The organism is Rhodoferax sp. (assembly GCF_030646845.1).
Taxonomy (GTDB): Bacteria; Pseudomonadota; Gammaproteobacteria; order Burkholderiales; family Burkholderiaceae_C; genus Rhodoferax.
Genome location: NZ_JAUSLE010000065.1, coordinates 1 through 57671, shown reverse-complemented (window position 1 = coordinate 57671; position 57671 = coordinate 1). Strand labels below are relative to the sequence as shown.

The 57671-nt window shown below is 56.1% G+C and carries 44 protein-coding genes and 1 pseudogene (1 of these 45 running past the window's edge); 23 read left to right on the top strand and 22 right to left on the bottom strand.

Translation table 11 applies throughout. The features are described 5' to 3' along the window. From Q7T10_RS16265 to Q7T10_RS16220, 10 genes are all read left to right on the top strand, one after another. Positions 1–1375, top strand: the 3' end of a protein-coding gene (locus tag Q7T10_RS16265; protein WP_304750328.1) for a DEAD/DEAH box helicase. Its footprint begins 3950 nt before the window's first position; 1375 of the gene's 5325 nt are visible here — the last part of the coding sequence; its start codon lies off the left edge, out of view; it ends in the stop codon at positions 1373–1375. Positions 1376–1513: 138 nt separating this feature from the next. Then, positions 1514–4213, top strand: a complete 2700-nt coding sequence (locus Q7T10_RS16260) for a helicase-related protein (protein ID WP_370653785.1) — start codon at positions 1514–1516, stop codon at positions 4211–4213. 2 nt (positions 4214–4215) lie between these two features. Beyond that, on the top strand, positions 4216–9315 hold the full coding sequence (locus Q7T10_RS16255) for an N-6 DNA methylase (protein ID WP_304750327.1): 5100 nt from the start codon (positions 4216–4218) through the stop codon (positions 9313–9315). Between the two features lie 9 nt (positions 9316–9324). After that, positions 9325–11322 (top strand): hypothetical protein, encoded by a 1998-nt coding sequence (locus Q7T10_RS16250; protein WP_304750326.1) that lies wholly within the window; start codon positions 9325–9327, stop codon positions 11320–11322. A gap of 81 nt (positions 11323–11403) precedes the next feature. Beyond that, a complete protein-coding gene (locus Q7T10_RS16245; RefSeq protein ID WP_304750325.1) occupies positions 11404–15264 on the top strand; it encodes an RNA-directed DNA polymerase in 3861 nt (1286 codons plus the stop codon). Continuing rightward, the gene (locus tag Q7T10_RS16240) at positions 15261–17024 is read left to right on the top strand and encodes a DUF262 domain-containing protein (protein WP_304750324.1); all 1764 of its coding nucleotides are present in this window, start codon (positions 15261–15263) and stop codon (positions 17022–17024) included. Before Q7T10_RS16245 ends, Q7T10_RS16240 begins: the two co-directional genes overlap by 4 nt. Then, a complete protein-coding gene (locus Q7T10_RS16235) occupies positions 17021–17740 on the top strand; it encodes an HNH endonuclease (RefSeq protein ID WP_304750323.1) in 720 nt (239 codons plus the stop codon). The genes Q7T10_RS16240 and Q7T10_RS16235 overlap by 4 nt, the downstream gene beginning before the upstream one ends. Before the next feature lie 435 nt (positions 17741–18175). After that, positions 18176–20230, top strand: a complete 2055-nt coding sequence (locus Q7T10_RS16230; protein ID WP_304750322.1) for a hypothetical protein — start codon at positions 18176–18178, stop codon at positions 20228–20230. 93 nt (positions 20231–20323) lie between these two features. After that, a complete protein-coding gene (locus Q7T10_RS16225) occupies positions 20324–20977 on the top strand; it encodes a hypothetical protein (RefSeq protein ID WP_304750320.1) in 654 nt (217 codons plus the stop codon). Positions 20978–21551: 574 nt separating this feature from the next. Further along, positions 21552–22031: a hypothetical protein gene (locus Q7T10_RS16220; protein WP_304750319.1), complete on the top strand. Its 480-nt coding sequence runs from the start codon at positions 21552–21554 to the stop codon at positions 22029–22031. A gap of 153 nt (positions 22032–22184) precedes the next feature. Here the strand turns inward: Q7T10_RS16220 and Q7T10_RS16215 are convergent, their stop codons facing one another. Then, a complete protein-coding gene (locus tag Q7T10_RS16215) occupies positions 22185–22748 on the bottom strand; it encodes a hypothetical protein (protein ID WP_304750318.1) in 564 nt (187 codons plus the stop codon). Positions 22749–23286: 538 nt separating this feature from the next. Next, positions 23287–23724: a hypothetical protein gene (locus tag Q7T10_RS16210; RefSeq protein ID WP_304750317.1), complete on the bottom strand. Its 438-nt coding sequence runs from the start codon at positions 23722–23724 to the stop codon at positions 23287–23289. A 353-nt stretch (positions 23725–24077) separates the two neighbouring features. Here Q7T10_RS16210 and Q7T10_RS16205 point away from each other — a divergent pair, with 353 nt between their 5' ends. Together Q7T10_RS16205 and Q7T10_RS16200 are read left to right on the top strand one after the other, a co-directional pair. Continuing rightward, the gene (locus Q7T10_RS16205) at positions 24078–24557 is read left to right on the top strand and encodes a hypothetical protein (RefSeq protein WP_304750316.1); all 480 of its coding nucleotides are present in this window, start codon (positions 24078–24080) and stop codon (positions 24555–24557) included. Between the two features lie 425 nt (positions 24558–24982). Then, complete coding sequence (locus Q7T10_RS16200) at positions 24983–25753, top strand: hypothetical protein (RefSeq protein WP_304750315.1); 771 nt, start codon at positions 24983–24985, stop codon at positions 25751–25753. A gap of 134 nt (positions 25754–25887) precedes the next feature. On the opposite strand, the gene Q7T10_RS16195 is transcribed toward Q7T10_RS16200, so the two are convergent. Then, positions 25888–26469, bottom strand: a complete 582-nt coding sequence (locus Q7T10_RS16195; protein WP_304750314.1) for a hypothetical protein — start codon at positions 26467–26469, stop codon at positions 25888–25890. Between the two features lie 272 nt (positions 26470–26741). On the opposite strand from Q7T10_RS16195, the gene Q7T10_RS16190 reads away from it, so the two are divergent. Together Q7T10_RS16190 and Q7T10_RS16185 are read left to right on the top strand one after the other, a co-directional pair. Continuing rightward, positions 26742–27857 carry a methyltransferase gene (locus Q7T10_RS16190; protein ID WP_304750313.1) on the top strand — a complete coding sequence of 372 codons (1116 nt, stop codon included), beginning with the start codon at positions 26742–26744 and terminating at the stop codon, positions 27855–27857. Next, the gene (locus tag Q7T10_RS16185; RefSeq protein ID WP_304750312.1) at positions 27857–28096 is read left to right on the top strand and encodes a hypothetical protein; all 240 of its coding nucleotides are present in this window, start codon (positions 27857–27859) and stop codon (positions 28094–28096) included. Before Q7T10_RS16190 ends, Q7T10_RS16185 begins: the two co-directional genes overlap by 1 nt. A gap of 223 nt (positions 28097–28319) precedes the next feature. Here the strand turns inward: Q7T10_RS16185 and Q7T10_RS16180 are convergent, their stop codons facing one another. The 16 genes from Q7T10_RS16180 to Q7T10_RS16105 form a co-directional block, all read right to left on the bottom strand. Then, positions 28320–32063, bottom strand: coding sequence for an SNF2-related protein (locus Q7T10_RS16180; RefSeq protein WP_304750311.1), 3744 nt, complete (start codon positions 32061–32063; stop codon positions 28320–28322). 8 nt (positions 32064–32071) lie between these two features. Next, the gene (locus Q7T10_RS16175; RefSeq protein WP_304750310.1) at positions 32072–33769 is read right to left on the bottom strand and encodes an EH signature domain-containing protein; all 1698 of its coding nucleotides are present in this window, start codon (positions 33767–33769) and stop codon (positions 32072–32074) included. Beyond that, positions 33766–34476: an OmpA family protein gene (locus Q7T10_RS16170; RefSeq protein WP_304750308.1), complete on the bottom strand. Its 711-nt coding sequence runs from the start codon at positions 34474–34476 to the stop codon at positions 33766–33768. Before Q7T10_RS16170 ends, Q7T10_RS16175 begins: the two co-directional genes overlap by 4 nt. A gap of 3 nt (positions 34477–34479) precedes the next feature. After that, positions 34480–36537: an anti-phage ZorAB system protein ZorA gene (gene zorA / locus Q7T10_RS16165; protein WP_304750306.1), complete on the bottom strand. Its 2058-nt coding sequence runs from the start codon at positions 36535–36537 to the stop codon at positions 34480–34482. Between the two features lie 340 nt (positions 36538–36877). Beyond that, positions 36878–38086, bottom strand: coding sequence for a helix-turn-helix domain-containing protein (locus Q7T10_RS16160; protein ID WP_304750305.1), 1209 nt, complete (start codon positions 38084–38086; stop codon positions 36878–36880). Positions 38087–38159: 73 nt separating this feature from the next. Next, positions 38160–38372, bottom strand: coding sequence for a hypothetical protein (locus Q7T10_RS16155; RefSeq protein ID WP_304750304.1), 213 nt, complete (start codon positions 38370–38372; stop codon positions 38160–38162). Between the two features lie 294 nt (positions 38373–38666). After that, positions 38667–39800, bottom strand: a complete 1134-nt coding sequence (locus Q7T10_RS16150; protein ID WP_304750303.1) for a PEP-CTERM sorting domain-containing protein — start codon at positions 39798–39800, stop codon at positions 38667–38669. Positions 39801–40127: 327 nt separating this feature from the next. Further along, entirely contained in the window at positions 40128–40397 is a 270-nt protein-coding gene (locus Q7T10_RS16145; protein ID WP_304750301.1) for a hypothetical protein, read from the bottom strand. Further along, positions 40384–40653: a BPSL0761 family protein gene (locus Q7T10_RS16140; protein WP_304750300.1), complete on the bottom strand. Its 270-nt coding sequence runs from the start codon at positions 40651–40653 to the stop codon at positions 40384–40386. Before Q7T10_RS16140 ends, Q7T10_RS16145 begins: the two co-directional genes overlap by 14 nt. Positions 40654–40682: 29 nt before the next feature. Beyond that, positions 40683–41027 carry a hypothetical protein gene (locus Q7T10_RS16135; protein WP_304750298.1) on the bottom strand — a complete coding sequence of 115 codons (345 nt, stop codon included), beginning with the start codon at positions 41025–41027 and terminating at the stop codon, positions 40683–40685. Positions 41028–41058: 31 nt separating this feature from the next. Further along, positions 41059–41943 carry a hypothetical protein gene (locus Q7T10_RS16130; protein WP_304750297.1) on the bottom strand — a complete coding sequence of 295 codons (885 nt, stop codon included), beginning with the start codon at positions 41941–41943 and terminating at the stop codon, positions 41059–41061. Between the two features lie 273 nt (positions 41944–42216). Further along, a complete protein-coding gene (locus Q7T10_RS16125; RefSeq protein WP_304750295.1) occupies positions 42217–42453 on the bottom strand; it encodes a hypothetical protein in 237 nt (78 codons plus the stop codon). Further along, positions 42450–42950, bottom strand: coding sequence for an HAD domain-containing protein (locus Q7T10_RS16120; protein ID WP_304750294.1), 501 nt, complete (start codon positions 42948–42950; stop codon positions 42450–42452). Before Q7T10_RS16120 ends, Q7T10_RS16125 begins: the two co-directional genes overlap by 4 nt. After that, positions 42947–43318, bottom strand: a complete 372-nt coding sequence (locus Q7T10_RS16115; RefSeq protein WP_304750292.1) for a hypothetical protein — start codon at positions 43316–43318, stop codon at positions 42947–42949. The genes Q7T10_RS16120 and Q7T10_RS16115 overlap by 4 nt, the downstream gene beginning before the upstream one ends. Next, positions 43315–43683, bottom strand: coding sequence for a hypothetical protein (locus Q7T10_RS16110; RefSeq protein WP_304750290.1), 369 nt, complete (start codon positions 43681–43683; stop codon positions 43315–43317). Before Q7T10_RS16110 ends, Q7T10_RS16115 begins: the two co-directional genes overlap by 4 nt. A 423-nt stretch (positions 43684–44106) precedes the next feature. Next, positions 44107–44475, bottom strand: a complete 369-nt coding sequence (locus Q7T10_RS16105; protein WP_304750289.1) for a hypothetical protein — start codon at positions 44473–44475, stop codon at positions 44107–44109. A 366-nt stretch (positions 44476–44841) separates the two neighbouring features. Between Q7T10_RS16105 and Q7T10_RS16100 the strand changes: the two genes are divergently transcribed. Both Q7T10_RS16100 and Q7T10_RS16095 read left to right on the top strand, forming a co-directional pair. Continuing rightward, a complete protein-coding gene (locus Q7T10_RS16100) occupies positions 44842–45423 on the top strand; it encodes a LysM peptidoglycan-binding domain-containing protein (RefSeq protein WP_304750288.1) in 582 nt (193 codons plus the stop codon). A gap of 367 nt (positions 45424–45790) precedes the next feature. Then, on the top strand, positions 45791–45958 hold the full coding sequence (locus Q7T10_RS16095; protein WP_304750286.1) for a hypothetical protein: 168 nt from the start codon (positions 45791–45793) through the stop codon (positions 45956–45958). 18 nt (positions 45959–45976) lie between these two features. On the opposite strand, the gene Q7T10_RS16090 is transcribed toward Q7T10_RS16095, so the two are convergent. Then, the gene (locus tag Q7T10_RS16090) at positions 45977–47158 is read right to left on the bottom strand and encodes a hypothetical protein (RefSeq protein WP_304750284.1); all 1182 of its coding nucleotides are present in this window, start codon (positions 47156–47158) and stop codon (positions 45977–45979) included. 650 nt (positions 47159–47808) lie between these two features. On the opposite strand from Q7T10_RS16090, the gene Q7T10_RS16085 reads away from it, so the two are divergent. From Q7T10_RS16085 to Q7T10_RS16075, 3 genes are all read left to right on the top strand, one after another. Next, the gene (locus tag Q7T10_RS16085) at positions 47809–49083 is read left to right on the top strand and encodes a hypothetical protein (protein ID WP_304750282.1); all 1275 of its coding nucleotides are present in this window, start codon (positions 47809–47811) and stop codon (positions 49081–49083) included. Between the two features lie 323 nt (positions 49084–49406). Beyond that, positions 49407–50345, top strand: coding sequence for a hypothetical protein (locus tag Q7T10_RS16080; protein ID WP_304750281.1), 939 nt, complete (start codon positions 49407–49409; stop codon positions 50343–50345). Between the two features lie 506 nt (positions 50346–50851). After that, entirely contained in the window at positions 50852–51217 is a 366-nt protein-coding gene (locus Q7T10_RS16075; RefSeq protein WP_304750279.1) for a hypothetical protein, read from the top strand. A 106-nt stretch (positions 51218–51323) separates the two neighbouring features. Here Q7T10_RS16075 and Q7T10_RS16070 read toward each other — a convergent pair whose 3' ends face one another. Continuing rightward, positions 51324–53396 carry a FimV family protein gene (locus Q7T10_RS16070; protein WP_304750278.1) on the bottom strand — a complete coding sequence of 691 codons (2073 nt, stop codon included), beginning with the start codon at positions 53394–53396 and terminating at the stop codon, positions 51324–51326. 241 nt (positions 53397–53637) lie between these two features. Here Q7T10_RS16070 and Q7T10_RS16065 point away from each other — a divergent pair, with 241 nt between their 5' ends. The 3 genes from Q7T10_RS16065 to Q7T10_RS16055 are packed head-to-tail and all read left to right on the top strand — an operon-like array spanning position 53638 to position 56197. Beyond that, entirely contained in the window at positions 53638–53829 is a 192-nt protein-coding gene (locus Q7T10_RS16065) for a 4-oxalocrotonate tautomerase (RefSeq protein ID WP_304750275.1), read from the top strand. Then, positions 53771–55315: an MFS transporter gene (locus Q7T10_RS16060; RefSeq protein ID WP_370653784.1), complete on the top strand. Its 1545-nt coding sequence runs from the start codon at positions 53771–53773 to the stop codon at positions 55313–55315. Before Q7T10_RS16065 ends, Q7T10_RS16060 begins: the two co-directional genes overlap by 59 nt. A 60-nt stretch (positions 55316–55375) precedes the next feature. After that, positions 55376–56197: a class II glutamine amidotransferase gene (locus tag Q7T10_RS16055; protein WP_304750271.1), complete on the top strand. Its 822-nt coding sequence runs from the start codon at positions 55376–55378 to the stop codon at positions 56195–56197. A 288-nt stretch (positions 56198–56485) separates the two neighbouring features. On the opposite strand, the gene Q7T10_RS16050 is transcribed toward Q7T10_RS16055, so the two are convergent. Then, on the bottom strand, positions 56486–57400 hold the full coding sequence (locus Q7T10_RS16050; RefSeq protein ID WP_304750270.1) for a LysR family transcriptional regulator: 915 nt from the start codon (positions 57398–57400) through the stop codon (positions 56486–56488). A 121-nt stretch (positions 57401–57521) separates the two neighbouring features. Here Q7T10_RS16050 and Q7T10_RS20835 point away from each other — a divergent pair. Next, positions 57522–57671 (top strand): annotated as a pseudogene (locus Q7T10_RS20835) (dihydrodipicolinate synthase family protein); the annotation flags it as partial.

Genomic DNA, 57671 nt, shown 5'->3' with positions numbered 1-57671 from the left:
CCAGGTTTCCGAGGGCGCCAAGCTAACCACCGAAGTGGCCCGCTTGTGTCCCTCTTGCGGTTACGGTCACTTCCGCTCCCAGCGGGATGCCGACCGCTGTGTTTCTTGCGATGCCTCGTTGTCTGGCGCCGAAGAGGTCAAGAACCTGTACCGAATTGAGAACGTGTCGACCAAGCGGGCCGAGCGCATTACCGCCAACGAAGAAGAACGGACGCGGCAAGGCTACGAGATGCAGACCACGCTGCAGTTCGCAGAAGCAGATGGCAAACTGCAAATGGTCATGTCGGAGGTGTCCGATGCCGAGGGGCCGCTACTGGAGCTGCAATATGGTCCGGCGGCCACCATCTGGCGCATGAACTACGGCTGGCGCCGACGCAAAGAAAAAGCTGTCCGCGGCTTCATGATGAATCCGGTTACCGGGCATTGGGTCGGTGGTGTGGATGAAGCAGGCGATGAGAATGGTGACGACGCGCCGCCGGATAAAACGCCGCCCCAGCGCATCGTCCCCTTCGTGGAAGACCGCCGCAACATTCTGGTTATTCGTCCGTCTTACCGTCTGGGTGTGCTCTCCGCGTCTTCCATGACCACACTGCAGTACGCGCTCAAGCGCGGTATCGAGGCGGTGTACCAATTGGAGGAAAGCGAGCTTGTCGGCGAGCCGCTGCCCAACCGGGACAACCGGCAGTCCATCCTATTTTTCGAGGCAGCTGAGGGCGGTGCTGGCGTGTTGACCCGCATCGCGACTGAACCCCATGCTCTTGCGGCCGTGGCGGCCGAGGCGTTGGAAATCCTGCACTTCCAGCGTCCGGCAGTCGGTCAACCCTGGGCCAAAAAGACCTTGGTCGAAGAGCTCGACGAGCATGGCAAGTCGATTTGTGAAGCAGGCTGCTACCGTTGTCTGCTGTCCTATTACAACCAGCCTGACCACCCGATTATTGACAGAAAAGACGCGGTCGCCAAAGGCCTGGTACTCGACATTCTTTGCCGGCTGACGGCGTCCAAGCTTGCTTTGGGAACGCAAGGACGGGCCCCAGCGCAGCACAGTGCCGAGCTCGCCCGCATGTCCACCAGTTCCCTGGAACAGGCTTGGTTGGCCTACGTAGAGGCGCATGGGCATCGCAAGCCTGACCGCGCGCAGCACACCATTGAATCAGTTCATGCCTGTTCCGACTTCTTCTATGACGACTACAACCTGGTTGTCTTCGTCGACGGGCCGCACCACGACAGGGCTGCCCAGCAGGAGAAGGATGAAGCCATTGACCGCAAGCTTGACGAGCAAGGATTCTTGGTTGTCCGCTTCCCGAAAGAGCAGGTCCTGTGGCCTGCCATTTTCACGAAAAATGCCGACCTCTTTGGTGCTGGTAAAAACGAATAAACGATGAATGCAATGACCGCTGAGTTTTACCCGGGGAGCCTTGTCTCCGCCCGTGGCCGCGAATGGATAGTCTTACCGGAATCTAGCCCAGACACCCTTCATCTGCGCCCTTTGGGTGGGGGTGAAAAGGATGAGTCGTTGATTTACCTGCCGCTGGAACGCCAGCCGGTTCAACCCGCCACTTTTCCTTGGCCCACCGTAGCGCAGGCGCGCAACCATGCTGCCAGCCAGCTATTGATGGATGCCCTGCAGTTGAAGCTGCGAAATGGGGCGGGGCCGTTCCGCAGCTTTGGCAACATCGCTGTGGAGCCCAGGGCCTATCAGTTGGTGCCGCTGCTGATGGCCATGAAGCTCTCAACCGTGCGTCTACTCATCGCCGACGACGTCGGTATTGGCAAGACCATCGAGGGCGCCCTGATTGCCCGTGAAATGCTGGACCGTGGCGAAATTCAACGCATGACAGTTCTGTGCCCGCCGCATTTGTGCGAGCAATGGCAGCGTGAGTTGGCGGACCGTTTTCACATCCATGCCGTGGTGGTGCGCAGTGCTACCGCCGCTCGCCTGGAGCGCGAGTTGGCTCCCGGTACGTCGGTGTTTGACGCCAATCCTTTCACCGTGGTCAGCCTGGATTACATCAAGTCCGAGCGCCGTCGCGAAGCATTTCAGCGTTTTTGCCCTGAATTCGTCATCGTCGACGAGGCCCACACCTGCACCCATGGTGGTCAGGGTCGGCAGCAGCGCTATCAGCTTCTCAAGGGTTTGTCCGAAGACGTCAACCGCCACATGGTACTGCTCACGGCAACCCCCCACAGCGGCGATGAGGATGCGTTCTTCAATTTGCTTGGTCTCTTGAAGCCGGATTTCACGCAACTCAAGGACCTAGCACCCGGTGCACGGACTGACTTGCGGGATGACCTGTCACGCCATTTTGTGCAGCGCCGCCGTCCCGACATCGCTGAGTGGCAAGACGCATCGATGTTCCCAGACCGCAAAACCGCTGAAATCACTTACCGGCTTACCGGGGCCTGGGGCCAGCTGTTCAATGACGTGCTGGACTACGCTCGTGAATTGGTCGTGCGCACCGAAGGACAGGGTTTGCGTGAGCAACGCATGGGTTGGTGGGCCGCGCTGGCCCTGTTGCGCTGCATCTCGTCTTCACCTGCCGCCGCCGTGAATGCCCTGCGCACACGGCTTGATGGTTCAGCTAAAGGCGAAGAGTCTGAAGAGTTGTCGTTGGATGACGTCGAAGCCCAGGCGGGCGAACGGGTGCTGGACGGCATAGACGACTCCTTGTCCACCGATGACATTGAGCCTGCCGCGCAAACGGAAAACAGCGCGCTGCTGCAGAAACTCATTGTCGATGCAGAGAAGCTGGCTGGCGATGCCAACGACCCCAAGCTCACCAAGCTGCTCGAGCACCTGACGCTCCTGGTTAAAGAGGGCTTTAAACCCGTCGTTTTCTGCCGGTACATCGCCACGGCGCATTACCTGGCCAACTTTCTGCGGGGCAAGTTCAAGGATGCCACTGTCAAGGCAGTCACGGGCGAGTTGACGCCAAGTGAACGTGAAGCAGCAGTCGAGGAGTTGGGGGACACTGAGAAACGAATTTTGGTGGCCACGGACTGCTTATCAGAAGGCATCAATTTGCAAGGCCTTTTTACCTCAGTGGTGCACTACGACCTGAGCTGGAATCCCACCCGCCACGAGCAGCGAGAAGGCCGCGTGGACCGCTTCGGCCAAAAGGCACGCGAAGTCCGCAGCACCATGCTGTATGGCGAAGACAACCCCGTCGATGGTGCCGTGCTGCAAGTCATTCTGCGCAAAGCCGAAAGCATCCGTAAGGAGCTCGGTGTGCTGGTTCCCATGCCAGACGACCAGGGCAAGCTTACTCAAGCGCTGCTGAATGCCGTGCTGCTGCGTAAAAACAATCGCGTCGGCAATCAAGCCCAAGTTGCCCTCGACTTTGGTGAGCCGGCGCGTGAGATTGAAACAGCCTGGCAAAGCGCCCGCGACAAAGCCGCCAAAAACCGCTCCATTTTTGCCCAGCGCCGTATCAAGCCGGAAGACGTATTGCCTGAGTGGCGCAAGTCTGCCGCTGTGTTGGGCGGTGAGGATGACGTAGCACGCTTCGTCACTCGGGCCGTGGCCAAACTCGGCGTGCCGTTAGAGCCCTATAAACAGCACAACAAGCTGCACTTGGACCAGCTGCCAACCTCCATCAAAGAGCGGCTGGCCGCTGACGGATACACAGGCACGTTGCGGGTGAACTTCCATCAACCGGCAGACCAGGGCGCGATGTTTATCCACCGCACCCATCCACTCGTCGTGGCTCTGGCGGACACTTTGCTGGAGCGCGCGCTGGCCTCGCAAGATGCGTCAGAAGACGATGCGGTGGCCCGCGCAGGTGCTGCCTTTGTGGGCCATGTCAGCGCGAAGACCACTGTGCTGCTGCTGCGCCTGCGTCACCAGCTCACCGTGACCCGCGGCAGTCAGACCCGTTTGATGCTGTGCGAAGAAACCGTGGCTGTCAGCGCCGCTGGCGCTGATGCCATTGTCAGTTTGCCAGCCAATGAAGCGCAAAACTTGTTGGGCATGGACGCCTCCCGCAATATGCCCGCTGTCATCCGTGACCGTCATCTGCAACAAGCACTCGACGCCATACCTGGTTGGCAACCGCAACTCGAGGCCATCGCCCGTGAACGGGCCCAAATTTTGTTACAGGACCACCGTCGTGTGCGCGAGGCGGCTGACGCCAAAGGCACCTATCAGGTTACTGCCAGCCTGCCGGTAGATGTGATGGGTGTTTATGTGCTGGTTCCAGCCGCAGCAGGAGTTTGACCATGTCCCGCCGCACCACCCAACTCATTTACCAAGCCATTCGTATTGAAGGCGGCCTGATTCCCGCCGACGAGCTGGCGCGCTTGACCACGCTGCAAACGCCCGACAAGACCGAGCAGACCGACAGCCATTACCGCATCCCCAAAGGCTTGAAGCTGCGCGATGAAGTGGCTCGTTTTTGGAAAATTGGCCAAAGTCTGTGGACAGACTTGCAGACCTTACGCCAGAGAAATGACGTCGATGCACACCAAGTTACTGTGCGCAATTTCCTGGTACCCCTCTTGCGGGATGTTCTGGGCTTCAGCGACCTGACTGGTGGTGCCACAGTCGGGGCCTCTGGCCACACCTACAACATCGGCCACGCCGCCAGAGAAGGCCGCCTGCCTATAGTCTTGGCTGGGCATACTCAGCTGCTGGATGCGCCCACGGAGCGCTTTGGCGAGCTCAACCCGGACACCGGTAAAACCCGCCGCCGCTCGCCCTTCATGCTGGCACAAGAGGCGCTCAATGCCTCTGACCAGTCTCTATGGGCCATCACGAGCAACGGTCTTACATTACGTATCCTGCGTGACAATCCCAGTCTGACACGGCCGGCCTATGTCGAGGTGGATTTGGAGGCGCTATTCTCAGAAGACCTGTACGCCGACTTCACCGCCTTCTGGCTGCTTGCACACGCTAGCCGTTTTGGAGTTCCAGAGGCGGAGCCCGCTGACTGTCCTTGGGAACGCTGGCGTGCTGCCGGGCAGGAGGCCGGTGTCACCATCCGCAGAAACCTCCGCTACCAGGTGGCAGATGCCTTGCGAGCCTTGGGCACAGGATTTTTAAGTCATCCTGCCAATAGCCACCTGCGTGAGCAACTGCAAAATCAAGAACCCCTGCAGGGGCTGACTAAGCAAGCCTTCTTTGAAGAGCTGCTAAGGCTGGTTTATCGACTCATCTTTCTGGCCACAGTGGAGGACCGTACGGATGCCTCCACCGGACAGTCACTCATATTCACGCCAGGGTCATCTAAAGAGACCCAACAACGTTATCGGGCCGGTTACTCCATTACCTGGCTGCGCGACCGCGCCGTGCGCCGCAGCAGCTTTGATATCCATGGCGACCTTTGGCAGGCACTGAGCATTACCTTCGACGGTTTGGCGCAGGGACAGAGCGCGTTGGCGCTGCCTGCTTTGGGCGGTCTCTATGCCGCAGACCAATGCCAGAATTTGGCCAATGCTCAGATAGAAAACCGTTGGTTGCTGAAAGCTGTCTTTCAGCTAGGTTACTTCCGCCAAATCACCGGTCTGACCCGCGTCAACTATCGCGATATGGGACCCGAAGAATTGGGCAGCGTTTACGAAAGCCTGCTGGAACTGGTGCCCGATATTCAGAGCTTGAGCCAGCCGCATGCTGCCAAACTCGCCTTCGTGGGTGATGACGATATCGATGCTTCCACCCAAGGAAACACCCGTAAGCTCACTGGCAGCTACTACACGCCCGACGGCCCAGTGCAGGAACTCATCAAGTCGGCGCTGGAGCCGGTCATCGCCGACACCGTCAGAGCCAACCCGCGGCAGCCCGTAGAGGCTCTACTGCAGCTCACAGTGTGCGATTTGGCCTGTGGCAGTGGCCACTTTTTGCTGGCCGCAGCCCGCCGTCTGGCGGACGAAGTGGCCAAACTGCGTGCTCCGGACGGTGCGCCCGCCCCCGCCGACTACCGCCACGCCCTGCGTGATGTGGTCAGCCACTGCATTTACGGCGTGGACAAAAACCCCATGGCCATTGCGCTGGCCAAAACTGCTCTCTGGTTGGAGGCCTACACCCCAGACCTGCCACTGACATTTCTAGACCACCATTTGCGGGTAGGCGATGCGCTGCTGGGTGTCTTGGACCCCAAGATTCTCAACAATGGTATTCCCGACGAAGCGTACGCAGTGCTCAGTGGGGATGACAAAGCCACCGCGGCTGCTCTAAAAAAGCAGAACAAGGCCGATTTGAAGAGTTGGAAGGAAGTTGCCGCGGGGGACATGTTCCAGGCGAGCACATTCGCCGCAGAAGCTGATGCCGTTGAGCACTTGCCCGACAACAGCTTGGATAGTATTGCTGCCAAGCGCAGCGCTTGGGCGCAATTAGCTAATAATGCGCGGCACAGTACGCTGGCTCGCTTAGCTGACACCTATGTTGCCGCCTTTTTGGCCCCCAAAGTTCCTAGCAATACCAAGTCAATCCCGCTATCCGGTTACCTGTGGGCGTTGGTGAACGGCGCAGGTGCTGTGAATGCTGACATTGACAGCGCAGCCGACCATTTGTGCCGAACGCACAGCGTTTTTCACTGGTGGCTGGCGTTTCCGCAAGTAGCCGCCAAGGGAGGGTTCTCTGTCATGCTAGCCAACCCTCCTTGGGAGCGAATCAAGTTACAAGAGGAAGAGTTTTTTGCCAACCGCAGCCCCATAGTTGCCAGTGCCAAGAACAAGTCCGAGCGCAGCAAGCGCATTGAATTGCTGCGGCAGGGTTTGCTGCTGCACACGCTCTACCCCGATGTAGAGGCCGCCGAAGGCCTACACCCGCCCAGCCGTGCCGAAATGCACCTGTATGAAGAGTTCATCATGGCGCGTCGAGGCGCCGAGGCTGCCAGTCTGTATGCGCATGATAGCGGCCGTTTTCCGCTTACCGGTGTTGGGGACGTGAACACCTATGCCTTGTTTGCCGAGTCGGTTTATCAGTTGATTTCACCCACAGGTCGGGCCGGTTTCATCGTGCCCACGGGGATTGCTACGGACGACTCCACCAAGGCCTATTTTGGCGACATCTCACAGCGCGGACGTCTGGTCAGCCTGTATGACTTTGAGAACAGCGAGGCCATATTTCCGGCAGTCCACCGAAGTTACAAGTTTTCTCTCATCACGCTAGGTAACGCGGCTGCCGCCGAGTTCGTCTGCTTTGCCACGCAGGTTAGTCATCTCACTGAGCGACAGCGCCGCTTCACGCTCACGCCAGAGGAGTTTCGCCTCATCAACCCCAATACTGGCACATGCCCCATTTTTAGAAGCCAGTGGGATGCTGTATTGACCAAAAAGCTTTACCGTGCGGCACCCGTGCTCATCGCGGAAGGAAAAGGGGATGACGAGGTTGATGTGAACCCATGGGGCATCAGCTTTCAGCGGATGTTCGATATGTCCATCGACAGTGCCCTGTTTCATGACACCCCCGCCACAGGTTTCGAATCACCGCGCCTTCCGCTGTACGAAGCTAAGATGATTCACCAGTTTGACCACCGCTGGGCTACCTACGTGGATGCGCCGGAAAAACCCAACGGTGTGGATACTGCGGACCTGAGTGACGCCCAGCGCGCCGACCCCACCTGTATCGTGCGTCCGCGATACTGGGTGGACTCCGCCCAAGTGCTGGCCCGCATCGCTCACGCACCCAGTCGTGTGGCCAATGCTTGGCTGGTCTGGCATGAAGCATGCCAATCGACTATTCACGCAGTGTCCACTGCCGCCAATAACGCTGTTTCTGGCGATACCCTAAAAGAGAGCGAAGCCGCGCTGACTCTAGCGCTGGCAGGCTGGGTAGCGGGTGAACTCTTTCGCTGCAGCGCGGGTCTGCCCACACCAGCAACCGGCAGCGAAAAATCCGGCTGGTCAACCGCGTTGAGCTGGAAAGCCACCCAGGCGGTCGAAGCCAGTTTGGCTGCCCAGCATCCGGTCTTGGCTTTGGCCCTCAAGGAAGACGACACCAGCGGCAAAAAGGCATTGCCCGCTTTTACCAAATGGGCGCTGCAAGACGCTGACGTTGGTTTGAGCAATGCGGAACTGGCCGAATTGGAGACCCTGCAAAAAGTGTCAATAGCCAATGCGGCTGAAATCGCTACTGTTTCAATAGCTGCTCACGAAGGTGATGCGAGGGCCAGAGGCACGTTTGGCCTAAATTTTATGGATGTTTGGATGGACCAGCGCAGTCCGAGGTGGCTGATGGGGTGGCGCGGCATAGCGCGTACAACGGATGAACGAAGCGTTATTCCGTCATTGTTGCCCCGTGCGGCTATAGGAAACAGCATTCACATCGTCCTACCGTCGCATCACATATCGGCAGCGTTAGTGTCAAGTCTTCTCGCCAACGTCACGTCGCTTGTTTTTGATTTCGTCGCCCGTCAAAAAATTGGAGGGGCTAACTTCAATTTCTTTATTCCAAAGCAGCTTCCGGTGCTGCCCCCAGACCGATACACAGAAACGGACCTCGCCTACATCGTTCCCCGCGTGTTGGAGCTCACTCAAACGGCTCACGACATGCAAGCCTGGGCTGACGACTTGGCCGCCTACGACCCGCGCCCAGTGGGGCAGCGCACGACGCCTTATGGATGGAACCCCGAGCGCCGTGCCCAGCTTCGTGCCGAACTCGACGCTTATTACGCACGCCTCTATGGCCTCACTCGCGACGAACTTCGCTACATCCTCGAACCTGCCGATGCCCCCTTCGGCCCCGGCGGCGCACTTCTCGGCCCCGACTACCCTAGCGAAACCTTTCGCGGACTCAAAAACAAGGAAGAGAAAGCCTTCGGTGAATACCGCACTCGGCGACTGGTTCTGGCGGTGTGGGACAACTTGGCTATGGAAAATATTTCACCGCTTCCGCTGGCGGACGAAGTTTCCTTGCCGGTTTACTCGGAACAAGGCGTCATCCGCAGTCTGCAGGAAGGAGATTTTGCGGGGCTCATCGCCACCTTGATTCAACGCAGCACTGAGGGCATCGCGGTTATGGAGCTCCAGGATGTGATTGCTCATTCAACTTTGGCCACCACTTACCTGGAGCCTGCTGATTCTGCTCGGCTATTCGTGCTGGCACAGACTGTTGAGTTGCTGGGAAGCAACTCAACATTGCCCTTGATTTCTCCTATCGTCCAACGCCTTGAAGCGGCCGGCGCGGTCACCAGAAAACGGGTAGGCGGGAAAAGTCTTTACTTCGCAGGCACTAGCGCGCTACCGTCTGACGTGTTGAGCAGGGCTGAGCACGAAGAAATGGCCCAGTTGATGCTGATGCTTGAAGCACGCCGGTCGCACGCGCAGGTCAATCAAGGCGATGAGGCGGAGCCAGGTCAGCAAGCGCAAGGCGGTCGTTAAGGAAACAACATGACAACATGGCTACACGACCACCCCGCAATCAGAGCACTCCCTCGCTTGTGGGTGGAGCGTGTATGGCTACTGGAATCGCGTGAGCCATTGACCATCACGCGTGAGGTGGGGCTGCGTCCAGGAGTCAACGTTGTCTGGGCACGGGAACCAGAGTCCGATACAGGTTCCGGGCTGGCCAGCGCTGGGCATGGGGTCGGGAAAACCTCGTTTTGCCTGCTTTTGAGATACCTTCTTGGCGATGAGGCGACGGCCATCACTGCGCTGCGCGAAAAGGCTGCTGCGAACTTTCCAAAGGGTGGCGTGGCTGCAAGGGTTCACATTGATGACGTTACCTGGCTTGTCTACCGTCCCTACGGGGCCTACAGTCATCCCATTGCCAAGGTTGGCGAGCAGCTTGAAAGCCTGTTTGAAGGTCAGCTTGCCGGAGACTTTCAGACATACCTTTCGTCGCTTCAAGCGGAGTTCATTGGCAAGCTTGCTGCACAGACGCTACCCGGCACCAACCAAAGCCTGGAATGGCGCCATCTGCTCGCGTGGTGCATACGCGAACAGCGGACTCGATTTGACGGGTTCTTTCATTGGCGTGAGGGAGATGGTCTGGGCTTTCGCCGCTCGCGCCAAGACCCACCTTTGTTCGTCAGTTCGGTGCTGGGTGTTCTGGATACCGACGCTGACCGCATGATTCGCGAGGTGGAGAGCATTCAAGCAGATTTGACAAGACTTCAGGGGCAGATTCCTGAACTCGAGCGGCAGCCCATTTACGCGCTGGAACATCTCGAGCAGCGACTTCGCGTGCAGGTCGGCGCAGGGGAAGACGAGCCAATTTTTGAGTCAATGGTTGATGCATCCTTGCAGTCGAAGGTCAACGAAGCGATTGCTGCCGCAGAGCGAGCTGAGTCTCAAGGAAACAGTGAGGTGGGCGCCGCTGAAGAAGCAATGGCTCCCATGCTGGTGAAATTGGCCGAGCTCCAGGCTGAGTTCAACCGTTTTGATATTGAGCGGGGCATCGCGAAGTCATTGGTTGAGGCCAACGAAGCTGATTACACCCGACTGACAACCGAATTGATTGAGCTCGAACGGCTCACCGGACAGTGCAAGCACGGGTTGGTTGAATTTTCTGATTGCGAGCACATCAAGAATCGGCACAGTACTGTTAGCCTGCCATGGCGAATGGACGCTTTGGCAGCAAAGGATGCGACCCCACGTCGGCAAACCCAGCTGAACGCAGCGTCCATTGCAGCGGATGCGGCCAAGCAGGCCCTTTCCGAGCAGCGTAGCCGCGTTGATAGCCAGCGAGCAATTGCCCGCAGAGCCCAGATGAGAAGCGCATCGAGTACCCTGCGCAGGGAGCAGCTTAAGCAGCAGTGGGACGAGCTCTTGCTACGAACCCGACAACGGGAAGAGCGCGTGGACTCTGCCGAGCTGACGCGTGCAAGAGCGCGGGTAAAGGCGCTGACCAGTGAGCTTGAAAGCCAAAGAGTTGCTTTGCTCAAGCGAAAACAGCAGCAATCCACAAGGGTCGACTCGCTCAAGGCGCTAACGCTGCTCATCGCAGAGAGACTATTGGGAGAGGCTGGCCATGGCCGGTTTGTTCCAGATTCGGACAGCCGACCTTTTGACTTGTCCAGGGGTGGTGAGGCTTACCAGGTCCTTGAGGTACTGCTGGGCGACATCACCTGTCTGCTGGATGCGGCCACCTCCACAGGCAATAACCATCCCGGCTTTCTTGTGCATGACTGCCCTCGCGAGGCGGACATGAGTGCTGTGCTCTACAAAAACTTTTTGATGATGGTAATGGAGGCTGAGAAACAGCTCTCTCGCAGTGGCAACGTCCCATTCCAGTACATCGTCACGACAACATCTGCCCCACCTCTTGAACTGTGTGAGGTGCCTTATCTAACGCTTGAGCTGCAACCTGGCAGCGATGACCATCTGCTTTTCAAACGGCAACTGATTACGTCGCTGCCAGGGATGGAGTCGGGTTCTCTGGAGTGATGTGATGCCAATCGTTTTTGCCAGACTCTGCGGCGCAGCACTAGTTGCTGGCCGTGGCCAATGTGAAAGAGGGATGGACAAGTGAGCCTTATCAAAGATAAATATGCATCGCTTGCACCCCAAGTTCAGTATTTATGCGACGTGGTCGTTCTGGCTCAAGCATGGAAGAAATCGCATACGTACATTCGTCGTCACAATTGGTACTCCGATAGCCTGGAGCTAGATTGTTCTGCTGTAGACCTTGAGGGAAAGCTGAGTGATTGGTCATCAGCGCTTTCTAAAGGAGATTATCAGCCCGCGCCGTCTTGGCTTGTCCCCGCACCGAAGAACGGCGCATGGGTTTTTGACCCGAACCTGCCAGGAGGTTGGGGGCCACAATCCGCGCCGAAATCTGATGGCAGTGAGCAAGTTAAATCGCTCGTGCTGCGACCGCTTGCCCACATAGGCATTAGAGACCAGTCGATAGCTACCGCGCTGATGCTATGCGTTGCGGACTGCATTGAGTCAGCTCAAGGCGACTCTTCAACGAAGCCCCTGGAAGCCGCCAGCAAAGGAATTTACAGCTATGGGAATCGGCTCTTTTGCAGTTGGTCAAATGACGGGGCCAGAGCTCGATTTTCTTGGGGTAATTCAAACACATACAGCAGATATTTTCAGGACTACCAGCAGTTTGTAGCGCGTCCGAACGAAGTGGCCCGTTCTATTGACGAGCAGAAGAATGAAGGGCAGATTGTCTATGTCGTCAAATTGGACTTGCGTGCCTTTTTTGACAATATTGATATGGACGACTTGGTAGCGTGTTTGAAGCGGGAATATCTGGCATTTCAAAGGACAGACAAGTCGGTGCCCAAGTCAGAGGACGCGTTTTGGCAATTGGCTCGTCAGATTCTCAATTTCTCTTGGCGGGAAGCGGACAAGGCTTCAGCTCCTCTGCTTAGGGATGGCGTTCTACCCGCTGGCTTGCCGCAAGGTCTCGTCGCCAGTGGTTTTTTCGCTAACGCTTACCTTCTGAGTTTTGACCGAACCATTGGCTTGGCGTCAAGAGGCAAAACACAAATCAATCCCAAGTTCAAAATTCGGATTCATGACTACTGCCGATATGTCGATGACCTCAGACTAGTAATCACTGTTGACGGTCCTGTATTGACAAGCCAAGAAGGGGAGATTGGCGAAATAGTCACGAATTGGGTTCAGGGCTGTCTCGATGCGTCAACAAGGCTCCCCACGAGTAAGGGGCCTAGATTGCTCATTAACAGTGACAAGACAGAGCTAGAACCCTACAACGCGGTCGCCGGGGAGTCTGGAGTCGCTTCGAGAATGAAGTCGATGCAGCATCAGCTGAGCGGACCATTTGACTTCGCCACCCTGCAACAATTAGAGACAGGACTTCATGGTCTGCTCGCGTTGGCCGAACTTGGGCTGCAGGAATCTCGTGTCGGTTCCTATGCGAGTCCTTTGCCTGCTTTGGCGGCAATCGCCAAGCCTAAACTTGAGGTGCGCGACGACACGCTTACCCGCTTCTCCGCATATCGGTTGACCAAATCGCTTCGAATGCGCCGAAGCATGACAGACCTCAACGAGAAGGGCGATGGTGGGGTCGCGAAGGACGCATTACTCCACGATTTCGAGGTAACTGCACGCCGGTTAATTGCAGCGTGGGCAGTGAACCCCTCACTGGTTCAAGTACTGCGGTACGCCTTGGATTTGTTTCCGTCCCCTGAACTACTAGAGGCTGTAATAGAGGCGCTGACCCGAAAGTTGATGGCAACCTCGGAAAGCGAGAAAAAGGACCAAGCGGTAGTTTTCTATGTTCTTGCTGAACTTTTCAAAGCAGGAGCGATGGAGACCGGAAAGCGGGCGGCGAAGGACGAAGGCTTTGAAGCTGGAGACATTCTCGGTTACCGAGAAAGCTTGGCAGTATTCGCACAAACCATTCTTGAGTGGGAGAACGTGCCCTGGTATGTGCAACAGCAAGCAGCACTGCTGCTGGCTACGGTGGGACAGACGACCGATATGCTGAGTCTCGGTGAAGAGCTCAGTTTCTATCGAACGCTTCACGAATTTTTGCAGTCCCAAAGTCGCAATCGTGAACTGTCAGCGATGGACGAAGTGTCCATCTCACTGATTGGGTATCAGCTGCGTGAGCAACCGATTTCGTACTTGAAGTGGTTCATGCAGTTTGCAAAAAATAGGGAAAAAAAGCAAATCAGCGCCGCACTACAGTTGATAAGTCAGACAGACCAAAAATTATTCAACAGTATGACTAGCCCTGGAAGAGGCTCTGCCGCGGTTGATGCTGGACTAATTCCCCAACACCTTGGCAGTTATGTGAACGCACGTTGGCCGCAAAACCCCAAAGCATTACCAGTTGATACTTGGATTTCGTTTGCCAAGGTCATATGCCACCCGGATGATGTTTTCAGCCAAGAAAATGCGCTGTTGCAACTTGGGCTGGCATTGACTAAGTTGACAAAGCGTGAGCTGAAAAGTCCAGAGTCACTGACGCCTTTGACACTCGAGCTTTGCTGCGCTGACTGGTCCAAACTTCTGAATCCGAGCAACGATTCTCTTCGCGCGCGCACACTACCTGATAGTGGTAACCCCGACCCACTTTATGTAACACCAAACTGGTGTTCGGCCTCTCACGCTTGGATGTATGCATTTGGGCGGCTACTGCGGGCTGCGGCTACAGGTGAGCTTGATTTCACGGCTCGGCATTGGTTGCTTCGGGATGAGCCAGGTTGGTATGCGGGCATTCGCAGTACCTGGAACAAGCGACGAATGGGCATGATGCACACTGCGACAGCCTTGGGCGGGACTACCGCTGCAGTCACACCTTGGTTCTCGAATTTGTTGCTTGGGTTACTAAGATGGCCAGGGATAGCCAATGGATTTGAGCAATCAGAAGTCGATTCATTGGAAACCACGAGCGACCTCAAAGCCGTCCTTGAACGTCGGTTGGCGCACCAAGCGATGTTATTTGGAAATGGCACAAATACTCCCGTTTATCGGTTCCCCGTGAACTGGTCATTGAAGGATACGAGGGCGTTGCGGGTGGTCCTGGTACAAGGTTTGATGCCAGCTGAAAATGATTTTGCAGGCGATGGAATTTCCGGTTTAAGCGCTCCTGGATATCGCGAACGTCACAGAAACCACACGGCCGCGCTACTGAATTTGACATTCCGACAGCTTGCTGCGCGGGACTCGGTGCTTGTGAATGAACACAAGCCTCAGGTCGATTTAGTCATATTCCCTGAATACTCAGTTCATGTCGATGACCAAGACCTTATGCGGGCATTCTCTGATGCGACCGGTGCGATGCTGTTCTATGGACTTCTTGGTGCAACTGTTCCCGGGACTGCGAAGCCCGCGAATATGGGTAGATGGCTCGTGCCGCAGCTCAGAGCCGGCCGACGCTCATGGGTTGAGGTTGACCAAGGGAAGTGGCACGTTACAGCCGATGAGAAGATTCTCGGTGTTTCGCCATGGCGTCCCTACCAGGTTGTCATTGAACTCAATTGGAAGGATGAGCCGGGGTATCGGATTTCTGGTGCGCTGTGCTACGACGCCACGGATATCGCCCTTGCAGCAGACCTGAAAGATGAGACCCACATGTTCATTGTCTCGGCAATGAACAAAGACGTTAAGACCTTTGACAGTATGGTTTCTGCACTCCGGTATCACATGTATCAACATGTTCTCGTCGCAAATTCAGGAGAGTTTGGTGGTTCTACAGCCCAGGCCCCTTACGACCAGGAGCACAAGCGTCTCGTCTCTCATGTGCATGGGTCTCAACAAATTGCAGTCAGCGTTTTTGATATAGACGTGGATGATTTTGGGCCGGCGTTGAACGCAGCAAAACTAGGTGCTCCGGTAGTCAAAAGCGTCATCGAGCGAATTGGTAAAACAGCGCCTGCGGGACTTTCGAGGAAAAGCAAATGAGTGAAACCTTATTCAAAGAAGTTCACTACACACTTGGCAATTTGGTAGCCGACATTGGTCTAGGTCGAATCGGGTTGCCGGACATTCAGCGCCCCTTCGTTTGGTCCAACGCGAAGGTTCGCGACCTTTTTGATTCAATGTATCGCGGTTATCCGGTCGGCTATTTCTTGTTTTGGCAAACCGGAGCGGACGGTGTCGACACAAAAGTCATAGGCGACTTAAATAAGCAAAAAGCACCATCGTTGCTCATCGTTGACGGCCAGCAGCGGCTCACGTCTTTATATGCAGTAATTCGGCGCGAGGCTGTCTTGCGTGAAAACTTTGAGCGTGAGCAGATTCGCATTGCCTTTCGACCGCAAGACGGAAGATTTGAAGTGCCGGATGCAACCACCGAGCGAGACCCCGAGTACATCCTCGACATCTCTGAAGTGTTTTCCAGACCCACGCACAAGACCATCGGTGACTATTTGAAACGATTGACCGCTGCTCGTGAGGTTACTGATGAGGAAGAGGAGAGGGTTGCCGAGGCCATTGGGAGGCTCTCCGGGCTGACCAATTTCCCATTCATCGCCTTGGAGCTGTCACAGACATGCAGCGAAGAGCAAGTGGCGGACGTGTTCGTCCGAATAAACAGCGAAGGCAAAAAGCTCAACCAGTCGGATTTCATTTTGACTTTGATGTCTGTGTTCTGGGATGAAGGGCGCACTCAACTTGAGACCTTTTGCAGGGATGCCAGGCGACCAGGTCCGACTGGGCAGCCGAGTCCTTTCAATCAACTTTTCCAACCTGACCCAGACCATTTGTTGCGTGTCGATGTGGGTGTCGCTTTTCGTAGAGCCCGCCTCGAAAACGTCTACTCCATCCTGCGGGGGAAAGACTTGGCTACAGGTCAATTCAGCCAACAGCAGCGCGACGGCCAATTCAACTTGCTGCGCCAGGCGCAGACTCGTGTACTTGACTTGACGTACTGGGCGGATTTTCTGAATGTCGTGCGTAGCGCCGGATACAGAAGCGAGCGGCACATAAGCTCGATTAACGGTTTGGTCTTCGCTTACCAGCTTTACCTTCTGGGTCGCACTGAATACAAAGTGGACGGATTCCTCCTGAAGAACGCCGTTGCCCGGTGGCTATTCATGTCATTGTTGACAGGGCGGTACACGTCTTCTCCTGAGTCCAGAATGGAAATGGACTTGGCATCGTTGCGGGAGGTCACCTCTGCTGCGGACTTTCTGGCGCAACTTCGCAAGGTGGAAGACGTCACCCTGACCGACGACTACTGGACCAAGACACTGCCCCTGGATTTGGCGACGGCTGCAGGCCGCAGCCCTGCGCTTTTTGGGTTTTATGCCTCGCAAACTCTGCTGGGCGCCCGCGCTCTGTTCTCAAAGAGCCCTGTATCGGATTTGCTGGACCCGCCTGCCCAAGGTCAGAAGAAGGCATTGGAGCGCCATCATCTGTTTCCAAAGAAGTATTTGAAGACACTTGGCATCGAGGGAGTGCGGGACACCAACCAGATTGCCAATTACACCCTTGTTGAATGGGATGACAACGTCGCCATATCCGACGATGCCCCGGCTTCATACTGGCCGAAGTACGCTGAGCGATTTACATCGGAAGTGGTGGATGAAATGCGTGGTTGCCATGCTTTGCCAGCCGAATGGTGGACGATGTCCTATGTCGACTTCCTCTCCGCCAGGCGGCCCTTGATTGCAACTGTAATCAGGGACGGGTACCGTAAGTTGGCTGGCGTCACATTGTGAACCCACTGGAGCTAACACGCCTCGAAAAGGCTGCTGCTGATTGCGGCTTCGAACTTTCGCCAGAGTTGGGCGAAGATGGTTTGAAACTGAGTTCTGCTCAGTTTCCTGAAACGGTAACGGTTAAGTCATTAAGCAAAGAACTTTTCGTATTGCAGGCATCCTCACCGTTGCTGCTATCGCAGGCGCTTTCTGTGGGTGAAATCATCCAAATAGATGGTTGGGACAGTCTCTATGATGCATTGGAAATGGCCAGCGCCACGGCCCGAACCATGCCAAATCGAGTGGCGCAAAAGTTCCATAAGGCGACGGCGGCGATGCCAAAGTCCACCGAGGCCGAGCGATGGGTTGTACAACGCATAGGCCAGGACCTGTTTCGCAGCGCGTTACTTGATTACTGGCAGGGAAGCTGCTGCATCACGGGGCTTGCAATGACTGAACTGCTGAGAGCCTCTCATATCAAGCCGTGGGCACGCTGTGAATCCGACGAGGAGCGGTTGGACGTGTTCAATGGCCTTTTGCTGGCCCCCCATCTAGATGCTCTCTTTGATAGCGGTTGGATGACCTTTGATGCGAGCGGGCGAGTTCGGTTTTCATCACAACTGACATCAATTGCGCTGGAGCAATTGGGTGTCCCGGCCGAGCTGGAGCTTGCAAGACTGACCGACGCACACCAGTCATATCTTCATTTTCACCGGGATGTGGTTTTCAAGAAATAGGCGGATATATACATCAAATTTCTGATTGGCCCGAGAATTTGGTAACGCATCGCTCAGGTGGTGAAAGAAAAGAGGCCGGCATTTGTCGACATTCCCTATGCTGCAACGGCCATAGCATGCTTGACCAACATCTCTCGTGGCACCTGCAGGCGCCAATGCAGCGCTGCAAGCAAGGGGATGTAGGCTGGAGCCGATACAGGCGGATTGTTGGATGGACTCGACACTCGACAAGGGCGTCGACATCGTGTTCAAGAATTCCATGGGGTCCCTGTGGACTAACCATTGTTCCGAGCTTTCTCGGAAATCGCGGAGGGGATAAATGCCTGTCCCTATAGGTTTGGCGAAGTGACATTGCACCTTCGCTGTAGCCTGGAATTGCCTCCAAAGGTTACCTGCAACCGGACCCCCTCTGAATTTCAAGGGAGGTGAGCGGTCATGAGTAAATCGCTTGATATATCAACGGATTACGATTCTTGCAGGTATTTCATTCCGACGTCTCTACTTGCTTCGCAGACATCGAAATCTACAGCTAAGGTGCGGAAACGCATCATGAAACCGGAACCTTTAACATACGCCAAGCTGATTGCTGGCCAACAACAACTCGTAGTGCGGGGAGAACTGAACCCCCGCACCTGCGCAAATCGCGCGACAGCATTGAGACACTTTCTGCGCGCGAATCATCTGCAGGAGGAGGATGTAATCGGGCTTGAGATGAGACCACATTACCCGCTCTCGGTTGAGCGAACAGTTGAAAAACTGAGGTCTGAAAATCGTGGTGACCGTGACATCACTAACACCAAGGCCGCGATTAGTCCATGGAAACGCGCCGTGGTCCAGCACGACAATGAAGTAGCTCACATCTCATCGACGCCAACCCCATTTCTGCACTTGCTCAAAGAGACGACCAAAGGTCAAAATATCAAGAAAGTGTCAAGGGAGGCCGGGGTGCCATTGGCCATGTTGCACGGCTGGCTACGGGGGAAAAGTCCCAGGCAGAGCAATGCCAAGCTCTTACGCCGGTTAGAGGTCTTCTTCGGGATTGAACGCGACAGCCTTGTTGGGCTTGCAGGTTTTTCCATTGATGCCAAGGAAAAGTCCCAGGTAGCACCCGCAGTTCCTGTGGATTTTCGAGAGCGCCAGCGCGACCGAGAAAAAAGCAGGTACTACCTGCAAGTTCCGCCGAGCTCGCCTTTGCGCGCACAGTGGTTGGAGTTCATGAGGTACAAAACAGTACCGGTACCAATCTTGGAGAGGTCGGGTAGAGGCAAATGGACGTTTGCAGCCATGCTGGCCAAAATTGAAACTCCTTCCAGTTGGTATACCTTTCTAGATGGCGTTGAAATTCCAACTGCTTACGCGGCAGCATCCAAAATCCTTGCGTATCTTGGATGGATGTCGTTGTCGCGATGCGATGGTGGACTGGGGCTTCCTGCCGACTCAATGCATACGCTCGGATGGCTGGCTGTTCCGGATTACATCGAGCAGTATCTGGACTGGATGAAGGCTCGAGCCGGAGGAAAACGGACCACCGGTACGGCACAATTTCTTGCCATCATTTCAAGCATGGTCCGCCCGCGAGTCGGCTATTTGTCTCAACTACCCGCGTTCCAATCAACGTTACCGGGAAAATACCAGGGTACTGACTGGAGCAAGTTGTGTCAGCAGCAGTTTGACTATGTGAACAAGCTCCAAGCTGCATTTCAATCCGAAATCGTTTCCAGTCGGGACTCTTTTGAGCCAATACGGCATATCCTTGATTTGCAGCAGCCAATGGAGGCGGTCGCGGATATGGTACAGCGCATGAGGGCAGACCGACCTACAGCCTGCGCCAGCGCTGAGGCGGTCTGGGCGAGGGATATCTTCACGGTCAAGCTATTTGTATCCAATCCATTGCGACTGCGAAATATCGCATGCCTGGAGTGGGCAAAAGAGAATGTTGATGGTCGACATCCTGACAGATGTTCTCTGTACCAAAAAGTGGATGGTGCATGGTGGATTTATGTTCCAAAGAGATTCATGAAAAACAGGGGAGGAAAGCAGATTCGCGATTACGACTCCCCGGTTCATCAGTCGGTATGGGGGGACCTTGAACGATATCTTCTTCGTCATCGACCTTCGCTCATCAGGTGGCCGACCGACTTGGTATTTCTAACCCGTGACAGAGACCCGGCACGTACTGAATCAGTAAAAAGCCAGCAGCCTTACAGCAAGCCGGCGCCCACTGGCCACAGGCCATTTCTAGAGATATCTGGTCGCCTGTTTGAGCTGACGCGGCGTTACTTGTGGAAATGCGATGGCATTCACTCCCATGCTTTTCGACACATCGTGGCCACGTCAATATTGAAGACGGCGGGCGGTGACATCAAAACCGCAGCACTCGTTTTGCATGACGCAGAAGCTACGGTTGCGAAGCATTACAGCGGCATGCGCAGCAGTGACGGGGCTGTACGCATGGCCGAGCTCCTGGGCAAGACATTTGAACGGATGTAATTCCTGCATATCAAGGTAGCCAGGGACGTGTTTTATGGCTGTGCTTATACGTTCTGCGACGTCATTTCGACGTGGCAGAACATAGGACCACATATGGAAGAAGAGATATTTGACCGCCGTGCACTACTTGAACTTGCGCGTAGCCAACATCTGATAAGTCTCGGGTCAATCTTGACACCTGAAGAAGTTGAGCGCGTCGTGAAGGTCAGTGGTACGCGGCAGCCTGGCATCAAAGGCTGGGTGCTTTTTGGCCAAATGCACCCGGAAATGTACGAACTAGGCAAAGCCGAAGGGGTATTGGCGCAATTTGTTTCGGTCGTCAAGTCAGACAGAGGTCTTCATTACCTGGTAATTGCGCAACAAATTGCAGACTGGCAGCATCGGTTCTTGATTCCACTTGTCGGCGGCACGTTGAAACGATTCATTGCTGAAGTTAAGGCCGATACCTTTCATTTATCACTGTCCGCCCCAGGGCAGCGAGCTTCACAAGTTGTCGAAAGCAGCCTTAACTCCTGCTCCTCGCTCCTTGATGTTGCTGGCATGTCAGATGATGATGAAGTCTTGGACTTGTCTGACGACACCAGGGAGATGGCGTACAGACTCCTGCAGTCTGATGCAGTCGTCATTCGATACTTGACGCCTGCGCACTTTGCATGTGTCACTGTGGGCATTGCAACTGAGCGAAAAAAGACCATTGAGGAAGGTGCCATGCGCATGGAGCTTACCGGAGGCCCTGAATCATCCTAATCAAAGTAGGTTCGATTTCGTTGTACTGATTTTCGCGGCGTCAATTTGATTGACGCCGCGTTTTCTTTGAGTGCCATGACCCCTGATGCAGGTTCAATTCGAAAGGAATTGCCTCGAGGCAATACTTTTGGGCTGCGTGGCAAGGAGACTCGGTATCCCTTCTCGCATTCATTTGCGTTGCGGAGCCTCACTCTAAGAATCTTGCCTCGAGGCAAGATTTTTCATTTTGCCGACGTTCTACTGGCCAATCTGCTCCAATCCCAAGTCAGTGATAGGAGTCTTGGCGCTGTCGCCGTCCGCATTGTGCCCAAAGCGGACGGCCAGTACGCTCCCTGTAGGGTTGCATTGGTACGTGAACAATGGATGAGAGCCCCAACCGTCACACCTCCATATGTATCAACAACCCATTCGTTCTCGACATTCATTCGTTCACAACTATCTCTATTTTCTTTGTGCAGTCAGTGAAGGTCTCGCACCCTGGGAGACAAGTTCTCGCGTGTTTACAGGCGACAATTACCCTCTTGGCATTCAACAAACATGCTGTCGAACAACAGTGAACTCTAGGGAAAATGCAATGAAAAAACAAATAGCAACCGTGGCGGCATTGCTGCTTTGTGGGGCTGCGATAGCAGATTGGAAATATCAAATAGATAAAAACTTAATGACTGATGAGGTGTATAGCACTTTTGCAGCTATCGAAAATCCAACGCAACCTTTCGGAAAAATCAACGTTATTAATCGAAAGGAAAGTGGTTTCGAAGTATCCATTACAAACGACGCATCGACTATCGACTGTCCTTCCCCTAGTTGCAGAATACTTGTTCGGTTTGATGACAACGCACCAATCTGGTTCCAGGTAAAGCCGGCTCTAAGTATATTTTTCTACATAATCAATACCGATGAGTTTGTTCACTTGGCACGCAAGGCTAGGAGAATCCGCGTTCAAGCCAATTTCATGCCAAAGGAAGGGCTCTCTTGGTCGGGAGAGCAAGTGATGGAGTTCAAAGCCACCCAGCCGCTTGTAGTGCAGCCATTGGTCAAGGGGCTGAAGTAGCAGTGATGCTTCATCGATTGCGAGACGAAGAAGGTTCGTTACCGCGAACTCGGTATCCGTGAGGTACTGATGCATGTATGGTCCTGTCAACTATCGTGTGACATGAGCGGCAGACATTGGCTTGACAGTGGCCGTCCGTTCGACGGGAAAAGGTTAGGCTGCTTCCTCGGACCCGAGTCTGCATAGAACATCGTCAGCCCATAGACCGACACGCATCTTGCGCCGAAAACTGGATGAGGCAACGGTATCCGACACTTTTAGTTTGAACGTCTTGTTTAGGCCCTTGTTTCCAACATGAGATACGGCGACTACGACTTTCCCTGACTTAATCAAAGGCTCGAGAAGCAATTTTGCTTTGCCACCACACAAGACCACATGGCTACAGCCCTGAAGCTCTTGACACACCCGTTCCACGTTTTGTGGATTTCGAATTTCTGTGTTCTTGGCTTCGGAAGCGGTGTGCCCAAGGGCTACAGCAATAGGCTCGCTGAATGCGTTGGTGATTCGATAGTCGTATCGATGCATCGAACCGAACAAAGATGGATGTGCGGCATGGAGGCGCACCAATGCCAAATCAAGGTTCTCACCAGTATCTCCGGCAACAGGTTTGCCTTTGAGCGCTTCCTCTGTGCCTGGAACGCTGAATACGAATGCCACAGGCAGGCGGCCTCGGCAGAAGTGGGCCGAGAACGAAACCAGTTGCGAGGAATGACTCATGTGCTCTGAAGTAATGTCGACCCTGCGGTCTGTAGTGCAGTTCGAAATAGTGGGGAGCGGTTTGGGCGACAAAGGGGGCTGGAGCCCTTGGGCAGTCTGAGCTTCTTCAAAATTAGCATGCTGCTACCTGATGAATTTCGGGCAAAAACCGGTTGGGTATTAGTCGCATTGCGCTGACGACGCGTTGACTTGAGACTCCCTGTTTCAGGTCGCTGATGATACGCGAATTGTTTCAATTTAGAGGCTCCATTTGAGAAAACGAATGTGGCGTCATCACGAAACCGGCAGCTTCGAATGAAAGAGGCTCCATCGGCAACCTGCGCGGTGTTCATGTCACCGTTTTGTGGCATACCTTGTTTGACGCAGACTTTACTTGGAGCCCCGTCACCAGTAATGGAATGTGGGTATGGAACAAGTTGGCACCCTGCAGTGAATGTCCTCTCCTGGTCAGGACCTCCCAGTCCGACCAATGCCAAAAGCTTAGGGACGCGACATACGACAGCGGGTCACTCAACGCTTGAATTCGTCGCACTTCTTCCTACGTTACTTGTTTCTCAGGAGGAAAGAGCGCTCGGAGTTCCGAAAAATCACCATTCGCACGCGAGGAAATCTCGTGCCACGCCCGCTGAAAGGCGGGACGCCGCATGTTTGACGCCATGCCATCTCGCCAGAAATTCCAAGTCTTTTCAGAGATGCGACCGGCCGTGTAAAGGAAGGACTGTTCGTTGCATAGGTCGAAGTAGTGGTACAGCTCATCGAAGTGTTCGATATGCTCTTCATCGTTGAGTGGTTCACCAAGAAGTGCTTTTGTCGGAAGCTTCGCCGCAAGTTCTCGGTACTCCTTTGCGAAGGAGTCTTCGAAGTTCGTGACGCTCTGCTTGTGAACGAGATACAACTGCCAAGCGGCTGCGATGGCACCCAGTGCCGTGGCGGCATTTGCGATTGCTGAAAGGATTGCTAGAGTCTCAGGTGACATGGCGCTGCATGGTTTAAAGAAGTTAACGTTACCATGCAATTTATGAGACATAGATTCCTTCGGTGCAGTCCTTCAGCGAATGACCGCACCTGGTCGAGATGTGCCTGACACGCCCGAGCCCTTTCTGGCCGTTCACGAGGGGCTCCCGGAAGTCAAGTACGCAGCGAAACCGGCTTCTGCCCAAGTTCACCCGAATGGGGGATGGGCAACCTGTCGGTCAGACTTTAAACGGCTGCCGACATTCGGCTGGGTGGCCTAAGGGACTATAGTGTTGGCCAACTTGAAACGCCGAGAAAATTAGCTCGACGCTGAGTGAATTTCGCTAAATTAGGCAAACGTGCAAAGGGATGGAAATGAGAATAATACTTACAGCTATTTTTGTGTCAGCGCTTCTTGGCGCCTGTGCGCACAACGATACAGTTATCTTCACAGATTCAAAGATTGATGCAGAGAAAGTGATTGCTCTTGATGCACCTCGTACCCCATGGGTAGTGGAAATTGAGGCTAGGCTCCGTAAAGAGGGTTTCAAGGTAATGCGATGGAGCAGCACGACGAATGTTCAGGTGCAGACTTCTGATGCGCGAAAAGAGCAGTACAGAGAGTCATCAACACGCTACATTCTCTCCATAAGAGGTTATGCAAATTCTGACGCAATGCACCGATGTTTTGGGGGTGGGTTTAACTTTAATGAATTAACAGCCGAACTCGTGGACACAAAAAGCAATGAAACCATGTTCAGTGTTACTGGTTCTGGGTATTCGGAAAACTGCCCCCCTATGTCTGGAACCCTTTTTGGCAATATTACGGACGCGGTCAAGCGGGCCTGGAAGTAAGGATGGCCGCTTGTAGGAGGGTGTAAGAAGTTTTGTGTAAACGGTTTTTGGCAGGAAACTGCCAACTTGCCTGGAGCAATGATGACCGTAGAAATGAAACCCTTGAACATCACGAATGCCGGGCGTAGACCTGGCATTCTCCGTTCGCTAATTGGCATATATGCCGATGGTAGTGAATGTGGAATCTCACGGATAGTCAAATGACATTCAATCTCGGTGGGATGTGGCTCGCCCGTCCCAAATCTCCGTTTTCAGATTGAGCCGCGTACGTCCGGAATTGGTCGAGAGTTGTCTGCCGTAAATGGTTCCCTGCTGTCCGAAGCGGGCAGTTGAGGAGCGCACTCCACAGGTCTTATCTTCATTGGTATTGGGCACGTGCGCGCGAAACCTGTTGAATAATGGCCAATGTATACAGGGACTCAACTATGAACGCTGCTGGGCGCCTTCTTTCCATTTATGACCGGCTTGTAGGTGGCAGCCGAGCCAATGACATTGCAATGGTCAACCTTTGGGCCGAAGTCTTCGACCTGCCGCCCGAATCTCAACACCTTGAAGACGATGTGGTGACTTGTCTTCAGGCCATGCGCTCAGAAATGGAATTGCTTCGCACAAAGTTGTTTGCATTGAAGGTGCCGGAAGAACTGATGCACCCCGGGATAGTGCGGTTCCGCAATGTCGCATCAACGGCCAACATCAATGCGGGATGGAACGGCCTACGGGAGGAAATTTCCAAGCCGGAAAATCGACTTATCTTCATGTGGGCTAACTGGGCACTTCGAGAGGAAGATGAAGAGGACATGCCAGACGACCAGCTAATGGACTTGCGAAGCGAACTCGACTCACTGGAGCAGGGCTTGCAAGACACTGAAATGACCCCGTACTTGAGGAACTTCGTGCAAAGGCAGGTTGACGTCATCCGTACCGCGCTTCGTGTCTATCGCGTTCAAGGGGGGAAGCCGATTGAAGAAGCCTTGCATCAAGTGGCCGGGGCCTACACCCTTGAAAAGGGCAGGGTTGAAGCCGAACGCGCTGCAGCATCGGAACCAGCACAGGGTGTCCTTGCACGAGCCGCTGCCTTCATCGATAAGACCGCGAAGGTAGCAGACAATCTGGACAGGATTAGAAAGGCGAGTGACGGCGCATGGACACTGGCAACAACTGTCGGTCCCTTGCTCGTAGCCTACATCAAAAGCTAACTGGTGACTTTCGGCTTGCGTCGACTGTTTGCCCTATTTGCATAGCTTGACCGCCAAGCACCATATCTTTGGAGTTTTACCGGCGATTGGGAGTTCTCGATGAACGACCGGTCTTGGTCGATATCGGTACGTGACTAAAGAAGACTATTCACTTGTTCCGCAAGCTCTCGCTCGTACTCCCGACCCCAATAAATGAAATGCCGTGCTTCGATAATTGTTGGCGCCCAGGGCAACGAAAGGCTTCGCACTGCCTTAAGTGCAGACGTTCCCGCGCACAGGATTGCGGCGGGCTGGACCACCCCGAGCATGAATTCCAGAACTGCTGTCGTTCGATGTTCACCCTTCAGGTTACTCAGACGTTTGCTCTGCTTCGCATGCGCATTGAGTTCAATTACACGATTCGTCACCTGCGGCACGAAGCGCTCCAGCGCTGCCCGTGAGCGGCTTAGATTGCCGTTGTGCAGCGCCTTATATTCATTTATCCATGAGGCGCGGTCCAAGCCTTTGTCTTCAGTCCAGAAGGGCCAAAAAGGGGTTGTCGCGGCAGGGTTGATGCCCACGACGGCTACATTGCATGCCAGCGGATTCCCCATGCACAGAAATGGGCGCATCTCAGGTGCATCAGCAACCAGTGCTCGCAGGGCTGAAGAGAATTCAGCCATTGCATTGCGGTGTTGTGCTATGTCAGTTTTGGAGTGGGTCAATATTTCGTGCATAACGGTTAGAGCAATTTAACACCCTGCAAGAGCGGGAGTGACCGTCTGCTTCTGGTCGGGTGACGACAGTCAGGTCAGTGCAGCGGATTCAACCGGTTGATATTGCGCAAGACCGTCGCGTGCTGTGTTTGCAGAATGCTCCCAGAGGGTCTGGTCGAGGCGCTAGATACCGCGACTGACAGAACAGTCATCCTGTCACGGTGGATGCAACCATCAACTCCGTGCAGTCGGCCAGTCGCCGGCCAAGTGAACACAGGGGGAGGAGAATAGTCATGTCGCTGCAGAAAAACTCCGGCCCCGTACGGTGGTTTGCCAGACTGATGAAGTCTGCCAACTGGCTGCAAAAGCTGCCAAACAAGCTCACGCCGCCGCCGTTTCGGCTAATGCAGATGGGCTCAGCCTTCTGGCAATCGCGGGTTCTCTTTGTTGCCGCTCGCCTTGATATAGCGACCGTGCTGGGAGACAGTCAGTTTTCAGCAGACAACATCGCCACCCGCATCTCAGCCCAACCTGACGCAACCTACCGTTTACTTCGCATGTTGTCAGCGATGGGCGTATTCGAAGAAGTGGAGCATCACTTGTTCAAAAACAACGCGCTTTCCAGCTATCTGCGGGAAGACAATCCCAAGAACGTCCGTGCCATGGTCCTGATGCACAGCTCGGAGGAGATGAGCCAGCCCTGGTATGAGCAACTGGAGCAGGGCCTGCGCAGCGGAGATGTACCGTTCAAACTCGCACACGGGATGGAGATGTATGCCTACATGGACAGCCATCCAGAATTCAACGCGCTATTTGCCCGTGCCATGGACAGCGTGGCGGCATTGACCGGCGACAGCTTCGCGACGGACTTCGATTGGGGACACTTCGAGCGCATCATTGACATTGGCGGCTCCAAGGGAAGCAAATCTCTTGCCATCCTAAAGCGGCATCCACATCTCAAGGCGCAGGTGATAGACCGTGCTGAGGTCATTCAAGGAGCCGCGCAATACTGGGCTGGGCGCGAAGCCCCAGCGCTGCTCTCCCGAATGAGTTTCGCAGCAGGTGACCTGCTAGAAGCAGTGCCTGCGGCCGCTGGCGACAAGGACATCTACCTGCTAAGTGCCGTCCTGCACGGCTTCGATGACGACACCTGCGTCAAGGCGCTGCACAACGTCGCCAACGCCATTGCTGAAACCGGCGCCCGCATTGCCTTGATGGAGATAGTTGTCCCTGAATCTCGCCCCGACCTTGCCAGCACCTCATTCGACATGCAGATGTTCATGGGAACCCGTGGAAGGGAGAGAACTCTCGCTGAATGGCAAAGCCTCTTTGACCGCTGCGGACTACTATTGGAAGAAGTAGTCAGCCTGCGGGCCATCGGGAATATTCTGGTCTTGCGTCCGAAATAATGAAGCTTCCCAGCGACAAACTGCTGCATTTCTCAGTGGGCGCAACAATAACGGTCCTCGTCGTCATCGCTACCGGCTCGCTTGCATTGGCCGGCGCCGCTGTATTGCTGGTCGGGGCCGGTAGAGAGGTCTATGATGCCTATCACCCGGACACGAACACGGCTGACATCTGGGACATGGTGGCGACCTGCGCGGGCTGGATTCCTGTGGCGCTGGTAGTGCAGTTAACCCAACTGTAAAGCAGAGCCCAGTGCCGACCTTCTGAATGTCCGGTCTGGGTTAGTTGGCGTACTGCCGTGAATGTCCGTTGTTGGTCGGGTGGCGACAGTCAAGACGCTTCCTAGGAAGCCCAAAGGTGTCCGCGAGAAGGGGTCAACTTCAGTTCTGGGCGTCCTTGGCGTCAATCACTTGTTCCACAAAGACTCCTTGAATTGTTCATATTTCTTGTTTTGCGAGAAGTCTTTATTCCTGCCACTCGGCGAACTGCATTTTCTCCACCTCGAGCAACATCACTGAGTGCTTCTCCAGCAGAGATGTCAGCTGGATTTGGTCAATGAGCTCGACAGAGTTCAGTTTCGCGTTTTTCTGGGCATGCTCGTTGAAAAACTGGTTGGTAATGCAAACCTTGGCAAATTCAACGTTCGGATGTCGGCGCTTGTAGAAGGCCTCACCGGTGACAACGTCCTTAACCGCCTCCCAACCCAACATGGCGCCATCAGTTCCGCTGGTTTTTGCCTGAACCAGTTCCCCACTTCCATTTGCCAGAGCAACAACGTCAACACCGTTGTCGTTGCTGCCGGGGGTCCGGTAACACGCGAAACCACGCTTGGTCCAAAGCACACCGGCCAGGCATTCGAAAGTTTGCCAACTCATGCGGAGCGCCACGTCAATACTCACTCGCTCGTCGATGTCTTTCCCCTCTGCTTCCGGGACAACATCCCCAATGTTGAAATCCCCCGGGCCAACATCGCCGGACCCATTGAGCATGTCGTCGGCAAGGCCTCGCTTGTAGGCAAGCAACTGGTCAAGTTTGATGTCAAACGTTGTGAAGTCCTCGGCACAGACCACAGGGTAGTAAACGTAGACGTCCTTTGTTTGCCCTATCCGGTACGCCCTGTCGGTTGCCTGGTCTTCTTTCGCAGGATTCCACGTGCGGGTGTAATGAACCACGTGATTGGCACCTTGGATGTTTACCCCGAAGCCTACCGCGACCGGTGACAACACGATTACGCCGAACCCCGGCTTGCTTTGAAAAGCCTTAATTCGCTTTTGCCGGCTGGCGGTGTGGCTCGCGGACGCGCTGGTGTCCCCGTTGATGATGTCCGGCCTAATGCCAAACGCTTCCTCAATGTAGTGCTGTAGCAGTCGCTGAATTTCACGAAATTCGCAAAAAACGATGACCTTTTCGCCCTTCGCTTTGATGACCTTAAGCTCTTTGAGTAACCAATCCAGCTTGGGCGCTTTTTCCCGATACTGTTGAATGGGCTCTGGCTTGAAAACGTTCAACCCGTAAGGACGGGGGTCGGTGCACACCACGCGAAGGTAATGAAGCAGCCCGAGGTGATTCTTGAAGGGTGTTGGGTGGGCCGGGTCGCCGCGCCGCTTAAAGCTTTCAACAGCCTTAGCGTACAGGTTGCGCTGGACCACCGAGAGCGGCAGTTTGCGGCACTCGTCAACGATAATTTTGTTCGGCAAGTCCTTGGCAACCTCGGCTTTCATGCGCCTCAAAATCTGAGGGGCTATTCGCGCTCGAAGCTCCTCGACGCGAGCAGTTTCTTCTTCCGTCTTGGCTTCAATGGGCTTGCGATAACGTTGCCCAAAATCGTTCAATGCCCCAAGAAGCCCAGGCTGAACAAAGTCGAACAGGCACCACATGTCAGCCAGCGTGTTTTCAACGGGTGTGCCGGTGCAGGCTATTCTGAAACCAACGTTTTGTTTCTTTGCGGCACGCGTCACCATCGCAGCCGGGTTTTTGATGCGCTGAGCCTCGTCGCAAACCATCAGGGACCATCGCTGCGCTGCGAACGAGAACTCGAGGTCACGAAGCGTCTCGTACGTAGTCAAGACGACCTTTGCTGCGCCAATCCAGTTCGGCCGCAGAAACTTCACGAGGCCATCCTCATCTCGCAAACGTTGGTCAATTTGCGCGCGAGGCACTCGCAGGGGCTGAAGTGCACTGCCATACGCGGTCAATATCGGAAGTGCCTCAGGCCGGAAGAATTTCCTTGCCTCTTCGGCCCAGTTTTCAAGGAGCGAAACGGGCGCCACAACAAGCATAGGTTCTACGTTTGGGTCGCGCTCGATAAGCCAGGCCATCAGGGCAAGAAGCTGAAATGTTTTTCCCAAGCCCATGTCGTCGCCAAGAATGGCACCGCGCACGTGCTGCTCAGCCTGCAGCTTGTACAGGTGTTGCATCCACGCCAGTCCTTCTCGCTGATGGGGCAGAAGGGAGAACTCTGGCTGCATAGTGGCGGGCAACTCTGGCTCTTTCGGGAAAGCTAACAGGGCTTCGCGTCGTGGTTCGTCGTAGTCGAGTGACTGAATGTTGGCCCTAAGGATGAGGCTCTTCGACGCGGTTGTTCCTTGCCGTCGCGCAGCACCTTGTTTGCTGGGGTCAAACCTACCGGCCTTAACGTCGTCGAATACTTCAGAAAACGTGGTCGTGATTCCATCGGCCTCTTGAATTGTCAGGGGCTTCGGCAACCACGGCACGCTGACGGTTGTTTCGCCTTTGGCTTTCGCGGTCACCACCGCTTTCCGAAGTTGGTCGATTACCTCCGAACTGGTCGGGACCGCCACTGGCTCAGATTCGCCGTGCGGCTGGTAAACAACTACGGGAAGGACGTTTTCAGGAAACCATCCCTCATCGTCTTTCTTTTTAGCGATGTAGGGTGAGTAATAGGGCTTCTCGATGCCGATAGCCTCTACCCGCGACGAATAGCCGCTCAAGTCGTGCACAGTGGCATAGGACACGAGCATGGGTGGCACCTGTCTCGTTTCCAGCGCCTCCTTCAGTTCTGCAAGATGTCGCGGGGTATCCCCCTGGATTTCCAGGTCATATCCTTGCCAGGCCACCAATTGATAGCCTCGAGCAATTGCAGTTTGCAGGGCCCTTACGAACGCGCCCAGGGAGGAATCATCCAGCCATTGCGTTTCGGAAGATGCGGGCCCATTTGTGTTTGCCGTCTCAATAAGCAGACCGACTCGGAGTGGATAACCAACGGCATCCCTTTCAAATACAGGGAGGAATCTCTCGTAGCCAAGACCAGCGTTCTCGCGCGCCTGCTCGAACTGGGATTCGACGATGACGTCGACCGCATCGTCGCCGAGGGTCGCATAGGGGTTAAGCAAGAATGCCTGTGCCCGAGAACCAGCAACACGCCGCCCCGGCAGGCGCTTAACCTCCTCCAGAACCGTCCGCACTTTGGGCGCAATGAGCACTTGGACGATGCCTTCGTCCGTCACGATGTCGTAGCGGTCCCGAACATCCCGATTGCTATCGAACGCATTTAGCCACCCAGCCGGTGCACCCTCGAAGCTAGGCTCGATTTCAATGACTCTGTCGTCTGAAACATGTTCGGACCTGCGCAACCCAATTTGCAGCCTTTCGGGTGTGATGACAACGCATCGGTGCAAGAAATCGTCCAGCCTTGCGTTGGCCGCTAACGCCAGCTTCCTTATGCGACCCCACGCCTGCCGATGTGTCAGGTTGTCGCGCTGGTCAGGACGACGTTTCGCAAATGCGACAACCTCTTTGAATAGTACCCATTGAGCCGGGCGCATGAGCTCAACTTTGTCACCGCTTGTCATCAGCGGGCCAACAAGCTCCCACTGTGATGAGCCACCGGTATCGTCGCTCCAGCCCGAAATTGCTACCGAAAAATCCGTGTCGGTCAAAGAATTCCTGCTTCGCAAGGCTGGACGCGATTGGGTGAGGTGGGGAAGTGAAAGCAGACCGGCCAGTGCACCGTTTGCCGGCTCCTCCAACGCCGAATACAGCGAGTCCCAATCCACGATGTAGCCGTCCGCGGTTTCGACGGCGTGTCCATCGTCCGCCAACTGGGTCATGAAACCATCGACCAGGGGGCTCTCGATGTGTAAGCCGCAAGAACTCTCGCCGCGGCTCAGATGAACGCCGCTTGCGGACCAACTTCGGACCCAGTGGTTTCCAGAGGGCTCTCCGGATTTTTTGAATAGTTTGAACATTGGTATCCTTACTTCCACCAACCCTTGCCGGGCTTGTGATGGAAGCCCCACTTCGTCAATAGCTGTGTGACGTAAAGGTCATCCGCAGCAGTTCGAACCCACAGGCTACCCCCGACAGCGACTTTGTCGTCAACTTGAAAGCCACGTTCTTTCGCGACCTTGGTCAGTCTGGCACGCGTATAGGGCCGAGTTAAATCCGCAGCATCCTGAAATGCCTGAGGCGTGGCCCTAAGGTCGGGCTCCACGGGAGGACGCGCCACTGACTCTGGCTGCTTTGCCACACGCACCACCCGAGGTTTTTGTGCATCTGGGCTTATTCCAAAGTGCTGATGCAATGTAGCGTCGAACATTGGTTCCCACGCGTCCCAACCATGTATGCCGTCTTGGTGGCTCTGCCACAAAATGGCCTTATCTTTCTGTTTGAGAGAGTTTTGGCTGCGACTGCCCAACGTCAGAGGCTCAGTAGTGTTGAACGGCAGCTCTGTGCGGGCGTCATAGCCGTACAACGCGTTGCCCATTGCACTGAATTCGACAGCGACGAGCGTACCCATGGTCATGATGAAAGCGTTGTTCGTTCCCGACGCATCCAGCTCACAAATAAGCCCGGCCATTTTTTTACGTAAGACAACAAAATCTCTCTCACGCGAACACCTTGCCGAAGAGCCCAAAGCAAACTGAATGTGGTCGATGGACTTGACGTATCTCTTCCAAAACTCCATACGTCGCGGGTCCGCCGTTCCGTCTTCAGCGAGCTTGGTGAAAAACGTCTCAATGAACTCAAGTTTCAGCCAATCCGCAACCATGGAGCGCGATTCTTCCGTGACTCCACCCCATCGCATTTCGTTCGATGGCAACCAGGGATTGCCCCACCAAAGCACGGAGGAGTCTCGCAAGTCTGGATGCAAATGCCCCCCTGGCACCTTGGCGTACCGGTCGAGCACCAGGATGAGGCCACGGTCTCTAAGGACTTCGTTGTCGGCAAGAAGAGTCAGAAGACGCGGTATCAACGCCTGAAACTGGGCATTGCCCAATTTGGTGGCACCGTTCACCTGCGCCAGCACCAGTTCCCGCAGAAACCAGGATGCCCGACCAATTCCCAAGTGCTTGCAAAGATGGTCAATTGCACTTGTGTCGCCGCGAAGAAGTATGTCGACGTAAGGGTCACAGGGGTTTTCGCGGAACACCTGACTGTTGCCAAACGCGGTAGCTACCCAGTCGGGGTTCGCGTGCTTGTCAGAAATTAGTCGAGTGTTTTCATTTAGGTAGTCGCGCAACTGTTTCCAATTCTGGCGCCCGACCGCTGGTGCAGTTCCATCGATTCCGTCGTAGGTGAAGTAGCTCTTGACCAAGCCCTGAAAACACCGCCGAAAAGCAATCGGACGGGATTTCCACGCTCCGACACCGTCCAACACACACTGAAATCGCGAACGGTCTTCCAATATGCAGGGGCCACCTTGGCGATGCGGAACACATAGGCCCCACGACAACTGGTAGGCATCGCGGAACGACTGAATGGACTGGCTGTCCCAAAATCGCCGCACGGCTTCGAATTGGTGGTCCGCCGGCACTTTCCCGCTTTCCCGTGCATTCGACCGTTTTTCCATCTCCGCGAGCACTTCATCGATATCGCGAGTAACCGTCATCTGGCGCGCACCTTCCGCCGTCCCGGGGCGCAGCAGCGCTTCGAGCTTGTTCAAGGAATTCATGGCAGTGCGCATTCCCCGAAGTTTCCAGACTGTTCCATCGGGGCCGCCTTCTTTTCATCTACGCCGAGGAATTCCAGGCGCATCTCTACGCGCCGACTTTCTTCATCGGTATTCTTTGCCGCATTGAATGAGTAGCCCCCCACAAGGAAAAGGCTTCGCACACTCTCCTTCTGGTCGGTCGATAATTGGTTCAGGCCCGTTGTTGCGAACATCGCGCAAAGCACTCGTTGACTGCGTTGCAGGCTGAGGTTGAGGTTGCTGAGGTAGCTCCCTCTCTTGTCCGTGTACCCCTCAACCACAATTCGCTTGAGGACGCGTTTTCCAAGTTCGTCATTGGCCAGGTTGATGATTTCGGGAACAAATTGACGCAGCACGCTGTCCTGCCCCCCACCGAGACTGGATTTCCCCAAAGCGAAGCGCGCCCTTTCGCCGAAATCGATAACGTTGTGGACCTTGTCGACGGTGATGCCCTCGTAGTGCTTTGACGCCTCGTCAAACCGCTCAAGAATCCGCTTGATATCCTGTTGATGCTGCGCTTCCTTCCTTTCCCGTTCACTGACGTTCTTAGTCACGGCGAGAAGTGCCACGCACATGACAACGAGGAATAAGACCATCAGAGCGGTCATGAGGTCGGCGAAAGAAATCCAGAACGGCTTTTCCGCTTCGTCGCGACCGCCGCGCCTGACCACAATCCTTGAGCCAAACATCGCTTAGGCCCTAGTGGGCGTAAGCGCGCCCATCGAAGCAAGCGTGATTTCCAGCTCACCGACGCCGGCGGACAACATGGCCACCGCCGACGTCAGTTTTGTATGGAACTCAGTGTTCGCAGTATTGAGAGTGCGCTTGACCTCGGTTGCGAAAGTGGTATGCGCGTCACCGAGAACACGACTTACCCCATCCAGATATTCATCGGCAGCTTTCTGTGCTGTACCTAATCGTTCTGCGGACCTTTCTATGCGGGCAAGAATGTCCCCGGTCAGCGATGCTTCCTTGCGGGCCAAATCAACCGTGGAACGCAGTTCTGTCACCAACAGTCCAACCGCATCACGTTGACTTCGGTAGTCTCGCAGGACTTCTTGAAGCGCGACGCCTCCAGTGGTGAGAGAGGCAGACGTTTCCGTAAGCTTAGCGGACACGTTGGCGGCTTGGCCCATCACGTTGCTTACCTTGTCCCCAGCGTTCGCAAAGTTCTTCGAAGCCGTGTTAAGCACTTCGGCGCCGGCGTTCATCTTGTCCACCGATGATGTTGTTACGGTCGTCAGCGTTGCGACGTTTTGCGCCATCTGCGCGGAAACCGCGCTCATTTCTTTGACTGCCCCTTCCATCGATGCCGACATGCTGTTCACGGCGGTGCTTGCCCGGTCAGTCATTGACTGCTCACGAGAGCGATTGCCTTCAAAGACTTGCTTCTGTGACTCACTTAGGGTTGCCAACATGTTGGCAACCTGTGTACCGATAGTCTCCAAGGTGGACTGGAGCTTTGTACTGGTTTCGGACTGCGAGGACGCAACCAATTGTTGAATCTGGTCGACGAACGATTGCGACTGCAAGTTCATGGCTTCCTGCCGGGACTCCATCTTCTCAATCGCTTGTGCCATACGCTCGGCCATCGTATCGGTTGACCGCTGGCTGGACTCCTCTAGATTGGCGACGAGCACTTGGAGAGTGGTCACGGCGGCTTGAATGCTCTGGGCGGTCTGCTGGTTCAGGTCGCTGAGGCCGGCGATTTGGCCCCCAAACAAATCATTCAGCCGTTGGCTGAAGCTCGTCATGACGTCTTGCAACATGCGGACAGCGTTTGCGCTTTGGTCCCCACTCGCCGACTTCACAGTGTTGGCGATATCCTGCATAGGCCCGTAAAGACTCTGCTGAATGCTCTCCGCAATCGCCGTTGCGAGCGCTTGGTTATCCTGCCGTGCAGCCTCGACCTGTTGGCGAGAAGTCTCTGCCATTCTCTCGGCAAGGTGATTCTGCTGTTCCTTCGCCGATGCAATTTGAGCACCCGTGAGTTCCCGCAACAAGTCGCCCAATTCCCCGACGAGGGCGTCCTTAAGAATTTTGGCTTGGCTGGCGGACTCTTCTGATGATTTCACAAGCCGCGACAGGTACTCTTCACCGGCACCGGAGTCAAAGCGTGCGTCGATGGCATGGGCTATTGCTTCCGTCCTGCGATACAAGGACGATAGTAGAAACTTTTCGAACAGGGTCACAACCATTGCGGTGGTGATTGCAGCAGCTGAAATCAGGAATGCTTCACTGACGGAGTGCATCAACGACTCAAGGCTTGTTCGAACAACGGCGGCGTTCTCTGTTACTTGAAAGAGCTTTAGCCCACTAATCAAGCCCGTGAACGTTCCGATAATTCCGATGCCCGTGAAAAGACCCGGCAGGTGCTTGAAGAACTCTGTGCGAAGGCGACTATCAACGACGTACTGGCTGTTGAAATAGACCTCGGCAGGCACGGTCGCGCGAACCGCCAGCGTGACCATCTGCCCGTCTCTCTCCTCGACTTGCGTATGCAACGAGTCCTGATATTCCTTCCACAGGTGGGCGAGCCGCGCATCTGCCGCGAAGATAACCTTGAACGCGTTCGCGACGTTCTTGTTTTCAATCCTTCCTATCTCTTTCTGCAGCGAACGCAGTCGGTTCAGATGCAAAAGGCCCGGGACCAGAAATACGGTGAGGAATACGACGATGAGGACCAGGAGCGTTCCTCCCGTGACCAGCACCTGAGGGGGTGCATTCAATATTGAGTCTAAAACATTCACTTGGACGTCCGTCCCTTCTTCGTTTTTTCAGTTGCAATGCGTTCGGACTCAGCCACGAATCCGTGTTCTTGGTTTCTAAGGAGGCGACAACTCTTGTGACGCGAGGGGGTCTCCAGCATGTTCGTAAGCGAACGATTCTCGTGAGCGGCAGCAGTCTCGAGCAACCGCTTGAAGCGACCGGAGAACCGAGAGCCGGATTCCGCAGCTACCACCCCATAGATTTGAGCGCACATACGCTCAAAGTCGGCACCGCTCTTTGGCGGAGGGAATTCAAAAGGAGCGCTATGCAATCAATGTACTCCGCATTTATATAGGGGGAAGGCAGCTTGGGCGCATGCGCTCATTGAGACTTTCCTTGCCAAATAGTCTGGCCCTCACGTCCAGTTTTGAAACAATAGCTTTTCGGATACCCCCAGGCTTGCCAAAGGCGGTCGAAAGACTTTTGAAGCGCCAGAGGAACGCTTGACGGCCGCTCCTCCAAATACACATCAGGAAGCTGCAGGATGGGCGTGTGGACGCGTACAGGAGCGACGTTGTCGAGGTTCTCATTCGCGTCCCGGCTAATGCTCTGGGCTCGGTAACGATGGGCGCCCACAATAGCCATTCTTATCGTCACTGGGTAGCCCAGCGACAGCAGCTCTACAGTACGGTTAAGTGCATTTTCAAGAAACTCAACAAACAATGCTTCGATTTGTTCATAAAAGATAAATTGCTCTCTGCCTTGCTCTGGAGCGTGGGGAACGAGTTCGCCGACAGCTTCGACAAGGCCAGACCGAAAGACAAGTGTGGCACTCCTCACCTCACCTAATTCGCTGCCGACCGGGCGATGATGCAGCGCTCCTTCAAAAGTGTGTGTACAGAACGCGCTGCGGATACCCGGCATGGTCCAAAACTGGCCTGGCTGGCTGAATTCTGATATATCAACTTCTTCACCATCCAAGAATGCCCGATTGGGCACTATGTGCAATACAACCTTTGGTGAATCGGTCAGATTAACTGGAAATGTGTCGGCCAAAATGTCTGAGTACCGGCGGGCAAAGAAACTTGTCACACGGTCCTCCCGCCCAAACGCCTCGGCAAACTTTGAGCGAATTCCAGAGACGTCCAGGCCTCGCTTCGAACGGCTCTCCCTGACATAGAACTGCCCATCAGGCTTTACACGGTGGATGCCGACTATCGACCGCGGCACTCTTGCCACCAGTACTCTTCCGCCCTGAACGTCAATGGCACGCATAACGATGCCGTGTAGTTTTGGCTCAAGACCATCATTCAGCGTATTTGTAAGCCTTAGAATTTCAGCATCTGGACTAAATGTTTGAGGCACGATTGATTCTGCTTGGCCATCTGCCGTCTCAGAGAGCCCGAAGAGCATGTCTCCGCCCTGAGTATTTGCAAGAGCACAAATGTCAGCCAAAAACTCTTTGCGAGCATCTCGGTCGGAGCCTACCAGCTGGCTTTTGAATTCAAGGGTAGTGCTTTCCTCTGCACCTGCGATTATCAGATTCTGGATATCGTTTTCCGTAATGGCGTCTATGGTTTTTGGAATCATGTTGCGAGTTGGTCAGTGACCGCCCTGCGAACATTTGCGATTTCGGAAAAGTTTTGAGCCATATATCCCTGGGTTATTTCTTATCGATTGGTTTGACTGCTTTGACGGCCGGCGGGGGTGTCGGTATCGGTGCCAAGTGAAGCTTTTTGGCGTGCTCGCGCACCATGACCTCAAACATGTTGGTCAGGCTGCGGTGTTCGGTGGCGGCACAACGCTCCCAGAGGTCTCGAACCTCGGGGGTCATTTTTAGCGTCGTCGCTTCTGTCTTAGTCTTGGGGCGTGCCATCGTGAAGTATTTAGCGTAATCATTTTATATTTCAAACGGATATACGCTATCACGGGCGCCAACAGAACGCAAGCTCATTCTGGTGGATTGCCGGAATGGCGTTCAGTCCACGCTCTCGGGGACTTGGGCAGGACCTCATCAAACCCCGGCCCTTGTGATTGCCGAGCACGCAAAAAACAGCACTTGCGGTGTCGTTAGCAACGACCTAAGCCCCCCCGCGCCCAATGCGGACGCTCAATGAATGCAAGAAGGAAGTTGCATCCCCGGATTGTTGGTGTCGTTGACTGCAATTAGTTAGATAGCGGAATTCTTCTCTTTGCGACGACGTGAAATGGCGCCCATCAAACCCAAGCCAGCCAACATCATGGTGTAGGTTGCTGGTTCTGGCACGGCTGCAACAGGGGCCATGGACAGCATGAAGCCGTGGTACTCCTGCCTTACGCTGCTGTAGGCATTGCCTACAATCCATCCGCTATCGTTAATGTCATTTGCACTGGTCAGCACCCACCCTGCACTAAGGTAGCTGGCATCAAGAAGACTGTTAAGGTCGATTGCCGTTGTGCCGTTCCAGAGGGTGGCGTGTGGGTATAAATCGCCTATGACGCTTGAAACCCCTACGACTTGCCCTGCATTGTTGATTGCATAGCCGTAGCTGTTATTGCCGCCCAAGGTACCAAGGTCCGTGATGGTTGTGCCATTCCAGAGGGTTGCGTGACCAACAACGTCTCCCGCGAGGTAGGAATACCCCACAACATGACCGGCATCGTTGATTGCTCGGGCTTCGCTGCGGCTTCCGCCCAAGGTACCAAGGTCTGTGGTGGTAGTGCCGTTCCAGACGGTGGCGTGCACTGCAGCATCTCCGAGAGTGGACGCGAATCCTGCGATTTGGCCTGTTTTGTTGATGGAATAAGCAGCACTGTTTGCGCCGCCCAAAGTGCCGAGGTCGGTCGCCGTGGTGCCATCCCACCGGATGGCGCGCAATGTTCCGCTTGGTGTTTGTTGCCACCCGACAACCTCGCCAGCGTCGTTGATGGATTGAGCATAGTTGTATATGCTGCCCCCCAGGCTGTCGAGGATGACCCCGGTTCCCGTTGCGCTAATCCAGACGGCCCCTTGCAGATTGGTCCCGTAGCCTCCAAAAATAGAAATCCCTGCCACTTGACCGACATTGTTGATGTCGTTGCCAATGCCGCCGGTCCTACCCAAGGTACCTAGGTTGGTGACAGTTGTGCCAGTCCAGATGACGGGGTTCCCGTCGTATGACGCGAACCCAGCGACTTGGCCGACATTGTTGATAGCATTTGCCTGGCTACTCCCCAAGGTTAGCGCCCCAAGGTCGGTGAAGGTATAGCCTGCGTATGCCTGACCTGCGCAGGCCGTCAACACAAAGGCTGCGCCCATGCTGAGCCTGAATACCTTTGATGCCATGGATTGTCCTTATTTGAAAAGCGGTAGCGTTGAGTAGGGCGGAACGGCAACGCCCCCATTTCAGTCAAGCTCAATTCCAACCTGTGTCTTTACCAGACACTGACGGCTGGGTTGAACATAAAATTCAACTGATATCTCGATGAACAGAACCGCTCAAAATAGTATGAGCCGGGATGACCGCAAACTTATGCAGTCCGGTCAGAGTATTAGGGGAATCTGTGTACTGCTTCACGTTTCTGCCAATTGTTCAGGGCGGGCCTGTCCATGCGACTATGCTTGGGAGGAGACAGCTCAGAGGAAAAGGACTTGGCAAATTTGCGTTGCCAATCACTGGGAGGCGGCGAACGCCGGCGGGCCAAAGCCTTCAAAGTTCTCAAAAAGTATCACGCTAACTGAAACCATTTGACGCATGGGGGCGGTGGTAACCATCGCACACTCCTGCCGTTCTGGGCGCGTCCTTCTCGTTGTCGCCACCCTGTAGCCAACCTTCATAAAAAAATATAGTGGTTCACTATAATTTTCTATAAGCCCTTGAACGAACGACTTGGGGGCAGCCGTGAGTTTGATTTCAGACACGCCGCCATCAGTCTTGCTCATCGAGCTTATCAAGCCCCAGCTCCGTTATTGCGCTCTTGCCATGCAGTCGTTGAAAGGGTGGCACCGGGCCATAGAGGTCCGGCAAGGCCTCATGAGCGGACTCAATATTGAGAAGCGTCGGATAGTGCCGAAGCAGCCAGCTCGCGATGCGCTGCAGCTCTGCCGAGTCCCATGGCGCCCGCGCAGGGTCCGCCAGTTGGCTGAGAAACTGTTTGCATTCAATCAGAGTGCGGGTGCGCTCGTAGGGTGTTGTCATGACGGGTCCTTTCTTACCGGCACGGTAGGTCACCCTTCTTCCGCGAATTTTTTTGCTATTGAAATCAGCGCTCCGTACGCGCTTCCGTTGTCTGAGCTGGCCGGAGCGTACCGGTGCTGCAAATACTCCACCGCTGGCTCTATTTCCACCGCCGTCAACCCGGCCTTATCTGCCGCATCGCTGAGCACACGGGCGTCTGGATGCTCGTAACTATCAGCTTGGTCACCAAGCGCCGATAGCGCGTAAAGGTATACCGCTTCAAACGCAAAATCAGCTCTCGACCGCCAGGGTGTCGCTTCTCGCTGTGCATCTTGCAGAAAGGCCGCTGCTATCGCGCGTCGGCCTTGCGATTTATCGGCTTCTGTTTCGGTCATGTTTATCTCCAGTTTTCGTTTGAAGCTACAGTCATTTCATGAAAACGATTGCTGCGACGGCAGCAACGAATGCGACAAGGATGCCCAGCACTATTCCCCAGATTACAAAATTGGCAACGCGCTCCTCTCGCTTCCCTTCCTTTGCTTTCAACACTTCAACGGCATCCGCCAGCTGCGCCTTTACGCGCTGGAGCTCTTGAGCTTCTTCTGCTGTGCGTACGACCTTTGTGCTTACACGCCTCCAATTCGGTGCGTCGATTCGTGCGAGCTCTTCGCTATCCGCCTGCCTCTCCTGCGGAGTAAGCCGAACGATGCCGTGCTCGTCGCGGCGAGCCTTCAGCTTCTCAAATTCGTCGCCGCTATCCTTGAGATGTTCAAACGCCTTGTGTGCCGCCTTAGCTGTGAACAAGTGGTCGTTTTTTGGGTCGAAAATTGCATGGTCTGCGCGCAGGTGCATGACGTTGGTTTTGTCACCAAGTTTCCTAATTACGTCGTTAAAACGCTGCTTGTCCGTGTTTGCCTGACTTGCTGTCAAGCCCGCTGGTTCTTTTGTCATTTCCGCAAATCGACCAGAGCGATAACGGGCCGCTTTGTCAGCAGCAGACAGGGGAGCCCTCGGCGTAATAGCCCTCAAATCCAGAACGGCGGGGAGCCGAGCGTTCTCGGCTTCGTCGCAAAGTGCACGAACGCGAGCCATGTCCGTCGTGGACATCACGCCGTATGTACTCAGCTCATCAGCCGTGTCCAGGAGCTCCTGGAGGATGCGTGCGTCTTCACTGGTTCTTTTCTTGTCACCAGATTTGCCGAAGCCCTTGGATTTCGGCACGCACAGCGTGCGCAGCCAGGCAATTGTGCGGAAAGGCCACGCCTGGTGCAGCCACAAGTGAAGGCGAAGGCGGGTCTCAGGCCAGTCCATCACAGCGGCTCCCATGCCCCAGGCACAACGACGCCTTGGATTGTGCAGCCTGTCGGCGCGTCGTCGGGTGCGGCCGGAACGAAGCTGGCTGTTGCTGCCCCACACCGAAAACAGCGCAGGTAGTGCTCAATCGAGTCCGTCTGCGGCCGGCCTCCCACCTCATCGTATTCGTTAGCGGACGCAACCTGCGCCTCAGCATCAGCGAGCGGTATAGCGGCGTGCACCCAGCCACATTTTGGGCATTTGTATTCTTTGTAGTTCACTTGCGCACCTTTATTTGTGTGGTGCCCAGGGCGGCTTAAGCAGCACACCTGCGACCCCCGCGCCATCCGCAGGAGTCTCTGACGAGACTGCATACCTGTCGTCAGCGATTTTGTGCAGCGTTACGCCCTCAATTTCAGCAATATGTAGCGACTGCACCTCGTCAGAGCTATCGCCGAACTGCACCACAACCAGCGCGATGGGGTCATGCTTTTGCAAACAACGAATCAACTGTGCAACAGTGGTCACCGGAAAATCTCCTGCAGTTTCAGTTGGAATTCAACCAGCACGGCGGGGTTGCCGAGGCCGGCGTGCTTGTGCGTACGCACGACGTGTGCTGCGTGTTCTACGGGCCAGCCTTCGACGTTGTCGTCGAGAGCCAACCAGGCGCGGGGTTTGCGCCGCTGGACGTCTTGCCAGACTTGCATGCATCTGGGCAGCATTGCAAACTCGTCCGGGTTCATCCTCGGGCGAAATGTGGCGCCAATTACGCGCGAGCGCAGCGCGGGCCTAAGATTCTTGGCGGCCTTTGTGCGGCCATAACGACTTACCCAAGATGTCGATAAGACAATTTGAACTTGCGGATACGGCTCCAACGTTTTCTCAAGCAGCTCCGCATGTTGAAACAGCACGTAGCAGTCAGGCGCGGATAGGTACGCCCCGACGCGAGAATGCCAAAGAACATTCTCGTGGTGGAGGACCCCATCGAAATCTAAGTAGAGCAGAAGCTCTCCGGTTCCTTTCATTTCTGCACCATCAGATTCTTGATTTCATCAGTAACGTCAACGACGTCCGTCACGTCGTTTATCGACTGCCACCGGTTCCATGTGTACTCCCCGTCGCCAGTGAAGCCGCTGGTACCGCGCAGCTCATAGACGCGTCCGCTGCGCGTTATGCCTCGGCCAGTCGCGGCATCGAACGTGACTATTGGGGAGCTGACACGGCCCTCACTGTCTGTTACGTTTTGTCCGGCAAAGTGCCGAGTGCGAGTAGGCAAGTCGACGATACCCACTTCAAAAACGTGCCAATCTGTAAGCACGATTTCTGGGCGCTCGGATACTGGTGCACAGGCCCAGACACCGCCTTCGATGGGGTCTTCATCTTCGTAATTCATGCTCTTCGCTCCATCATGTTTTGTATTTCAGTCGACACGTCAACCACGTCGTGTGCGCGATTGACGCGCACAAATGCATCCCACGCGCAAACAGCGTTAATCTCGAGCCCAGGAGGATTCTCCAGCAGGTACACGCGGCCGGACTCTGTAACACCCCGCCTAGCCACGGGGTCAAACTGCACGATAGGGGTACTTGCTTTGCCATGTCCGTCGTGTGCCTTGGTGCCAGAAAAATGCCGCGTACGTTCTGCGCGACCAGGGAGCTTGACCTCGAAAACGTGCCAGCCCACCAGCACGACCACTGGCGTCTCGGACACCGGCTCCGATTGCCAAACGCTTCCCTCGAATTTGTTTTCAAAAGTCATTCGCTCACTGTAGTCAGAGGAGGCTGGAAGGGCAACGGATGCTGGTGGTGGTGTGCAATCAGACAGGCGGTATCTGGTCGAATTTGGTAGGCGTCGCAGCTTCTGCATCGGTCAACGTCAGTGACGAAGATTGACGCCAACTGGGACGTTTTTCAATAGCCGTTTCCGGTCGATATTGGTAGTTGACAAGACCAGGTGTTTTCACTCTCTGCGCAAGCTCTCGCCCGTATTCCTGGCCGTAATGCATGAGGTGCCACCCTTTCATAATTGTTGGCAGCCAACGTAACGAAAGGCCTCGCACAGCGCTTGGTGCAGACGTTCCCGCGCACAGGACCATGACGGGCTGCTCCACCTCAAGACCGAACTGCAGAGCGCCTGGCGTTTGAGGTTCGCCCCTCCCGTCGCTCATCTTGGCAGTCCCGGTCAAATCTTGCCTCGAGGCAAGATTTCTTCGCGCCTCGAAGTCAGTTCGTTCAAGTATTCCTTGTCGTCTCGACTTAACGTGACTTTGCGCAGATTCTTTGGTCGCTTCATAAGCGCCAGAATTTTTTCAGTGCAGTCGAAGCTGAACTGCTTTTCGGATTTCAATGCTTCTTCGATTGGCACGTGCCAAATGCATCCATTCCCGTCCACCGCCATTTGCTGCTCGCTGTCAAGGAATTCGATATGCCCGGACGATAGCGCTGCGCCCGTCTTATCGAACCCTTCAAACGCGGTGACGAGCGCAACGCCAACGGCGTGCCACGAATAAATGATGTGGTGCGGTCCCGCTTGAATATGTGCTTCTTTCATTTCAGAGCCTTGTTCTCAATTTGCGGCCCGTACGGCTACGGGACTGTTTCGTGTGCTGCTTCGACGTACCGGTCGCGTGGGTAGTGCCGCAGCAGTCTCCTTCCGGTTTTCCAATGCGTCGTCGAACGAATTTCTGCCGCGAGCGCCCAAGGCGCCTCATATGTTTCCCGGTCCCGAGCTCCTGAGACTGTCCCCTTCTCGTCTCATGGTGAAGCATCTCGTCGTTCGAATTGAAGACTATGCGCCCAAGGGCCATGAAGTCGAAACGGGTATGAACCAGGTTTGACTTCAGGTTGTGCGGGTGAGTTGTCGGGCTCGCTATACATCAGGACAGCGTTGTGCTGTCGTACAGGAGGAAAATTTGATATGACAAGCAAGTCCAGTAACCCCACCATGCGTCGCAATCCGCCGCCGGTGCTGCATGACGAGCAGCCGCTGCTGCGAATTCTGGTAGCCCAGGCGACGAGGCGCGGAGACACGCTGGCGCGTTTGGCGAAGGAGCTCGGCGTTACGTACGAACGGCTGGCACAGTGGCGACGCAATGAAGCAGCAATCAGTAGTGCGAATCGCGCAGTGCACGAAAGTGCGGCAAGATATCTGGGACTGCCCACCGTGCTCGTGCTCACGCTGGCAGGAACCGTTGCCGCGCAGGACTTTATCTGGCCTGGCAAAGGCTCGCTGCAAGAACGTGTTGGGCTGGAGTTGGCTCGGCTGCGGCGGGACCCGTTTCTCGGTGCTTTTGTGCCGGCGGAATTGCTGACGGCCGGCCCTGCCGTGCAACTGTTTGTGGCTTTTCTGTATCGGGAACTCGATGGCGATGACGCGCACCGGGAGTCCAACTGCCGCTGGTTGACGGCGCTTCACCGCGCGGCGGTCGGTGACGCAACGGCTCAAGCGGAACTCGATACCCTTCGCAACCAAGCCGCCGAGCGGGCGAGCATTTTCTAAGCCGTTTATTGGCTCCTTTGATTTGCGCCTCGCCTCTACAGGGTGAGGCGCTTTCTTTCCAACGGAAAACCGTCAACGCGGTATGAAGTTAGGCTTGGAAAAAGGCACAGAGCAGTACAGGCTTCGTCTCAAAATTTCCTCAAAAACGTGCCCTGGTGTGGCCTGAATCCGTCAGCATCCTTCCCGGCGCTCTGGCGCCGGGCCGGTGCCGCGCCTCATTGCCGCGTGTTTCAGGAGTCCAGCGCGCGGGCGGCGCAGGTCAAACTGGTGGGTATCAACTTTTCCAGAGAACAGCACCGTTGGCCCGGGTTGATTGGCGACATTAGTCCTTGCCGCATGTCGCGGTGTAACTTATTGGAGAAGCAAGATGTCAAAATCCCAAATAGCCCCGATGACCCGTGAAGCCGCCACTCGCATCGCCAAGGTGACGGCCATCCAGCACGGCGGCAAAATCCCCGAAAAAAGCTTCGCCTCCCGCGCCGATGCCAGGGTGCAACGTGGGGCAACCACCCCGCCTCCGACCAAGGGCAAATAGATGATGAAGGTTGCAAGCTCAGGCGGATGACACCTGCCGTTCAAGCTCAAGCCGGTACACCTGTGTGTACCGGCTTTTTATTTGGGCCTGGACTTCCTTCCAGGCCGGGACCTCGCCGTTTGTTCCTGCGCGGGTCAGGTCGCACAGGAAGGTCAAAAACCGCGCCACGGAATGGCGTGCTTCCAATGTCTCGGCCTGTTGGTTAAGCCGCACACCGCGCAGAACCGGCTTTACGGCGGCGTGAGGCATGGCGACGACCTTCGAACTCGACCATCTCTTGAGCAAGTCATGGCTGATGTCGCGCTCATGGTGTTTTGCCCCAGCCCTGAAAAGACAGGCACTCAACTCAGCCAGACTGTCGCAGCCGGAGGCTTGCATAACTTGGACCAGCCAGTGACCCATGGGACGGTGACCTGCATCGAGAAACCCAGCGAGACGTGAGTCATGGGGAGCCGTGTCCGCTCGGAGCCTGGCGACCCGACATTCAAGCCAGGCCAGAGTTCGCAGCCCGACCTCGACCAGCAGGAGCACTTGGTGAACCAGGTGCGGATTGAGTTCTTGCCATGCCGGCTCGGCGCTGCCCAGCAGCGATTGAAATTGAGTCCTGGCTTCGGCCAGTTGGCCATTCAGGGCCAGGCTGCGAATCTCGACCATCTTGTGCTCGTAAGTGGCCATGTGGCTGGCGATATCGTGCAAGAGCTCACCGTCGCAACCGTTCATCGACCGCAGTACCGACTGCCAGTCGGACTCCGGGGGGCCGGGTGGAGGCTCCCGGCCGTCCAGAACGAGGGCCAGTGCCTCCGGTGCAATGAACCTTCCAAGGTCCTGCAGGATGTTTCTTTTAGTGCCGGACGAAGGTTTATGCATGCCCCTGCCGGCATAGAGCAGCTTTTTCAGGTTCTGGTGCATGAGCGGCGCGGTGGTGCGAATGAGCGTCTGCACGCTGGTGCCCAGCACGGCCTGCATGGCCGTCTCAAGCGACAGGGTCAGCGCCGAGGAGATGTGAACCTCGAAGCGTTCTCCGAAGACCTCGAGCGGATGTGGCAATTGCACGGGTGCAAATGCACTGACCGGGATTTGCCCCAGTGGTGGGGCGCGCGTGCTGCTGGCGTCGGTCTTCAGCGCTGACTTCTCTGTCCTCGGTCGTTGCGGTCCTGGCTTCTTGTCCATGTTGCGATGAAAAGTCCAGGCCGGGGTCATTGAGGCATTATGTCGCTCGGGAAAGGACCTGCCCGCTGAGACTTGTGCAGTCGTCAGTGGCCATGTGCCAACCGACTGTGACTTTTATCCAGATAGATGCATCAGGGCTAAGCGTCCCCAAGTTCTTGTAATGCGGATGACACAAACTGCACTGAAAATATGCCTCAGTAATGACTTAGTTGAATGACGTCGTTGCGAGGGGTCGGGGGGGCCTATGCACCTTCCTCTCCGTCTAATCATCCTTGCACCGTGCCCAGCGCGCGGTCCTGGCATCAACGTCCCCCCGACCTGTTCCAAACACCGCGCTTCAATTATTCGATTGGTGAACGCGCACCAGGTCAAGCGGTCGAACAGCGTCATGCCTTTCATCTGCAACACTGAGTTTGTGTTGCATTGATTTCGCCAAAGCCGTGGAAAAAATCTCCAGCCACCGCGTGCGGAACCTGAACAAATGGCGTAGGCCCTGCAATGAAGCATGGCTCAGCCCCGTCACAGCGAAGGCATCATTCAAGTGGGTAGTGCCGCAGGTCAGTGCAGCACCAAGTCGCCAGGTTGGGTTCCCGTTGCAGAATGTACCCATGGTCCAGTGCGGGGGCGCCAGCATGCGCATCACCAGCCCCGGGGGCCTGCAAGCCAAGCTTGAGAGTGGATTGCGCGCCTATTTGACAGCAGAGCGGTTCCAAATCGAGAAAACTCAAAAAATGAAACTCAGAAAGTTGTTGTTTGTCGTGGTGGTGGCTTTTCTGGCCGCTACGGCAATCGGGTATTGGTCTGTCCCGATGTCATACCCAGAGAAGTTGATTCGCCTTCAGGTAGAGGAGAGACTCGGAAAAATTGACAAACGCATTGCGGATGAGCCGTTGGCCGTGCAGGCCTTGTTGCTGGACTATGCGGCTGATGCGGAGACGGACGTCAAGAGTGGTCGTGGCGAGCTTGTCCTGAAAGCCTGGGTGGCGTTATTGAAATACCCGGCGCAGTCCCGTGAGGTGTTGCAACTCTTTGGCGCCGAGCCGGCATTTCAGGCGATTCTGCGAGAGCACGGAGAGTCTGTGATTCCCGTCATCAAGTACTTTTTGGACAACGACCTGCCGTCCGTGAAGCTCATCGCCAAAGCGGGTGATGTAGTCGCCGCCACGATAAAGAAAGTCAGTGACGCAGGCGATGAAGCCAAGAAGTTCACTCGAAACTTTTGGGGCTATCTCAACGGCAATGCACCGGCTCCGGCATCGCCGCCGCCGGTCCCTGCCGCACCTCAATCCGTCAAAGTGGAATTTGGCTCAATGCAGCGGGGGTGGTACGCCGTCAATTCCATCAACGGCGAAGGGCACAAGTTCCTGGGGCAGTTTGCATTGGACGCAGCGAACGTTGCGCACTGGAATCAGGTTGACCGGACTGTGACGACTGTTGCCAGCTTTCTGACGGGGGGCGTGAGTAACCTGGAAAGAAAATATGAGCTGGACGAGAAAATTGGTGCCGGCGACGTGTTTTTTGCAGCGATTGATGTCATCCCGTTTGTCGCCGCTGCGAAGTTGCTCAAGGCGGGGAAAGTTGCTGCGGCGACTGGCAAAGAGTTGAGTTTTGTGGGCAAAACCCGGGCGTTTGGCGCCCGGCTGATTCCCAAAAATCCGATGCTGGTGAAAATGGGGAAGTATGGCGTTGTGCTGGGGACCGGCTACGTGGTTCTCACGCACCCGGCCTTGCTGAATAGTGCTTTTGCTGAAATTGCGAACTTGATGGGACTGAACCCAATGCTGGTTCAGTTTGTCGGCTGGTTCCTGCTCATCTCAATTGCGCTGTATCCCTTTTTCTGGCTACTGAAAATCGCAGCCAGCTTGATTTTGCTTGGGCTCTCGTGGCTCAATAAGTCCATGAAGAAGAGGCCCGCCAGGGCGCACGCGGCGCCGCTCGCCGCCATGTCTGCCTGACAGGGCCATCGAACCAGGGGCCCGGAGCAAGCGTTCGCGAACTGCGTAGCCCCTCTTTGGGGATTGCGAAGGCACATTGATGCCGCCGTGGCGTCCAGAGCTGCAGGCGAGGCGCCGGGGTCAAGTCTGAGGAAAGCGCCTGGCCCCGCTGTCGTAAAAAGCCAGGGGGTGATGCCCGCGTCTATGGCCGGCAGTGCGCTGCCCAGCAATATCCTGCGGCGTGCAGATAGCTGAACTTTGAACCTGGGACCACGAATCGCAGGGCGCCGGGGCACAGCGTCGGCTATGCTTGGCAAAAAATTGCACTTAACGGGAGGACAACCATGGCCCAGGATGACGCGATGTCTGAGTTTCACCTGAATGGCGGGGCTGAAAGTGGATTTTCCAGAGCCATGGACCACGTCAAGGCCTGGTGCGCGCAGCATCAATGGCAAGTAGGCGTTGCGGAGATGGCATTGGGCGCAGGCATTGTTGCCGCGGGCCTCAAAACCGGGGCCATTCAGATGGGCGTGGACGTGGCGCTGAGTGCAGGAAGCCCCGCCAGTCTTTTCGGCGGCATGACAGGCGCGGGGCTTGGCGCGCTGCCTGGATATCTGTTGGGCAACATTGGCGTGGTGGCGATGGGGAGCGCCGTTGCGGTACCGGCCGTTGCGCTCATGGGCGGGGGTGCCCTCATTCTCGGGTTGGCCGGGTACGGCGTCGGCGGTCTAATCCAGAAATACCTGCACTCCGCCCCGGACTTGCTGGACCTGGCTGGCTCGAGTGCCCTCGTCCTCGTCGGGGTGGCGCTGTTGGTCGACGGCGCAAGGCGTGTCGTCAAAGACCCGGACGTCACAGCGCTGATGGCCGCCTTCAAGAACAATGTTCTCGCATTGCATCAGCTCACACCTGCGCGAGTCATCGACTCGCTGTCAGGCCTTTCTGCCTACTTTGAGGCAGAAGTCTTGCCGTTCCTCAGAGAAGTGGCGACCAATCCCAAGTCCGCGGCTGCCACGGCGGCCCTGGCGGCCCTGGGCGCCGCGGGGGGCAGTGCCGTTGCGGTCAGCTCGGTTACGCTGCTGGGTTCGAGTTCTCTGGGTGCGCTGGGATTGTCTTTGGGGATTGTTTCCGCCCCGGTATGGCCCGTCGTGGCTGGCGGGGGCCTTGCCGTTGCCGCGGCCTATGGGGTCTGGCGGTACATGAGGCGAAGTGGGCCCACCTTGGTGGCCATCGCCGGCAACGGTCTCTCACCGCCCGTACTCCCAGCGCCCAAGCCCAAGTGACTGGCCATTGGCATGAGCGACAGCGCCCGTGTTGCACCGTGGGGGGGTGCCCAAAATGCCGGGCGCACTGGCGCGAATAAACACTTCTCGCTAGAATAAAAGCATCATCGGCGTCTGACGCAGTTTCTGACGGTGGTGACGGGAATCGGGTACGTTGGATTGCGTTTGACTGCGATTGCTTGCGGTTGAATGCGCTCCAAGTGCTTGATTCATATGAATGTTGCGTGCGGAAGCGCTTGAACCGTGCACGAGGATGGGCATTGAAAATCCTTGTGTCGGTGGTTCGATTCCGCCCCAGGCCACCAGTTAATCCCGTATGGGCAAAGAAAAGCCTGCTACTTATTCAGTAGCAGGCTTTTTTCTTGTCTGTCCGGCGTAGCGACGGACATTGGCGGATTTCCCAAACTCATTTGCTTTCCCGCGCTGGAAAAAGAACGTGGACGGTGAGCCCTGTTCGCGTGACACCTCATTGCCATCAACCACCAGTGCCATTTCGCGGCAATTGAGTGATTCTCGTCTCGCATCACAGCGTCAAAACGGCACTTGCCAAAGCCGCCAGCGGTAATAAGATAGTGCGACTGGAACAATGGATCTCTGTATCTGCCATGGCGGATTCCACCCAACATCCGAACCGTCGAAATATGCTACGCGTCTGCTCCGTCTGTGGTGCCGTTGTTGAACGCAAAGATTGCCACAAGAATCGATTTGGGGAGTACATCTGCCGCAAATGCCAGGCCGCGGTGACAACGCTCAAATGGCATCAGCGACTGCGACTGCTGATGAAGGGGATGCTTCCGAAGTTTTTGTTGGGTCTGCCCATTGCGGTTCTTGCCCTTTTGGCCCTGTGGGCACTTGCCGTGTATTTTCTGTAATCTGGTTGTCCTGATTTCTTCAAGCATTCATGAATTGGCGCGGCATGAGGTTGCCCCAAAAACACGCCCGGCCCACGACCACGTCAGAACCAGTTTGTCTCTTCAGCTAATTTCCCGGTGGTCCTGACCGCTTTGGCGTCTCTGGCAGGTAAAAATCCACCATGTTTCCATTCTCGAGCGGCGGTATGGCGCCATCGCCAAGGCCATTGATCTCGTCATCGTCTGGCATCAGCAGGGGAAGGTCGGCATCCGCAGCCGACACAGGATTGGCAGCAAACCCATCTATGCCCAAATCAGTCAAATCCAGATCCAGCACGCGAGAAGGCGGCACCTCGTCCAAGGATAAATCAAGTTCCATACTGGCCGGGCGGCCAAGACCACCTGGCGGCGCGGCAGACACAAAGGCTGGGCCAGCAGCATGATGGGCAAGGCTTTCTGATACGGCGACTCCGAGGGAGGAACCGGTCCCCGGTTCGCGACCGCCTTGCAGGGGCGCCACGGCCAAACGCTGGGCAACTGTATGCAGCAACAGCAGATCGCCAAAGGCCGCCAAATCAAAGGTCTGACTTGTGGCGTCCCGGTGCCTGCGCACAATGCAAGTCTCAAGAACCTCCAGTACTTTGGGTGTCGGCCAAAGCGCACTGATGCGGGACAAAACATCCGGATAGGACTCCAGGTCCTTTCCCTGATTCTTGAACAATGCAAACTCAGGAACTTTGCCGCTAAACAAGCGATTGAAGTCCTCGCGGAGCCGCTGGAAATCAGTTTTCAGGCTGAGTGAATGGAATATGTTGAGCAAGTCCAGGTAGACGAACGGGTTGGGCTCCCTACTTGCATCGATCTGCTTCTGGAGAAGCTTGACCGCTTGGTCGGTTTGGCCAAGCGAAACAAAAAACTCTGCCTGCTGCCGAATATCCAGCGTGGCATCGGCATTGAGGTTGCTCGCAAGTCTCACCTGCGGCACCTCGGCTTGCAGAGGCGGGCCTGGCTGATTGCGACTGGCACTGCGCGCTACTCCCGGCTGCATGAGGTCATCGAACTTCGACTGACTCATTTCCATCAGATTGACATCCACCTCAGAAGACTGCCTGGCATCATTCACCGCTTTGGGCGAGCCGCCTGTACGGGATTTCCCAGATGCAGGTGGCGCGCCCAGGCTCTTGTGGGCGGTGATCGGCCCAGTTGGAATCTCAGGCTCGGTTTCGGGAAGTGTTGGCGCGGCGAGGGAGCCGCTCCACCATTCGTCACCAGTTGTCGGCGCGCGGCGCTGGCGATTCCAGAGAAGGGCCACGGCCACCAGACAGGCGAGCACGAGAGCCATCAATCCGTAAATCAATCCACTGGGGAAACGCTCCGACTCGGCTTTTTGCAGACGGCTTTTCAAGTCCACCAGATTGACTTCATTTTTCGCAGCCAAGGCGCGCAAGACCTTCACGTCCTCTTCAAGCGCCTGCGTCTTCTGCATGTTCCGCAAGGCATCCTCAGAGGGCGGGAACGTCATGTCGGCGTCCAGATTTGCCACTCTATCTGACAGTAATTCCAGCGGGTCCAGCTTCAATCGGGACTGGCCCGCAGACAAGGCCACCTTGCCCTTATTGCCGGACATCGCCTCCTGGTGGACAGGAGCAACAGCCTTCGAGTCGGGGCGTTTGCTGTCAACTCGGCTGCGAACCGTTTGTTTTGGTACGCGAGCAGCCGGCGCTTTGGCGGACGAAACCGGTGCAGTGGGAGCCAGATTCGTTTTCGATGGCACAGGCGTTGGCGCAGAGGCCGGAACGACAAGAGGCGTTGTGGGCGCCGCAACCTCGCTCTGCAAGTCCGCCAGCAACACATACCGGCGACTTGTCTTCTGTCCACAACCTGTCCGCAAATAGACAGTTACGACAGGTTCATCAACCATCGCCGAGGACAATATCCGCACATTGGCCGTATGGGGTTGCGCTGTTGCCTCGACGACGACGCGCACACGACTGGCATCCTGGCGCGTATCGGCATGAAATACCTCGGCATCAAAACACAAGGACGAGGCATCCTCGCCTGCGTCCATCTGAACCGGGACCACCATGTCCAGGGGCCGACCCACCAGCGCGGCACCGCGTATGCGGCCAAGCGTCAACGCCTCACTGCCGAGCGCAACGCAAAGTAACGCAATCCCGATAATTTTGGCTCTATGTTCCAACCAGGCTTCCCCAAGTATTGATTATTCTCTCACGGCAGGTTGGCAATCCGCAGGACAAAAATCACATATTCCACTGAAGCGGGCAACGGCGACGCCCCATGCGCGCTTCGGGTCTGCTGACGGTGCGGCATCCCCGGGCTCATGTGCTCATGGCCATCGCCGCTGGTCTGCACAGCATCGCCTCGGCCGTGGCTCTATGATGCTTGCCAATCACTGCCACCGACTTATTCCGAGGAAAACCATGCCTACCTACCATATCGAAATGCTCGAAGGGCGTACCCTTGAACAAAAGAAGAAACTGGTGGAAGCAATCACCCGCGTCACGGTCGAAGTGCTGGGCGGCACCGCGGACGCGGTCGACATTCTGATCACCGATGTCAAGCGCGAGAACTGGGCCACCGGCGGCGTCCTGTGGACCGAACCCCGTTCGTGAATCAGTCTTGAGGCATCCAGCCACCCTGCCAGAGCTGCAGGCCCGTTATGGGGAGCGTTACCGCTGGCTCTTGCTGCTGGCGGTGATGGTGGGCACCATGGCGTCGATCATGTCGTCCACGATCATCAACGTGGCAGTACCTGACATGAGTCGCCACTTTACCTTGGGGCAGGAACGTGCCCAGTGGGTGGCGTCGGGCTTCATGATCGCCATGACCGTGTCCATGCTCACGACACCGTGGCTGCTGGCGCGCTACGGTTATCGACGTACCTACGCCGGCACGATGTGGGTGCTGCTGGTGGGCAGCGTCATCGGGGGCCTGTCCAACAATTTCTCGCTGGTGCTGGCAGCGCGGGTGACGGAGGGACTGGCAGCCGGAGTCGTGCTGCCCATTCCGGCGATCATCATCCTGCGCGCTTTTGAGCCGCACGAACAGGGGCGCGCGGGTGGCATTTTTGGCATGGGCGTGGTGTTGGCCCCGGCGATTGGACCGAGTGTCGGCGGCCTGCTGGTGGACTGGTTCGGCTGGCGTTCCATCTTTTTCATGGTGGTTCCTTTTTGCCTGGCGTCACTGTGGCTGGCGCAGCGCTTCGTACCGACAATCATGTCTGGCAGCACGTCCGCCACGCGCGCCGGCGGCAAACTGGATTGGCCCGGCCTGCTGCTGGCCAGTGCCGGCACTTTGTGTCTCCTCAATGGCCTGGTGCAACTGCATGCTGGCCCGACAGTGCCCGCCGTTTTGTTGCTGACCGGTGCCGCAGCCGCGTTGATCGGCTTTGTTGCCTGGCAACGGCGACTCGGCCGTGCCATGGCACAAGGCGGCGATGCGCCCCTGATGAATTTGGCACTGTATGACCATCGGGCATTCGCCATGGGCAGCATTGTCGCGTTCATCTATGGAATGGCACTGTTTGGCTCAACCTACCTGTTGCCGATTTACATGCGGCTCGGCCTGGAGTTGTCGGCATCGCATGTGGGCACGATTTTGCTGCCCGCCGGCCTGGTGCTGGCCATCACCATTCCGCTGGTCGGGCGACTGGCCGACCAGCAGCCGACCTACCTGCTGGTGAGCATCGGACTGGCCTTGCTGGCGATGTCGTTTGCCTTGATGGGCATGGTCGGCCTGACCGGCAGTCTCTGGGTGCTGGCGGCCTTGGCCATTGTTGGCCGAATGGGCCTGGGCTTCATCTTGCCATCCCTCAACTCGGGCTCGATGCGGGGACTGCACAAAGACCTGATCCCGCAGGGGTCCAGCGCCATCAACTTTGTGCGCACACTGGGCGGCGCCGTTGGGGTCAGCGTTTGCGGCATTGTGCTGGAGTGGCGCCTGGCCGCCTACGGTGATTCGCTGTCCAACCCCGCCAGCAGCCCGGCGCGGCTGGCCGCTTTCAACGAGTCGTTCGCCTTGCTGGCGGTGCTGTGTGCACTGGCGCTGGCCGCGGCATGGCAATTGCGTCCCGGCCCGCCACAGAACAAGGGCAGATAACCGGGCATAAACCGGCCGTTAACCGGGCTTTGGCCAGCCACCGCGCAGTAAACTCACACCATGTGCCAATTGCTTGGAATGAACAGTCGCCTGCCTGCCAGTCTGCACCTGAGCTTCACGGGATTTTCGCAGCGGGGTGGCTGTACCGATCACCACGCCGATGGCTGGGGCATCGCCTTCTTTGAAAGCGACGGTGCCACACCGGACCAGCCGGGCCGGGGCGTACGTTACTTCGTCGACAAGGAGGGCGCTGCCACCTCACCCATCGCAAAGATGCTGCGCAGCTATCCCATCAAAAGCCACAACGTGATCGCCCATGTGCGCAAGGCCACGATGGGTGCGATCACGCTGGAAAACGCCCATCCGTTCGTGCGCGAACTCTGGGGGCGCTACTGGGTGTTCGCACACAACGGTGACCTCAAGGATTACGCACCGACACTGCACGGCAACTTCCGCCCGGTGGGCGACACCGACAGCGAACGGGCGTTCTGCTGGCTGATGCAGGAGCTCGTCAAATCACATGCCGGTGTTCCCAGCGTCGCCGAACTGAGCCTGACCCTGCAGGAGCTGGTGCCACAGGTCGCCGCGCACGGCACCTTCAACTTCCTGCTCAGCAACGGCCAGGCCCTGTGGGCCCATGCCAGCACCAAGCTGCACTACCTGGTGCGCCAGCACCCGTTCACCGAGGTGCACCTGCGCGACGAGGACATCAAGATGGATCTGTCGGAACACAACGGTCCGCAAGACCGCCTCGCCATCGTCGTGACCGAGCCGCTGACCACCAACGAACTCTGGACTGCCCTGGAACCGGGTCAGTTCATGACGTTCGTGGAAGGCTGTCCGCAGCCCGGCGTCGCCCTTGCCCGCGTGGCGGGCGGCTGAGCACCGAAGCGCAGCCGGAAGGTATTCAGCGCAGGCCCAGGAATGCCAGAACCGCGCCGATGACGACGACAAGACCGACGATGTAGATGATGGTGTTCATAACTGCTCTCCAGATGGATTTCGATGCAGGTCAGGTTAATCTGGAACCACCACCTGCGACAGTCGCGATCCGGACGAAGCGGTGTAGGACAACGGCGCCATTTGCCCGGCTGGTGCCAACAGGGCACGGCTCGCCGCGGCCCCGCGGGGTCCGGGCTCCCTCCTCCATTGCCCCGGCATGCGCACAGGTCAGGGCTCTGTGATCTGGTGACCCCACGACTCGACCAGGGATCGCAGGCTCGCCGCCACGACCCGGCACGCCGGCGACAACTTGCCAGTTCTGGGCAGGGCCAACGTGACATGGCGGACAAGGTCGGGCCGCACCAGCCGGCTGGCCTGCAAGCGCCCGGCCCGCAACTCGGCGGCGATGGAGTACGGGCCGAGAATCGAATAGAGTCCGGGCTGCGCGGCGACCAGTTCCTTCTGCAATGTCAACGAGTCAGCCTGCGCCACCGCATCTAGTCTGAAGCCCAGGCCCCGGGCTGTCTCGTCCAGCGCGTTGCGCCAATGGCTGGGCCTGCGTGGCAACACCAGTTTCAATCCGGACAGGCACGCGAAGTGCAGCGTCGGCACGCGCGTCAACGCGTCGCCCGGTGCGGACACCAGATAGGTGTTGGCCACGCTCAGCAGCGTCTCGTCGCTGCCGCTGGGCTTTTGGAACCGGAACAGGATCGCCAGATCGACCGCTCCGCTGTCGAGCATCGCATCGAGCTCCGCTCCCTGCGACTCCGCCACGTCGAGCCGGATTTTCGGGTGTTCCCGGATCAACTGCGCGAACAGGCGCGTGACCAGGGGATGCGCGGCCGACGGAATGATGCCCAATCGGACCTCGCCGGCAATCTCGCCGGAGGCGGCGCGCAGTTCATCGGTGAGACGCTCGGTGTCCTGCAGCCACGGGCGCAGGCGGGTCGCCGCGCGCAGCCCCAATTCGGTCAATACCACGCCGCGGCCGGTGCGCCGGAACAAGATCCCGCCGCACTGCGCCTCGAAGTCGGCGATCTGGCGGCTGATGTGCGACTGCGCCGTCTGCCGGCGCGCAGCCACCTTGTTGAGGCTCCCCGCATCAGCGACCTCGAGGAAGAGTTTGACAGCGACCGGGTTCAAGGGCATTTCCTGTGAATTGCCAATTATGGCAAGTCTGATAGCTGTGAATTCTATCTATTCATAGAACGCCAGAATGCCTAAAGTCTGCCTCATCCACCCACCACCCTGAAAGGAACCCACGATGCAAGCCATCGATATGCGCGGCCTCAACCCCGCCCCCATCACCCCGTTCACCCGCGATGGCGCTGTCGACTACCCCGCCATTCAACGCCTGGGCGCCTGGTTGGCCAGCGTACCGGGCGTCAAGAGCCTGACGCTGCTGGGGCACGCC

Coding starts and splice junctions, on each gene's coding strand:
- Q7T10_RS16255 (WP_304750327.1), top strand. CDS start 4,216: ATGTCCCGCCGCACCACCCAACTCATTTACCAAGCCATTCGTATTGAA.
- Q7T10_RS16250 (WP_304750326.1), top strand. CDS start 9,325: ATGACAACATGGCTACACGACCACCCCGCAATCAGAGCACTCCCTCGC.
- Q7T10_RS16240 (WP_304750324.1), top strand. CDS start 15,261: ATGAGTGAAACCTTATTCAAAGAAGTTCACTACACACTTGGCAATTTG.
- Q7T10_RS16230 (WP_304750322.1), top strand. CDS start 18,176: ATGAGTAAATCGCTTGATATATCAACGGATTACGATTCTTGCAGGTAT.
- Q7T10_RS16225 (WP_304750320.1), top strand. CDS start 20,324: ATGGAAGAAGAGATATTTGACCGCCGTGCACTACTTGAACTTGCGCGT.
- Q7T10_RS16220 (WP_304750319.1), top strand. CDS start 21,552: ATGAAAAAACAAATAGCAACCGTGGCGGCATTGCTGCTTTGTGGGGCT.
- Q7T10_RS16215 (WP_304750318.1), bottom strand. CDS start 22,748: ATGAGTCATTCCTCGCAACTGGTTTCGTTCTCGGCCCACTTCTGCCGA.
- Q7T10_RS16210 (WP_304750317.1), bottom strand. CDS start 23,724: ATGTCACCTGAGACTCTAGCAATCCTTTCAGCAATCGCAAATGCCGCC.
- Q7T10_RS16205 (WP_304750316.1), top strand. CDS start 24,078: ATGAGAATAATACTTACAGCTATTTTTGTGTCAGCGCTTCTTGGCGCC.
- Q7T10_RS16200 (WP_304750315.1), top strand. CDS start 24,983: ATGAACGCTGCTGGGCGCCTTCTTTCCATTTATGACCGGCTTGTAGGT.
- Q7T10_RS16195 (WP_304750314.1), bottom strand. CDS start 26,469: ATGCACGAAATATTGACCCACTCCAAAACTGACATAGCACAACACCGC.
- Q7T10_RS16190 (WP_304750313.1), top strand. CDS start 26,742: ATGTCGCTGCAGAAAAACTCCGGCCCCGTACGGTGGTTTGCCAGACTG.
- Q7T10_RS16185 (WP_304750312.1), top strand. CDS start 27,857: ATGAAGCTTCCCAGCGACAAACTGCTGCATTTCTCAGTGGGCGCAACA.
- Q7T10_RS16180 (WP_304750311.1), bottom strand. CDS start 32,063: ATGTTCAAACTATTCAAAAAATCCGGAGAGCCCTCTGGAAACCACTGG.
- Q7T10_RS16175 (WP_304750310.1), bottom strand. CDS start 33,769: ATGAATTCCTTGAACAAGCTCGAAGCGCTGCTGCGCCCCGGGACGGCG.
- Q7T10_RS16170 (WP_304750308.1), bottom strand. CDS start 34,476: ATGTTTGGCTCAAGGATTGTGGTCAGGCGCGGCGGTCGCGACGAAGCG.
- Q7T10_RS16160 (WP_304750305.1), bottom strand. CDS start 38,086: ATGATTCCAAAAACCATAGACGCCATTACGGAAAACGATATCCAGAAT.
- Q7T10_RS16155 (WP_304750304.1), bottom strand. CDS start 38,372: ATGGCACGCCCCAAGACTAAGACAGAAGCGACGACGCTAAAAATGACC.
- Q7T10_RS16150 (WP_304750303.1), bottom strand. CDS start 39,800: ATGGCATCAAAGGTATTCAGGCTCAGCATGGGCGCAGCCTTTGTGTTG.
- Q7T10_RS16145 (WP_304750301.1), bottom strand. CDS start 40,397: ATGAGCAAGACTGATGGCGGCGTGTCTGAAATCAAACTCACGGCTGCC.
- Q7T10_RS16140 (WP_304750300.1), bottom strand. CDS start 40,653: ATGACAACACCCTACGAGCGCACCCGCACTCTGATTGAATGCAAACAG.
- Q7T10_RS16135 (WP_304750298.1), bottom strand. CDS start 41,027: ATGACCGAAACAGAAGCCGATAAATCGCAAGGCCGACGCGCGATAGCA.
- Q7T10_RS16130 (WP_304750297.1), bottom strand. CDS start 41,943: ATGGACTGGCCTGAGACCCGCCTTCGCCTTCACTTGTGGCTGCACCAG.
- Q7T10_RS16120 (WP_304750294.1), bottom strand. CDS start 42,950: ATGAAAGGAACCGGAGAGCTTCTGCTCTACTTAGATTTCGATGGGGTC.
- Q7T10_RS16115 (WP_304750292.1), bottom strand. CDS start 43,318: ATGAATTACGAAGATGAAGACCCCATCGAAGGCGGTGTCTGGGCCTGT.
- Q7T10_RS16110 (WP_304750290.1), bottom strand. CDS start 43,683: ATGACTTTTGAAAACAAATTCGAGGGAAGCGTTTGGCAATCGGAGCCG.
- Q7T10_RS16105 (WP_304750289.1), bottom strand. CDS start 44,475: ATGAAAGAAGCACATATTCAAGCGGGACCGCACCACATCATTTATTCG.
- Q7T10_RS16100 (WP_304750288.1), top strand. CDS start 44,842: ATGACAAGCAAGTCCAGTAACCCCACCATGCGTCGCAATCCGCCGCCG.
- Q7T10_RS16095 (WP_304750286.1), top strand. CDS start 45,791: ATGTCAAAATCCCAAATAGCCCCGATGACCCGTGAAGCCGCCACTCGC.
- Q7T10_RS16090 (WP_304750284.1), bottom strand. CDS start 47,158: ATGACCCCGGCCTGGACTTTTCATCGCAACATGGACAAGAAGCCAGGA.
- Q7T10_RS16080 (WP_304750281.1), top strand. CDS start 49,407: ATGGCCCAGGATGACGCGATGTCTGAGTTTCACCTGAATGGCGGGGCT.
- Q7T10_RS16065 (WP_304750275.1), top strand. CDS start 53,638: ATGCCTACCTACCATATCGAAATGCTCGAAGGGCGTACCCTTGAACAA.
- Q7T10_RS16060 (WP_370653784.1), top strand. CDS start 53,771: ATGTCAAGCGCGAGAACTGGGCCACCGGCGGCGTCCTGTGGACCGAAC.
- Q7T10_RS16055 (WP_304750271.1), top strand. CDS start 55,376: ATGTGCCAATTGCTTGGAATGAACAGTCGCCTGCCTGCCAGTCTGCAC.